Raw genomic sequence first — 45,599 nt, 5'->3', positions numbered from 1 at the left:
CAAAACCCCGCTGCACGCCCTGCACCTCGAACTCGGCGCCCGCATGGTGCCCTTCGCCGGCTATGACATGCCGGTGCAGTACCCGCTCGGCGTGCTCAAGGAACACCTGCACACCCGCGAGCAGGCCGGCCTGTTCGACGTCTCGCACATGGGCCAGGTCCTCCTGCGTGGCGACAACGCCGCCCGCGCCCTGGAAAGCCTGGTGCCGGTGGACATCCTCGACCTGCCGCTGGGCACCCAGCGCTACGCGCTGTTCACCGATGAAAACGGCGGCATCCTCGACGACCTGATGGTCGCCCGCCTGGCGGACGACACCCTGTTCCTGGTGGTCAACGCCGCCTGCAAGGACCAGGACCTGGCGCACCTGCGCAAGCACCTCGGCGAGCAGTGCGAAATCGAGTCGCTGTTCGAGTCCCGTGCCCTGCTCGCGCTGCAAGGCCCGGCCGCCGCCGCAGTGCTCGGCCGCCTCGCCCCGGAAGTGCAGGCAATGACCTTCATGCAGTTCGCCAGCGTGAACCTGCAAGGTGTGGCCTGCTACGTCAGCCGCTCCGGCTACACCGGCGAAGACGGCTACGAGATCTCCGTCCCGGTGGCCCAGGCCGAAGCCCTGGCGCGCGCCCTGCTGGCCCAGCCGGAAGTCCAGCCGATCGGCCTCGGCGCGCGCGACTCGCTGCGCCTGGAAGCCGGCCTGTGCCTCTATGGCCACGACATGAGCACCGCCACCACGCCCATCGAGGCCAGCCTGGCCTGGGCCATTTCCAAGGCCCGCCGCGCCGATGGCCTGCGTGCCGGCAACTTCCCCGGCGCCGGCCAGGTCTTCGCCCAGCAGCGCGACGGCGTGCCGAGCAAGCGTGTCGGCCTGCTGCCACTGGAGCGTGTGCCGGTCCGCGAAGGTGCCGAGATCGTCGATGCCGAGGGCACGGTGATTGGCCGCGTCTCCAGCGGCGGCTTCGGCCCCAGCCTGGGTGCCCCGGTGGCCATGGGCTACGTGAACGCCAGCCACGCCGCCCTGGACAGCGAGGTCTGGGCCCTGGTGCGCGGCAAGCGCGTGGCGATGAAAGTCGCCAAGACCCCCTTCGTGCCGCAGCGTTACTACCGCGGCTGATACAGAGTCCCCTCGACTGCCCCGCCCCGGCGGGGCCTTGCAGGGTGAAGACGCAAGTCTTCACCCTTTTCTTTTTCTGGGAGGACAGCGTAACCGTGCAGCTGCTTCGGTGCGCGCGGCGCACCCTACCGGGCGATCGCGGAACTCAGCCAACTTAAAGAAGTAACTCTAACTCACTGAAATACAAAGCCTTCCCCTATTCATCTCAACGACACAATCCCGTCATCAGCCGGTCATCAGTCGCAGGCAGATTCTCTGCTCAACTTTCCTGGGGAGGACCTCCGATGAACCACAAGAAGAACCTGATCAAGCCCCTGGCCGCCGCGCTGCTGGCCGCCATGCTCGGTGGCTGCGCCATGCAGGCCCCGGCTCCCGCCAAGCCGGTAGCCCTGGATAACGAAGACTGGTACCAGATCCGCACCGAGAAAGAACTCTTCGTCTTCGACGACTACGCCACCTACCGCGAGTACGTGAAGAGCGGCACCACGCCGGTCAAGCACAGCGTCGGCAAGAAAGACGGCTTCGGCCGCGATATCGTCCTGGTGCTCAAGTCCGCTGACCAGGGCAAGGACGTGAAGGCCCTGTCCGCCCAGCGCTTCCTCGACATCAGCATGCCGCCGGCACAGCCCTTCTACGGCGAGCTGCGCGACGAAGAAGGCATCATCTACGTGTTCAGCCGTTACGGCGACATGATGGACATGTATCGCATCGGCGAACCCACCTTCAGCTACGTCGACATCGGCGGGGGCCCGGACGGCCAGCGCGTGGTCTACGTCCTGACCAAGGAAGAGCCGAAGCCGGTGAAGCAGATCGCCCTGTTCCACGACAAGTACAAGTGATTCCCCGGAGGCGGCCGGATTCCCCATCTTTCCGGCCGCCTTCACCCCCTCCAACCGCTCTACCGCCTGCCCTCCTTTCCCTGCCGCCCGTCTTCGTGACACATCCCGAAACACTCAGCGCCGCGCCTAGAGCCAGAAGCGACTGACCAGGGCTTTCGGCATTTTTTTGGCTTTTCGCCAATTGCACTCACTAAATGAGAAGTCTTTAGTCGGCTTATTGGCGCTTTGGCCGCGCGAGCCAATAACTGGCGGCCTGCACCTTCGCGTGAACGTATGGGGACAACGAGCCCTGGAGCACTGCATCCAGGACAGGACGTTGGCGCGAGTTCGCTGTGGGGAGGTGGAGTACATCCATGAAAGGCAAGAACCCTCGAACCGCCAAGAACAAGAAAGACAGGCAGGTAGATACCGCGCGCCGGAGCTTCCTCAAGCTTTCGGCCGCCGCCGTGGCCACGCCTGCGCTGCTACGCGCTCCGGCCAGCCATGCCACGGTGCCCATACTGCCCCCAAGCCCGGCAACCACACCCTGGGTAATGGAGCTGCCCACGCAGATAACACCCGCTACCAGCGTCGCCTATCTGTCCCCCGCGCCCACCGAACTGGCCAATGTGGCCGGCGGCGAGGCCGGACGTGGCCGCCACCAGCGCTGGGCACAGTTCCGTCCCAATGCCGAGTACTACGAGCTACGGGCAAAGGAACACAACTGGGTATTCAACCCGGCTTACCCGCAGCAGAAAATCTGGAGCTACCGCGCCGCCAACACACCGGCCAATGAATTCAGCGCCACGGTCATGACCCACTATGGCCACCCGATGATCTGCCGCATCCACAATGAGCTACCGGCCAATCACACCGGTTTCGGCACACCGGAAATCTCCACCCACCTGCACAACTTGCACGATGGTTCGGAGAGCGACGGCTTCCCCGGCGACTACTACAGCAGGACCAAGGCCGGCCCTAACCTGACCGCCCCGGGCCGCTTCAAGGACCATCTGTATCCCAACGTCTATGCCGGGTTCGAGGACCTGCAGAACAACGTCGGCGACTATCGCGAGGCGCTGGGGACGCTCTTCTACCACGACCACACACTGGACTTCACATCACCCAACCTCTATCGCGGACTGGTGGGGTTCTACCTGCTCTACGACCACCTGGACTCCGGCAACGAAGCCGACTCGAACCCGAGTGCGCTGCGCTTGCCAAGCCATCCCTACGACTACCCGCTGGTGTTCAACGATCGCCGTTTCGACGCCGCCGGCAAGCTCTTCTACGACGAGATCAACCCCGAGGGCGTGCTGGGTGACAAGGTGCTGGTCAACGGGATGATCGAGCCAGTGCTCAAGGTGGCCGCGCGCCGCTATCGCTTCCGGATGCTCAACGGGGGACCGGGCCGGTTCTACAACCTCGCGCTGGTGAATCCCAACAACGTGCGGCAGAACTTCACCTATATCGGCAACGACGGAAACCTGCTGCCCAAGCCCCTGCTCAACCAGCAGAGCGTGACCATCGGGATGGCCGAACGCGCCGACATAGTGGTGGATTTCTCCAAGTACCTGGTGGGCACCACGCTCTATCTGGTCAACCGCATGCGCCAGGAAGAAACCCGTCGTCCCAAGGACATCAAGGAACCCGGCGTGCGCGTGCTGAAGATAGTGGTGGACCGCTGGCCCAGCGCCCAGGACCTCAGCCAGGTGCCGGCCAACCTGCGCCCGCTGCCCCCGATAGATCCGGCGGTGGTCGCGAGCGCGCCGGTGCGCCGCTTCGTCTTCGAGCGCTCCAACAACATGTGGGCCATCAATGGCCAGTTCGTGAACGTCAACGCCCCGCGCTTCAAGGTGCCCAAGGGGCGCTACGAAATCTGGGAGCTGATGAACATCGACAACGGCTGGTCGCACCCCATCCATATCCACCTGGAGGAAGGCCGCATCCTCGCGCGCATCAAGAATGGCGTTTCGATCCCCATCCCCGCCCATGAACAGGGGCGCAAGGACGTGTACGTGATCAACGAGGCCGAAACCGTGCGCGTGCTCATCCGCTTCCGCGACTACGTCGGCAAGTACGTGATGCACTGCCACAACCTGATCCACGAAGACCACGCGATGATGCTGCGCTTCGACGTCGAATGACGCCGGCCGGAGGTATGCCATGAATACACGCAGAAACCTGATCGGCGGCCTCGGTGCCGGCGTACTGGGGCTGGCCGCCCTGGGTTCGCTGGGCGCCGCCGCGGAACGCCGGCCGAACGTTCACCAGGGCGATGACAGGTTCCCCAACCCCACGCTCCTCACCCATCTGGGCAGAAAGGTCCGCTTCTACGACGACCTGCTGCGCGGCAAGGTGGTAGTCCTGAACATGATGTACGCAAGCTGCGGCCGCAATTGCCCGACCGCCACCGCCAACCTGCGCAAGGTGCAGCGGATGCTCGGCGAGCGCGTGGGAAGGGACATCTTCATGTACTCCATCACCCTGCAGCCGGAACTGGACCAGCCCCGCCACCTGCTGGAGTACGTCGACAAGTTCGATATCGGCCCCGGCTGGGAATACCTCACCGGCGATCCGCAGGACATTCTCGATCTGCGCTATGCCCTCGGCTTCTATGACGTGGACCCGCTGGTGGACGGCAACCAGCTCACCCATACCGGCATGGTGCGGATCGGCAACGAGCCCATCGGCCGCTGGACCATGTCGCCGGCACTGACCGACCCCGAGCACATCCTGGCGGCGATCAACCACGTGGACCATCGCGTCCGGCTCACCGGATGGCAGATGGAGCAGCCCAGTTGAACCGATGCCCGTGGGCCCGCCCAGGGGCCGGCCTGCGGGCAGTTGGTGTATGATGCGCGCCTCCGGCCCGCTAGCGGGCCAAGCCCGCACAGAGCAGAAGCACCATGAACAGCGAAGACCTCGACCAGGCCGAAGCCCAGCCCCAGGAAACCGCGGCCACTCCGGACGCGCCCGCCAAGCCGAAGAAGCCGAACATCCCTTACCACCAGACCCTGAAGGGGCATGATCGCGGTTCGCGCCTGCATCCGCCGCCCCGCGGCTCCCGCCGCTCCATGGGCAAGCGCTGATTTCCAGCGACATCGCCATTGGCAAGCCGGAGCGAGTGCATTCGCTCCGGCTTGCAGCTGAGTTCCCCTCCCTCCTCCCCTGAATCACGCCAGCAGCCGCTCTGGAATGGGCCATCCAGGCCAGTTTCCAGCCTCTGCCTGGGAGCGATTCGATCTTTACATCGATAGATTCGATTATTCCAGCTCCAGGGAAAAGCCTTTCCAGGTGGCGTAACAGCGTTAAAAACACCCACTTAACTCTTTGTTTTTATTAGCACACATATAACTATCACTGACGTCGATGGTAACCATCACGCAGCATCACTTCTTCATCGAAATCACATCAGTAACATGGGCCCCGTAGACCAATTCCAACCCTCACCGAGGTGCCCGAAAATGAAAAAGCAAATCCTTGCCAGCCTGTTCATCGCCAGCCTGTCCGCTTCCGCTTTCGCCCTGTCCGTCGCTGAGGGTGGCGCCGATCGCACCAGCATCTACCGCGTAGCCGAAGGCGGCGCCGACCGCACCAGCATCCACCGCGTAGCCGAAGGCGGCGCTGACCGTACCGGTGCCAACCGTATCGCTGAAGGCGGTGCCGACCGTACTGGTGCCAACCGTGTCGCTGAAGGTGGTGCTAACCGTACTGGCGCCAACCGTATCGCCGAAGGTGGTGCCGACCGCATCGCTGAAGGTGGTGCCGACCGCACTGGCGCCAACCGTATCGCTGAAGGCGGTGCTGACCGTACCGGTGCCAACCGCATCAGCTGATCCCGGAGCACCGTTCAGAGGCAGGCAATCACGATGTATGCAACCCCTCGAAAGGCAGAAGGCGCCACTTGTGGCGCCTTCTTCATTTTTGCGGAACGAAAAACCGATCTACCTGTGGGGGCGATTTCAATCGCTAAGGGCGGCGCGGCTGCCCCATCCTACGTCGCCGCGGTGGCCTCCGGTCCGCCTAGCGAATGAATTCGCCCCCACAACCAAGCCTCAGGCCACGCACTTCTCGAAGGTCGCTTGCATCTTGGCCGCATCGATGGTCCCGCGCCGGCCGATGAAGATCAGTTGGGTTTGCGGCGTTCGGCCATCCCAGCCCTCTTCCGGCCTGATTTCACTGCGACTGCCCACCAGATGCAGGATGCAACGCTTACCCACTGCTTCAGCTATCTGGCAAACGCCCTTGGCGCGGTAGATATCGGCTGGCAGGGTCGCCAGCGCCTGGCGCAGGGCTTTCAGGGATAGCGGACGCTCACTGGAAAAACTCCAGGTCTCGAAGATCGCCGAATGATCTTCCTCCTTCACCGACGCTAACACCGGCGCCGCCGCCATGGTCGCCGGCCGCAAGCTCCAGCCGGACTTGAAGCGACCGACGCCCAGCACCAGTTCCAGCGGAACCTCGCCGTATTCGCACTCCAGCAACCGCGCGTTGGGATAGAGCCAGCGTGCCTTGAGGGCATCGAGCTGGTCGCGGCTAACCCGATCCACCTTGTTCAGCACGATGATGTCAGCCACATCCAGTTGTTCCATCGCCAGCTGCGCCATCTCCCCATCCAGCCGCTCGAACTGCTCGGCATCCACCACCGTGAGGATGCTGTCGATGGCCAGCGCGTCGCGGAATTGCGGATAGCGCAGGGTGTTGGCGATCTTCGCCGGATTCGACACCCCGCTCGCCTCGATCACGATGTACTCGGGTCGATTGGCGCGATCATCCAGCAGGCGGCCGAGCTGTTCGATCAGGTCGCTCTCGACGGTGCAGCAGATGCAACCGTTGGCCAAGCTCACCGTGGTCTGGGTCTGGCTGACGATCAATTGGCTGTCGATATTGATGGCGCCGAAGTCGTTGACCATCACCGCCATGCGCAGGCCGTGGTCGCTGTTGAGGATCCGGTTCAGCAAGGTGGTCTTGCCGGCGCCGAGAAAGCCCGACACCAGGGTCACGGGAATGGGGGCGAGTCTGCTCATGGGCATGTTTCCTGGTGGCTGGATCAGAAGTTCGGCAGTTCGCCCTGCCAGACGGCGGCATGCTCGGTGCCGTCGAACTCGCCATGGCGGTCCCAGGTCACCTCGCCTTCCAGCAGGGTCAGCTGCACCTGGGTGTCGTGGATGTTGCCCTTGGGCGCCACGTCGAAGAGGTTGCGGTCGAGCACGATGAGGTCAGCGGACTTGCCGACTTCGATGGAACCGGCCTTGTCCTCGATACCCATGCACCAGGCGCCATTGAGGGTCATCACGCGGATGGCCTGCTCCAGGCTGATGGGGTTGCCGTAGAAGCAGCCTTCCTCGTCGCCGAAGGGGTTCTCGCGGGTGACCATCGCCTCGAAGCCGATCCAGGGGTTGATGCTGGACACCGGCCAGTCGGTGCCCATCACCGCTACACCGCCGTGCTCCAGCACGCCCTTGAAGTTGTAGGCGCGCTGCATGCGGTCCTCGCCAAAGACGGCGCGGGCATAGGCGAAGGACGACGGGAACCAGCCCACCGGGGAGAATTCGGCGGTGACGTTCAGTTCGGCGAAGCGCGGCAGGTTGCCGTCCAGCAGCGTGGTGCTGTGGGCGCACTGGTGGCGCACGCCGCTGTAGCCGTTGCGACGGCGGGCCTCGGCCACGGCATCGAGGAACAGGTCGGAGGCGCCATCGCCGGTGCAGTGGGCGATCACGCGGATGCCCCTGCGGTCCATGTCCACCACCATGTCGGTGATGTGCTCGGGAGTCAGGTTGAGGTGACCACGCCAGCTGGCCTCACCCGGCCAGGCGCTGGACAGGTAGGACGAACGGGATTCGTGGGTGCCGTCGAAGTGGAACTTCACCGCGTTGGCGTTGAGGCGGGCGCTGCGGTAGTAGTGCCGCTCGCCGGCCAGCAGTTCCCAGCGGCGCTTCACCGGGAAGATGTCGTCCTGCCAACTGATGGCGGCTTCCACCCGTACCGAGAGTTCGCCGGCCTGGTCGATGGACTTCAGCGCGTTCAGACGGTGTTCGCAGACGTGCACGTACTTGGTGCCCACCACGCCGTGGCCGCTCTGGAACCACACGCCCTCGCGGTAAGCGCGCTTCAGTGCGTGCTGCGGGGTCGGCGGCATGGCCGCGTGCATCAGCGCATAGGCGCCGTCCACCAGGATGCCGGTGGGCTCGCCGGTGACGCTGTCGCGCTCGATGTAGCCGTGGCGCGGGTCCATGGTGTCCGCATCGATGCCAGCCAGCTCCAGCGCACGGGAGTTGACCATCATGCAGCCCCAGGAGCGGTCGAGGATGGCCACCGGACGGTCCGGCAGGACGCTGTCCAGCCAGTAGCGGTCCGGTACCAGGCCAGCCTGCTTGAAGGTGTAGCGCACGAAGTACTGGCCGTAGACCCAGCCATCGCCGGGATGGGCGGCTGCATAGTCGAGGATGGCCTGCCTGACCTGCTCCGGCGTCGGGTCTTCCACTCCCACTTCCAGATAGCCCGCGTAGCCGGGGGCCAGCTTCAGGTCCGGGTGCGTGTGCATGTCGTAGAGGCCCGGCATGGCGAAGCGCCCTTTCAGGTCCAGCACGCGGGTACGGGGACCGATCAGGCTCTCCATGTCTCCGTTGCCACCGACTGCAACGAAGCGCCCTCCGCGAATGGCCACGGCTTCGGCCCAGGGGTTGGCGGCATCCACGGTGTAGATGCGGCCATTGGTCAACACCAGGTCGGCGGCGCCGGACGGACCGGGGACATTGCTGGAGCGGTAGTCGGTGGAGTTACCCATGGCGGTGACACCTTCTTCGAATTGATCGCGGGCTTGACGCCCGTCTTGGCAGAGTCAGTCGTGAATCGCTGGAAAGGTTGGAAAAGCGGGTCGAGTGGCCCGCCTCGGGCTCATTCGTCGTCGCGAGCCGGAATCCACCATTCCTCACCGCGCACGGTGCGGATGTACTCCGGCCAGCGGTAGCGATGAGGTGCCTGGAAGTCCTTCGGCAGCAGCGGCGCCTGCCAGCGGCTGCCACCGATGCCGCCGCCGGTGCGCTCGACGAACTCGGCGCGGGCGGCAGCCAGCAGCTCGGGACGGGTGAGTAGGTCCACCAGGGTCGCGGCGATAGTCTTGGCCGCCACCTGGATCATCGGATCGATGGCCTGGCGAATGCCGCCCAGGGCGTTGGCGACCCAGTCCGGATAGGTGTAGCCAGCCGGCGCCGAGAGCATCGGTCGCGCCACCAGCAGGCGCACGGTCGGGCAGTGCCAGGTGTATTCCGGGTAGTCGTCGGAGGTCAGGTGCTTCTGCCAGGCCGGCATCTGCAGGCGCATCTGGCGTTCGCACTCCTGCGGCTCGATCAGTTCTTCGGTGGCCGGCAGGAAGGGTTTCTCCATCGGCTCCAGGCCCAGGTTGGCCTGGATTTCCTGGGCGATTTCGATGGCCTCAAAGCCCCAGCGCGGCGCGCCGACCAGGGCCAGGTTGTCGTAGGTAGCCTGCGCCATCACGTGGTTGGGCAAGCCACCACGGGACTTGCACACCCAGGTCTTCTTCCATTGGCAGCCGGTGGCCAGGGCGGCGGCCGCGGCGTTGTTGTCCATCACCTGGGCGATGGTCTCGGCCTGCTCGATGGAGTCGCAGCGCAGCAGGTACTGGATCTGCGAAATGTGCGGCGGCAGGTTGTCGGCGGTCGCCTGGCCGGCAGTGAGAATGGCCTCGTTATAGCTCCACAGGCCGGTGAACGGCAGCGTGGAACGGCGCAAGCTTTCGTTCAGGGTGTAGAAGTGCACCAGCGCATCGTTGGCGCCCGGTGCGCGGGCGGCCAGGTGGTTCTGCGGGATCGGGCTGTATTTGTCCGAGGCGATCCAGTTCTGCGGTTCATCGCAGGTGAAGGTGTAGATGTACGCGTAGGCGATGCCGCAGTGGGTATCCCAGGTGGTGGTGTTGTTCAGCGGCAGCATGTAGGTGGGGTGGAAGCTGATGGCCGCGTCGAGGTCATCGTAGTACCCCTTGGCCGCGTGCACCGGCTTGGAGGCGCGCAGTTTTTCCGCCGGTTCGCCGAAGAACTTCAGGGTGCCCTGGATGCCGTGTTCGAGCATCGCTGCCTTGGCCGCCAGCAGACCACCGAGGGCGCTGATGCCCAGTGCCGAATGCGGGTCGGTATGACCGGGAGCGAAGCGCGACAGGCCTTCACGCGGCATCTTTCGGGTCGCCGCCGCCTGGCAGTTGCCGGGTACCGCGTCGTATTCGCCGTAGGTCGCCACGACCGGGCCTTCGCCATTCTTGAAAGTGGCGCAGAAGGCCGTGGGCATGCCACCGCTGCCCTCCTCCACTTCGAACCCTTCCTTGCGCAGCAGCTCCACGTACCAGGCACAGGACTTGTACTCACGGAACGCGGGTTCGGCGTAATGCCAGATCACCTGGTGCCAGTCCGACAGGGTCTTGTGCTGCTGCTCCACCCAGTCCAGGGCGAATTGCTTGGGCTCGTGCATGAAAGGGATTCCTTGATGGGGTGACAAGGCCCGTCCGCGCAGGTCGGCCAGCGGCGGGCTGGCCTTAGTATTGTTGAGTGGAGCAATACAACAATCGATTTATTTCGCCACTAATGTTTAGATATTTTCACCTCATACCCGCCGGAGCCCTCCATGCGCTTCCCCTCGATGACCGCGCTGCGTGCCCTGGACGCCGTCGCCCGCCTGGGCAGCGTGTCCGCCGCCGCCCATGAGCTCAACCTGACCCGCAGCGCCATCAGCCACCAGATCAGCAGCCTGGAGGAAAGCCTCGGATTCCCACTGACTGAGCGCATCGGGCGGGGCATCGGCCTCACCTATCGGGGCGAACGCTACGCCCGCGAAGTGCACCGCATCCTTTCCAACCTGGAAGAAGCCAGCCGCCGCCTGGATGACCAGGAAATCTCCGGACGCCTGAGCGTGAGCTGCAACCCCGGCTTCGCCACCTATTGGTTGTGCCACCACATCGGCGGTTTCCTGCGCGAGTACCCGCAGGTCCAACTGCAGCTGATCTCGCCGCGCACGCCGGATGATGTCAGCAACGCCAACGTCGACCTCTTCGTCGCCTATGGCATCGGCGACTGGCCCGACATGGCGGTGGAGCAGATCGTCGCCCTGCGCTTCTTCCCGGTGTGCAGCCCGCGTCTGATCAACGCTATGGGCGGCCTCAAGACCCCGCAGGAACTGGCCGGATTCCCGCTGCTGCACATGAGCGACTACAGCGACTGGCGGGTATGGCTCGCCGCCGCCGGGGCATCGAGCGTGGACGCCGGCACCGGTATCGTCTTCTCCGATGCCCACTGCGCGCAGTCCGCCTGTATCGCCGCCCAGGGAGTCGGCATGGGCGACAACCTGATCAGCGGCGACGCCCTGGCCCGCGGCCTGCTGGTGCGCCCCTTCGAAATCGCCATCGATTCCCATCGCGGCTACTACCTTGTGGCCGACCCGCAGAAGGCCGAACGCCCGGCCGTGCAGGCCTTCAGCAACTGGGTGAAGACGCAGCTGCAAGCCTCTACACAGATCTGGCACGAACACCGCTGAGCCTGCTTTTGTAGGAGCGAGCTTGCTCGCGAAGCCTCGGTGCTGGCCCGTTCGCGAGCAAGCTCGCTCCTACGGGAGGCGCCCTGTGAGCGGGAAATTTCGGGATCTTGAATGTCCAAAAAAACTAAACATTAAGGGAGAAATAATTCCATTGATGTAGCGCTCCCTTTGACAATAATGGCCAAAACGCCCAATCCGGGACCCATCCGCGAGTCCCAGCACAACAAGGGGAGTAACCAGCGTGCCAAGCAGTCAGGCCATCCAGCTCAGCGCCCAGGGGATCAGGAAGCAGTACGGACATTTCACCGCCCTGGACGGCATCGACCTGGACATCCGCCAGGGTGAGTTCCTCACCCTTCTCGGCCCGTCGGGTTCAGGCAAGACCACCCTCCTGATGATCCTCGCCGGTTTCCTCGAAGCCACCTCAGGCACGCTGATGGAGAACGGCGTCGACATCAGCCGCCGACCGGCGGAAAAGCGCAACTTCGGCATGGTATTCCAGGGCTACGCCCTGTTCCCCCACATGTCGGTGGAAGACAACGTCGCCTATCCGCTGCGCATCCGTGGCGTAAAGGCCGAGGAACGCCAGCGCCGGGTCAAGCACATCCTCGAAGTGGTGGGCCTGGGCGCCCACATGAAGAAGAAACCGGCCGAGCTTTCCGGTGGCCAGCAACAACGCGTCGCCATCGCCCGCGCCCTGGTCTTCGAGCCGGACCTGCTGCTGCTCGACGAACCCCTCTCGGCGCTGGACAAGAACCTGCGCGAACAACTCCAGGCCGAGCTGCAACGCATCCACCGCCAGGTCGGCACCAGCTTCGTCTTCGTCACCCATGACCAGGGCGAAGCGCTGGCCCTCTCCACCCGCATCGCCATCTTCAATCAGGGTCGCCTGGCCCAGGTCGACAGCCCGGAAGACATCTACGACCGGCCCAACAGCCGCTTCGTCGCCGAGTTCCTCGGCAAGATGAACCTCTTCCCCCTGGCCAACGTGACCCGCAACGGCAGCAACGCCAGCGGCCACTGCGGTGACAACCATCTGCATGCCGCCGCACCGCAGGCGCTGGGCGACCAGCCGAAGCTGCTGGCGGTTCGCCCCGAGCACATGGACCTGCACATCGAACGCCCCGATCTCTCCGGCCACAACATCGTCGCCGCACACCTCACCGAAAAGGTCTACCAGGGCGCCAGCACGCACCTCGCCCTGAAGCTGGGCCAGGACGCCCCGGCCATCAACCTGGCAGTACCCGGTAACCACCCCGGTGCCCAGTTGGCCAGCGGTACACCGGTATGGCTGAGCTGGCCGGTACAGCGCAGCTTCCTGCTGGATGCCTGAACCCGCGAAACCCATTAATTCGACTGCCTCCCTACAACAACAATCGGCCGCGCCCCATTGGGCGGGCCACGCGAGGAATTGCCCATGAGCCAGGAACATCAGCGCGACTGCATCGAAGTCCTCATCGAGAAGGCCCGTAACGGCCAGATCAACCGCCGTACCTTCATGCAGGCCATGGGCCTGCTGGCGGCCGCACCGCTGGCGATGCGCAGCGGCATCAGCTGGGCGGCCGACAGCAAGCCGCTGGTGGTGGTGAACTGGGGCGGCGACGCCCTGGACGCCTTCCGCCGCGCCTGGACCGACAGTTTCAGCAAGGCCACCGGCATCCAGGTGCGCATCGACGGCGCCGGCCCCACAGAAGGCGCCATCCGCTCGCAGCTGGCCAGCGGCAAGCCGAGCTGGGACGTGGTGGACGTGGACAGCTACAGCGCCATGACCCTCGGCCGCGACAAGATTCTCCAGCCGCTGGACTACAGCGTCATCCAGCGTGGCCAGGTCGCCCCCGGCTTGTCCCACGACCACGGCATCGCCGGCTACCTGTTCAGCTACGTGATGGCCTGGGACAGCGAGCAGTTCGGTGACCAGGGGCCGACCAGCTGGGCCGATTTCTGGAACGTGGAGAAATTCCCCGGCAAGCGCACCCTCTACAAGTGGATGAACGGCATGTTGGAAGCCGCCCTGCTGGCCGACGGCGTACCGGCCGAGCAGCTCTACCCGCTGGATGTCCCGCGCGCCCTGCGCAAGATCGACGAGCTCAAGCCCCACGTCCTGTCGTTCTGGAGTTCCGGTGCGGAAAGCCAGCAGCTGATGATCGAAGGCGAAGTCTCGATGGGCGCCATCTGGAGCACTCGCGCCAAGCTGCTCGCCGAAGACAGCGAAGGCCGCATCCGCTGGGGCTACGACAATGCCTTCCTCAATGCCAGCAGCTGGGCGGTGCTTTCGGACAACCCGGCCGGCAGCCAGGAAGCCATGCGTTTCATCCAACACGCCCTGCAGCCGGAAGGCCAGCTCAAGCTCTTCGAACTGCTGGGCAACGGCCCGTCCAACGGCGCCACCCAGAAGCTCATGAGTGCCGAGCAACGCGAGGCGGATTGCGCGTCCGAGGAGAACTTCAAAAAGCAGATCTTCCTCAACGTGGAGTGGTATGCCGACAACTACGCCACCACCCTGGAACAGTACCTGACCCACCTTTCCAAGTGAGCCGCCGCGCATGAGCACAACCCACTCCGCCAACCTGGAGCGCAGCCTGCTGCTGATCCCTCTGCCCCTGCTGCTGGTGGTCTTCTACCTGCTGCCGTTCCTCGGCGTGGTGGGTTGGAGCTTCACCCTGCCGGAGCCCGGCATCGAGCAGTACCAGCGCATCGCCACCGATCCCGCGATCCACGACATGCTCTGGCGCACCCTGCGCCTGTGCCTGACGGTCAGCACCCTGGCGCTGGTCATCGGCTACCTGCTGGCCTATTGCTGGGTGTTCAGCCCGCCGTTCTGGCAACGCATGGTGGAGATCTGCATCTTCATCCCGTTCTGGATTTCGGTACTGGTTCGGGCCTTCGGCTGGCTGATCGCCCTGCGCAGCAACGGTGTGCTGAACGGTGGCTTGATGGGCCTCGGCCTCATCGACTCGCCGCTGCAGCTGACCCGCAACGAGACAGGCGTGGTCATCGGCATGCTCCACTTCATGGTGCCGTACGCCCTGTTCCCGCTGCTTTCCAGCATGCGCCAGCTCGACCAGCGCGTGCTGCTGGCATCCCGCGGCCTCGGCGCAGGTGCCCTGCGCACCTTCTGGCAGGTGTTGCTGCCGCAGACCGTACCGGGCCTGCTGGGCGCCTTCATCATGGTCTTCGTGTTCTGCCTGGGCTTCTTCATCACGCCGGTACTGCTGGGCGGTGGCCAGACCGTAATGATCGCCGAGTACGTCTTCCTGCAGATGTTCCAGACCAGCAACTGGGGTCTGGGAGCCGCACTCAGCGTGGTGCTGCTGGCCCTGGTCAGCGCCCTGATCTGGCTGCTGCTGCGCATAACACGTGTCAACCGACTGGTGGGCTGATCGAACATGAATACTCATAAAACGGGCCTTTCCACCCGCCTGCTGGCTACCGTGGCCATGGCCTTCATGCTGTTTCCGCTGCTGACGGTCATTCCGGTTTCGTTCACCAGCAAGCGCTACCTGTCGATGCCCAACGGCAACTGGTCGCTGCGCCACTACGAAGCCCTGCTGGGCAACCCGGAGTGGATGGCGAGCATCCTCCAGAGCCTGGGAATCGCCTTCGCCACCAGCATCATCGCCACCGCCCTGGCGGTGAGCTTCAGCCTCGGCATCTGGTACCTGCGCTCGCGCCTGGCAACCGTGCTGATCGGCCTGGTGCTGCTGCCCATGGCGATTCCGCCGGTGATCTCGGCGCTGGTGCTCTACTTCATGGAAACCAACCTCGGCCGCATCGCTCCCGGCTTCGGCTACGACACCATTCCCGGCGTGATCATCGCCCACGTGGTGATGGTGGTGCCCTACGGCGTAGTGACCATGCTGGTAGCGCTCAGCCAGATCGACCGCCGCATCGAACTGGCCTCGCGCAACCTCGGCGCGAGCCTGATGCAGACCACCTTCCTGGTGGTGATGCCGAACCTCAAGCTGGGTATCGCCTCCACCGCCCTGCTCAGCTTTGCGCTGTCCTGGGAGGAAGTGGCGGTGACCCTGTTCATCACCAGCGTCGACGTCAACACCCTGCCCCGCCGCATCTGGGGCGGACTGCGGGACAACGTCGACCCGAGCGTGGCGGCCATCTCCGTGCTGCTGATCGGGGTGACGCTGCTGGTGCTCTGCGCGCGGCTACTGCTGCAGTACCTGGCAGAGCGCAAGGCCAGGGAGGCCACAACCAGGGCGGCGACCGCGCCGGCCTGATACGAAAAAGCCCGGGCCAATGCCCGGGCTTTTTTGTTGGGGATGAAAGGTTGTAAGTCTGTAGGGGCGATTTCAATCGCCAAGCGAACCGCAGGTTCGCCCTTCGGACTTTTCGGGGCAGCTGCGCCGCCCTTGGCGAATGAATTCGCCCCTACAAGGAGTGGATCTGGAAGGCGGAGCCGGCCTGACGGCCCCCTCACCCCCCCGGCCCCTCTCCCTGAAGAGGAGAGGGGTGACTCGCGCCGGCGACGCCATGCCACCCTGTGAGGCCGAACCCTGTAGGGGCGATTTCAATCGCCAAGCGAACCGCAGGTTCGCCCTTCAACCCCCGATGGGGCAGCTTCGCCGCCCTTGGCGAATGAATTCGCCCCTACAAGGAATCCAACCGTAGGAGCGAGCTTGCTCGCGAAACTGGCCTGCATCCGAGGGTCGGAGCCGGCCGGCTAGCTTCCTCACCCCCAGCCCCTCTCCCAAAGGGAGAGGGGTGACTCGCGCCGGATGCACGATGCAACCCGGCGATCTCCAAACCCTGTAGGGGCGATTTCAATCGCTAAGGGGAGCGCAGCTGCCCCACTGGCCCTCCAGGGGCGAACCTTCGGTCCGCTCAGCGAATATATTCGCCCCCACAAAGAGCAAAACCAGCCCTCAGCTGCGGAACGACGAATCAAGCCGATCCAGCCTGCGCAACTCCGCCTGCCAGACCAGGTCGACGCTCTCCAGGTGATAGCGCTCGTTGTTCAGCTGGCGCGCGGTGTATTCGCAGGCATCGTGGTCTGGCACGATCAGCGGCCGGCCCGCTTTCATCGCCTCCAGTTGAATCTCGCAAGCCTGGTTCAGGTAGTACATCAGGAAGTAGGCCTCGGCCACGCTGCGGCCGACGGTGAGCAGGCCGTGGTTGCGCAGGATCATTGCCTTGCTGTCGCCCAGGGCGGCGACGATGCGGGCACGGACTTCCAGGTCCAGCGGCACGCCTTCGTAGTCGTAGTAGGCCAGCCGGTTATAGAAGGTCATGTTGGTCTGGTTCAGCGGCAGCAGCCCTTCCTCCAGCGCCGCCACGGCCATGCCAGCCATGGTGTGGGTATGCATCACGCACACCGCGTCGTGGCGATTCATGTGGACGGCACTATGGATGGTGAAACCGGCCGGGTTCACGTCTGGCGAACCGGCTTCGAGCTTGTTGCCGTCGACGTCGATGGCCACCAGGTTGGAGGCGCTGACCTCCTCCGGACGCAGGCCGTACTGATTGATCAGGAAGGCCGGCTCATCCCCCGGCAGACGCACGGAAATGTGGGTGAAGACCTGATCGCTCCAGCCGTTGAGGTCCAGCAGGCGATAGGCAGCGGCAAGGTCGGTGCGCAGTTGTTGTTCTGTCGTGTTCATCGGTTCTCCCGCAGGCAAATGGCGTGGTCGAAAGCGGCCAGCCTAGGGCCGCTTGCTGGTCACGGGATATCGATTTATCTTCCGCAGATTCATTCCAAATCGTAATGAACTCCCATGCGCCGACAGCTGCCCAGCATGATCTCCCTCACCTGCTTCGCCGCCTTCGCCCGGCACATGAGCGTCACCCGCGCGGCAGAAGAACTCAGCCTCACCCAAAGTGCCGTGAGCCGACAGATCAAGAACCTTGAAGACCTGCTGGGACGCCCCCTGGTGGAGAAGGTGCGCCAACGCCTGCTGCTGACCGAATACGGCCGCCGCTACGTCGAGGAAATCAGCCCGCTGCTGGACCAATTGGAAGCCGCCACCCAGCGCATCAGCGCCACCAACTCGGGGCGCCTGCGGGTTGGCGCCGAACCCTCGCTCACCACTCGCTGGCTCTTGCCGAAACTGAAGGCCTACGGACAGTTGCACCCCGAAATCGAACTACAGGTGATGAACGACCTGCATAGGCTCTACGGGCTACTGGAGGGCTTCGACCTCGCTGTGCTGTTCGGCGACGGCCACTGGCCGGGGTTCGAGGCCACACGGCTGATGGGCGGGGAGATGGTGGCGGTCTGCACGGCGGAACTGCTCCAGCGTCACGGCCCGGTTATCGAGCGCCGGGACATCCTGCGCTACCCCCTGCTCCACCACAGCGCCCTGGCCGACCAGGGCAAGTCCTCCACCCAGATCTGGCTGCAGAGCGCTGGCCTGTCGCCCAGGGAAATCGACGCCCTCCCCGGCCAGCGCCTGGAGCATTTCCAGTTCGTGCTGGACGCCGCCTTGCACGGCCTCGGCATCACGGTACTGCCGCGCTACTTCGTGGCGCCTGAGGTGAAGGCCGGTCGGCTGGTGATCGCAAGCCAGGAGCCGCTCGAGTGTGGCGACTACTACCTGGTGGTGCCGGAGGGATGTCGGGATGCCAAGGTTCAGGCGTTCGCCGACTGGCTGTTGCGCTGACGCCCTGTGGGGGCGATTTCAATCGCTAAGCGGACCGCAGGTTCGCCCTTGAGACATACGGGGGCGGCTTCGCCACCCTAAGCGAATAAATTCGCCCCCACAGAAAGGCACTGCGCGCTTCAGCGACTCAGCGCTGTCGACTCCCTCGCAACCAGTTCGCTGCCCACGTCCACCAGGGCATCCCATTCGCCTTCGCCGCGAATACGCTGGCAGAGCAACTCCACGGTGGCATTGGCTACGCGCTCGGCGGGAATCCGCACGCTGGTAAGTGACGGCGTGGCCACTCGGGCGATGGGCAGGTCGCCGAAGCCGCAGATACCGAGTTCGTCCGGAACCCGGATGCCGAGGCGCTGGCAGGTGAAGATCGCGCCGATCGCCGGCATGTCGTTGGTGAAGAAGGCTCCGTCGCAGTCGACTTCGCCACGCGCGAAGCGCTGGATCACGTCCACGCCGTCATCGATATGCGGCACGGGCGAGGTGTTGAGACGCAGGGGTTCGATGCCCAGGCCATCGACCACGGCCTGGCGGAACCCGGCGAAGCGCAGGTTCTCCCGCTCGTCATCGAAGCCGAAGAACGCCGGCTTGCGATAACCACATTCCACCAGGTGGCGACCGGCCGCGGCACCCGCTGCCCAGTTGGAGAAGCCCACGACCTGCCCCACGGGCGTGCGCGGAGCGTCGCCTTCCGGCAGGTCCCAGAGCTCGATAAGCGGGATATCCGTGGATTGCAACAGCTCCAGTGTTTCGGGGGCGTGGTAGCCGTAGGCGAGGATCAGCCCGTCCAGCTGGCGCCCGAGAAAAGCACGCAGCAGCTTGCCTTCCTCTTCCTGGGAGAAGCGGGTTTCACCGATCAGCAGGTGGTAACCGGCTCGTGCCAGTCCTTGCTGGAGGATCTCGATGGTGGCCGCGAGGATGGGGTTGGTGATGGTGGTGATCAGCGCACCGATGATGCCGCTGCGGCGCGTGACCAGTTGGCTGGCCGCCAGGTTGGGGACGTAACCCAGTTCGCGAACCGCCTGCTCGACCTTCTCGCGAGTTCGCTGGGAAACCATGTCCGGCTTGCTCAGCGCCCGCGACACCGTCATGCCGGAAACCCCGGCCAATTGGGCGACGTCGTGCAGGGTGGCGGGTTTGTTCCTGGTCGACATCCTGGCCTCTGGCGCCGTTTTGGGGAGGCGCATTATCCCTGAACAGTCACGGGTGTGCGCAAATCGCTGTGGGGGCGAATTCATTCGCGAAGGGCAACGCAGTTGCCCTCCGGAATTCGAAGGGCGAACCTGCGGTCCGCTTAGCGATTGAAATCGCCCCCACAGAACCCCCGCTCCCTTATTGCAGGAACTCCGCGTGCTCCCACACCTCGATCACCGTCGGGCGGTCGGCCTTGGCGGCGGTCTTCAGCAGCTCGGCCAGGTGCTCCAGGTTCTCGGCCTTCTCGGCGTTGCAACCGAAGGCACGGGCCAGGCCCTGGAAGTCCGGGGTGTAGATGTCGACACCGATGGTGGGGATGTCGCGGTTTTTCATGTAACGCTTGATCTCGCCGTAACCGCTGTTGTTCCACAGCAGCACGATGATCGGCGCGCCGGCTTCCACGGCCGAGGCCAGTTCCGGCAGGGTGAACTGGATGCCACCGTCGCCGATCAGCGCGATCACTGGACGATCCGGCGCAGCCAGCTTGGCGCCGACAGCGGCCGGCAGGCCGTAGCCGAGAGTGCCGTAGCCGGTGGCGGAGTTGAACCAGCTGCGGGTGCGGGTGGCTTCGAACAGGTGGTTGCCGGAGTACACCGGCTGCGTCGAGTCACCCGCCACGATCAGGTCCGGCAGGGTCTGCTGCAGGGTCTCCAGGACCTTGCGCTGGCCGTTCCAGGTCTCCGGCCACTGGGCATCCAGCTCGGCACGCACGGCGGCGGCGCGCTGCGAGCCCACGCTGTCGGCATTGAAGGCCGCGGTCGCGCCCAGCGCATCAGCCAGGGCAGCCATGGCCTTGCGGGAGTCGCTGAGGATGGCGATATCGGCCGGGTAGTTGCGGTTCAGCTGCTCAGCGTCGATGTCGATGCGGATCAGTTGGCTCTCGATACGGAAATTGCCGTCGAACACCACGTCATAGTCGGTCTCGCCCAGCTCAGTGCCGATGGCCAGCACCACGTCCGACTCCAGCACCATCTTGCGCACCGGAACCCAGGCCTGGTTGCAGCCCAGGGCCAGCGGGTGGCCCTTGGGCAGCACGCCCTTGGCGTTGATGGTGTAGGCGGTGGGCGCGTCCAGGGCTTCCACCAGACGCTGGGCCTCGGCGCCGGCATCGGCACAGCCGCCACCCAGCAGTACCAGCGGACGCTTGGCGCCCTTGAGCATTTCGGCGGCACGCGCGATGGCGTCCGAGCAAGGGCCGGGACGGCTCGGCAGCGCGCCCAGCTTGCGGCGTACGTGATCGGCCGGCGCGGTGATCACGTCGATCGGAATCTCGATGTGTACCGGGCGCGGACGGGCGCCGTTGAATACGGCGAAGGCGCGGGTCAGTACGTCCGGCAGTTCGTCCGGGCGCATCAGGGTGTGGCTGAAGGCCGCAACGCCGGACACCAGGTTGCGTTGGGACGGCAGCTCGTGCAGGCGGCCGCCGCCCATGCCCAGTTGTTCGGTGTTGTTGACGCTGGAGATCACCAGCATGGGGATGGAGTCGGCGTAGGCCTGGCCCATGGCGGTGGTGATGTTGGTCATGCCCGGGCCGGTGATGATGAAGCACACGCCCGGCTTGCCGGAGACGCGGGCATAGCCGTCGGCCATAAAGCCCGCGCCCTGCTCGTGGCGCGGCGTTACGTGACGGATAGCGGTATTGGGCAGGCCGCGATACAGCTCTACCGTGTGCACGCCAGGGATACCGAACACGGTATCCACGCCAAAGCCTTCCAGCAGCTCAACCAGCAGTTCTCCGCAGGTCAACATGGGCAGTCCTCCAAAGGATTGATCAACGAATGGAGCGCACTCTAACACCAGATTGTTAGCGTTAACATCGCTTTTGTCGGAATTGTCTGACGAGGTCTTTCTGCTGAGAGGGGAACTGGGTTGTGGGGGCGAATTCATTCGCCAAGGGCAACGACGTTGCCCCCTTGAACATCTCAGGGCAGACCTGCGGCCTGCTTGGCGATTGAAATCGCCCCCACAGGGTGTGGAGGGCGACTGTGCGTCAGCCCAGGAACAGCTTGCAGGCCGGGTTGTCGCTTTCTTCCCAGTACGGATAACCGATCTCGTCCAGTGCCTCAAAGATCAGGTGGTTCTCATCCTCAGGCACTTGCAGCCCGGCCAGCACGCGACCGTCAGCGGCGCCGTGGTTGCGGTAGTGGAACAGGGTGATGTTCCAGCGCCCGCCCAGTTTGTTGAGGAAGTTGAACAGCGCCCCCGGACGCTCGGGGAACTCGAAGCGGAACAGCCGCTCTTCGCCAATGTACGCAGCGCGACCACCCACCATGTGGCGGATATGCACCTTGGCCAGCTCGTTCTCGGTCAGGTCGAGCACTGGGAAGCCCTGTTCTTGCAGGTTCTGCACCAGTGCCGCGCGCGGGTCGGTGAGCGGATGGGTCTGCACGCCGACGAAGATGTGTGCCTCGTCCCCCGAGTTGTAGCGGTAGTTGAACTCGGTGATCTGCCGCCGTCCGAGAGCCTCGCAGAACGCCTTGAAGGCGCCCGGACGCTCGGGCAGGGTCACGGCGATGATCGCCTCGCGCTTCTCCCCCAGTTCGGCGCGCTCGGCCACGTGGCGCAGGCGATCGAAGTTGATGTTGGCGCCGGAGTCGATGGCCACCAGGGTCTGGCCGCTGGCGCCGTCGCGCTCCACATACTTCTTGATCCCGGCCACGGCGAGCGCGCCGGCGGGTTCGGTGATGGAACGGGTGTCGTCGTAGATGTCCTTGATCGCCGCGCAGATTTCGTCCGCGCTCACCGTCAGCACTTCATCGACGAAATGCCGGCAGACCTCGAAGTTGTGCGCGCCGATCTGCGCCACCGCCACGCCATCGGCGAACAGCCCGACCTGCCCCAGCACCACGCGCTCACCAGCGGCCATCGCGGCCTGCAGACAGTTGGAGTCTTCTGGCTCGACGCCGATCACCTTCACGTCCGGGCGCAGGTACTTCACATAGGCGGCAATACCCGCGATCAGGCTGCCACCGCCCACCGGCACGAAGATGGCATCCAGGCGGCCGGCGTGCTGGCGGAGGATTTCCATCGCCACGGTACCCTGACCGGCGATCACGTCCGGGTCGTCGTAGGGCGGCACGAAGGTCAGGCCCTGCTCCGCTGCCAGCTTCAGGGCATGGGCCAGGGCGTCGGGGAAGGCATCGCCATGCAGCACCACCTTGCCACCGCGGGAACGCACGCCGTGGACCTTGAGCTCCGGGGTGGTGCGCGGCATCACGATGGTCGCTTCAATGCCCAGCTCCCGCGCCGCCAGTGCCAGCCCCTGGGCATGGTTGCCAGCCGACGCGGCGATCACGCCCCGCGCACGCTCTTCCGCGCTCAACTGCACCACGCGGTTGTAGGCGCCACGGATCTTGAAGGAGTAGACCGGCTGCAGGTCCTCGCGCTTGAGCAGCACCTGGTTGCCCAGGCGTTCGCTGAGCTGGCGCGCCGGCTGCAGGGGCGTCTCGATGGCCACGTCGTACACCGGCGCCGCGAGGATCTTGCGCACGTAGTGCTTGAGCAGCGCCTCGCGCTCATCCAGCGGGCGCTCGGTGAGGTGTCCGGTTTGGGAAGTGAAGGTGGTCATGCAGGGCTCCTGGTCTTGATTTCGGCGCCCAGGAGACAGAAGGAAAAAACCCGCCTCGAGGGCGGGTTTCTGTTTGGTCGTCGGCTAACCCGCCACTGCTGGAATGGCGGTAATAATCGCGGGGCCGGACAACCAAGGGGATTTAGTCATGGCGGGCAATCTAGAGGGCCATTGGCCTTCAGGTCAAGCAGCAATTTCATTCAACACAAATGGAAGAATCGCGCTGGACTGCGTTCAGGCGACGTGATCGCGAACCACACGCAGCTCGGCGGCATCCTGGTTCATGCGCTGGATCACGTTGAACAGCTGTTCTTTCAGCGCGGCGTCGCCGATTCGGTCAGCCGCGCGCATCACCGCCAGGGCGGCCGCCTCGTTGTTCATGGCCACGGCGTCCAGGGTCTTGCGGAAGTTTCTAATGTTGCGAGTCACACCAAAGGCCTCTGTCAAAGCTGGGAGCACCTTATTGAATGAATATTTCCTTTTGATTTCAGTGGCTTGGATCAATGAAACCGTCGGGCAAATTTGACGTTGCGCACACCATTCACCAAGCTACCGACCTCGATTCGTCCCATCAGGAACCGCAAGACGTGATTGCCCCCCTCTTCCGCCGAGGCCGGCTGGCGCTGTGCGTCGCCGCCCTGCTCTCCCTGATCGCCGGTTGCGACAAGGAGCCCACCAAGCCCGAGCAGCCCAAGGTCGATACCTACACCCGGGCGAGCTGGGAAGAACTCCCCGCCAGCAGCGACGCCGATGTGATTGCCGGCTTCACGGCCTGGCGCTCCGCCTGCGCACGCCTGGCCAAGGACCCGATCTGGTCCGCCACCTGCACCAGCGCAGCCCAGGTGCAGGAAGACCCGGCCGCCGTTCGCGCCTGGCTCAAGGCGCAACTGGAGGTCTACAGCCTGCGCAACGCACGCAACAGCCCCCAGGGCCTGATCACCGGTTACTACGAGCCGGTGTACGCCGGCAGCCTGGAGCGCAGCGAGCAGACGCCGGTGCCGGTCTACGGCGTACCCGAGGACATGATCGTGGTCGCCCTGGACGGCCTCTACCCGGAACTCAAGGGCAAGCGCCTGCGCGGCCGCCTGGAAGGCCGCGTGCTCAAGCCCTATGACGATGCCGCCACCATTCGCAGCCAGGGGGTCAAGGCGCCGGTGCTGGCCTGGCTCACCAACCCGATGGACCTGCAGTTCCTGCAGATCCAGGGTTCCGGCCGCATCCAGCTGGACAGCGGCCGCCAGCTGCGTATCGGTTACGCCGACCAGAATGGCCACCCGTATCGGCCGGTAGGCCGCTGGCTGGTGGAACAGGGCCAGCTCAAGCAGGAAGAAGTCAGCATGGGCAAGATTCGCGACTGGGCCAGCGCCAACCCGCAGCGAGTACCGGAACTGCTGGCGAGCAACCCGAGCTTCGTCTTCTTCGGCCTGAACCCTGACAGCAACGAAGGGCCGCGAGGCTCCCTCAACGTGCCGCTCACCGCCGGCTACAGCGTGGCCATCGACCGCAAGGTGATCCCGCTGGGCAGCCTGCTCTGGCTCTCGACCACCCGCCCTGACGGCAGCCCGGTAATCCGCCCGGTCGCAGCCCAGGACACCGGCGGCGCCATCGCCGGCGAAGTGCGTGCCGACCTGTTCTGGGGCACTGGCGCGGAGGCCGGCGAGCTGGCCGGCAACATGAAGCAGCAGGGCCAGATCTGGCTGCTCTGGCCCAAGGGCATCCCCTTGCCCGCCGTGGCCGCACCGGCTCAGGTCCAGGCCAGCAAGTCCTGAGTCCGGACCTTCTCACCCCCCGAACGGCCGACGCGAGCCATCACCTGGCTCACGAAGCCACTGCCTGAAACCCGATCCGATTAGGTATAAGGAGGCTTCGCGCAAAGGACGGCGCCAACCGATTCGGCCAGTACGGGGGCACCATGAGAGACGACGCAGAACCTACCCAGGAGGTCTACAAGGCCCTGCTGGAATCCACCCGGGCGATCCCATGGAAGATCGACTGGAAGACCATGACCTTCGCCTACATCGGCCCACAGATCGAAGAATTGCTGGGCTGGAGCCAGTCCAGCTGGGTAAGCGTGAATGACTGGGCCGAGCGCATGCACCCGGATGACCGCGACGCGGTCGTCGCCTTCTGCGTCTCCCAGTCCCAGGCCGGCACCGACCACGAGGCGGACTACCGCGCCCTGACCACGACCGGCGACTACGTGTGGATCCGCGATGTGGTGCACGTGATGCGCAACCCCGATGGCGAGGTGGAAGCGCTGATCGGCTTCATGTTCGACATCAGCGAGCGGAAGAAGGCCGAGCAGCAGCTGATCGACCTGCAGAAGCAGCTGGAGGAGTACTCCTATAAGGACGGGCTGACCGGCGTGGCCAACCGGCGCATGTTCGACTCGATGCTGGACGTGGAATGGGCCAATGCCCAGCGCACCAGCGAGCCGCTGTCGTTGATCCTCCTCGATATCGACTACTTCAAGCAGTACAACGACCATTACGGCCACATCCAGGGCGACGACTGCCTGAAGAACGTGGGCCGCGCGCTGATCAACGCCGCCATCCGCCCCCGCGATTTCGTCGCCCGCTTCGGCGGCGAAGAGTTCGTGCTGATCCTCCCCGCCACCGATGAGGCCGCCGCCTGCCAGGTGGCCGAACGCTGCCGCAAGCTGATCCGCGAACAATGCATCCCCCACGAAAAATCCGGCGTTGCCTCGCTGCTCACCATCAGCCTGGGCGTCGGCACTGTGGTGCCCCGGCACGGGGACCAGTCCCTGCCCTTCATCCAGGCCGTCGACCGGCTGCTCTACCGCGCCAAGCAGAAAGGCCGCAACCGCCTGGAGTCGGCGCGCTTCGACAGCACCTGCATAGTGGAGGAACAGGGCGAAGGTCGCTGATCGGCCCGCCCTTTTCACAACCCGGGCTGGACCGGCGCCCTCGGAATCCAGGTGCCGCGTTCAGCCCGTACGGTCGAATGTTCGGCCCTAGTGGCACACCGCCAGATGCGAAAAGGATGCATTTTAATAGCGCTCGAACTTATCGAGCTTGACCGTCACGGGATGAAGTGCCGAATTGCGCCTTGGCACCGTGGCGGTCCTTTTTGCGCTCGATTCGCAAGAGGCGGTGCGGCAACTCAGTGGAAATGTGGCCAGTGCCAATGGTGATGTTCGAACCAGTCCTTGATGAACGGGCGGTTGGTCCAGAACACCATGCCGATGCAGCCGAGGAACAGGCAGGCCATCACGGTCAGCCCGATTGCGTTGACGCTCATCGCAAACCTCCGCACTTGTGGACCGGGTACATCATTCAGCTTACAAGGCGTCTGGCCAACTGGTAGCGGCGGGCGCCAGCCGGTCGAATCCGTCACTTTTTACGCATTCTTTACGCCGAGCCCCACGGCCAGAACGGATACTTGGCGCCCTTCCGTGGCAACACCTCGAATTCCCCGCCGAATGCCGTGTCTCCCACACCATCCGCACCGCGCCCCATCCCCCGGAGTGACTCGATGAGTTCCAGCACCCTGGAGCCACAGGCCCATTCTCGCGCCCATTCGTCCTCATTCGGCCTGCTCGTGGCAGCAGCCGGCGTGGTCTACGGCGATATCGGCACCAGCCCGCTGTACACCCTCAAGGAAGTATTTGCCGGCCACTACGGCGTGCAGGTCAACGCCGAAGGCGTGCTCGGCATCCTCTCGCTGGTGCTCTGGTCCCTGCTCTGGGTGGTGTCGCTCAAGTACGTACTGTTCATGCTGCGCGCCGACAACGACGGCGAAGGCGGCGTCATGGCCCTGACCGCACTGGCGCGCCGTGCCACTGCGGCCTACCCGAGGCTGAGCGGACTGCTGGTGTTGCTGGGCCTGTTCGGCACGGCGCTGTTCTACGGCGACAGCATGATCACCCCGGCCATTTCCGTGCTCTCGGCGGTGGAAGGCCTGGACGTCGCCCTGCCTGGCCTCGGCCACTGGGTCGTGCCGGTCACCGTGGTGCTGCTGATCGGCCTGTTCCTGATCCAGAAGCACGGCACGGCGCGCATCGGCATTCTCTTCGGCCCGGTGATGGTGATCTGGTTCGTGGTGCTGGGCATCCTCGGCATCCACGGCATCGTCCAGCGCCCCGAAGTGCTCCAGGCGGTGAATCCCTGGTGGGCGTTCAACTTCTTCCTGGCCCATCCCGGCATCGGCGTCACCATCCTCGGCGCCGTGGTACTGGCGCTGACCGGTGCAGAAGCGCTCTACGCCGACATGGGCCACTTCGGCCGAAAACCCATCGCCCGCGCCTGGTTCAGCCTGGTCCTCCCGGGCCTGGTACTGAACTACTTCGGCCAGGGCGCGCTGCTGCTGTCCAACCCGGCGGCCGCGCGCAACCCCTTCTACCTGCTGGCGCCGGAATGGGCGTTGATCCCCATGATCGGCCTGGCCACCCTGGCCACCATCATTGCCTCCCAGGCGGTGATCTCCGGGGCTTTCTCCCTGAGCCAGCAGGCCATCCAGCTCGGCTACATCCCGCGCATGCAGATCCAGCACACCTCCAGCGCCGCCCAGGGCCAGATCTACGTCGGCGTGGTGAACTGGGCCCTGATGACCTGCGTGGTCCTGCTGGTGATCGGCTTCGGCTCCTCCGGCGCCCTGGCTGCCGCCTACGGCGTGGCGGTGACCACCACCATGCTGATCGACACCTTGCTGGTCTCGTCGGTGATGCTCCTGCTGTGGCGCGTACCGCGCTGGCTGGCGGTGCCGCTGCTGCTCGGGTTCCTCTTCGTGGACTCGCTGTTCTTCACCGCCAACGTGCCGAAAATCTTCCAGGGCGGTGCCTTCCCGGTGATTGCCGGGGTGATCCTGTTCGTGCTGATGACCACCTGGAAGAGCGGTAAGCGCATCCTCATCGATCGCCTGGACGAAACCGCCCTGCCCCTGCGCGGCTTCGTCGACAGCATCTGCCTGCAACCGCCGCACCGCGTCGAGGGCACCGCCATCTTCCTCAGCGCAAGTCCCGATGCCGTCCCCCACGCGCTGCTGCACAACCTGCTGCACAACCAGGTGCTGCACCAGCAGGTGGTGCTGCTGACCGTGGTGACCCGCGACACGCCGCGCATCGACGATCACCAGCGCTTCGAAGTCAGCCGCTACGACGGCGGCTTCTATCGCGTCCTGCTGCACTTCGGCTTCATGGAAGAGCCCAACGTGCCGGAAGCCCTGCAAAGCTGCCGCGTCGAGGGGCTGGATTTCACCCCCATGCGCACCACCTACTTCCTCAGCCGCGAAACGGTGATTCCAACCCGTGGCCTGGGCATGTCGCTCTGGCGCGAAGGGCTGTTCGCCTTCCTGCACAAGAACGCCAACAGCAGCATGCGCTACTTCCAGCTGCCGGTTAACCGGGTGATCGAGCTGGGTACGCAGGTCGAGATCTGAGACCAGCCTGGCGCAGCGCTACTGCTGACGCCCTGGTTTCATCCAGTCCCGATGGCTCGGCCCGCAACAGGCCGAGCCTTACCCCACTGAAGTCACCGGCCTGCCCGTTCCCGACGGCAACACGTCAGCCGGCATCTTTCGGATCAGACAGTCACCGCGCCACAGCGCGTCCCAGTGCGCCGCAAGGGCGAAATGAGCCCTTGGGTTTAAATAACCAAATAGAATTACAAAATATTAATTAAGTATTTATTGGCCTAAGAACACAAAGGCTAGTCTAGCTCCGTCACCCCTCAGGACTCCCGCAGGAGCTGCATCATGGACCGTACCGACAACGTCATTGACCTCGCCCGCTATCGCACGCGCCGTCAGGCACGCCGCATGGCCGAGCTGATGTGGACGATGTACGCCTGCCGGGCGGGATTCGGGGCTTTCCAGCTCACCCAGCAGCAGCGGAACACTGGCATTCGTGAGGCGTGAATCATGGGCCAGTCACTACCTCTGGACGCCCATGAGCAGGTGTTGCTGCCGGCAACCGGCGTAGACGACCCGATCAGCCAGCGCGTTGCCAGCAATCTGTTGCGCCTGCGCAGCAAGCGCAACCTGTCGCTGGACGGCCTTGCCCGCGCTTCCGGCGTGAGCCGCGCCATGCTGGCGCAGATCGAGTCCGGGCGCAGTGTTCCGTCCATCAAGGTGCTGTGCAAGATTGCTCAGGGCCTCAAGGTCTCGGTGGCGGCCTTTCTTGATGACCGTGCCTTCGACGGTGTCGCGGTATTGCCGGCGCGCCAGAGCAAGCGCCTGGTGAACAGCGACGGCAGTTTCGTCAGCCGCGCGCTGTTCCCCTTCGATTGCTCGCGCCAGGTGGAATTCTATGAACTGCGCCTGGCAGGCCTGGCCACCGAGGACTCTACCGGCCATGCCCCCGGCACCCAGGAAAACCTCGTGGTCGCTCAGGGCGTGCTGGAAATTAGCGTGAACGAGGAACGCTTCCTGCTCGCCACCGGCGATTCGATCCTGTTCTACGCCGACCAACCCCACGCCTACCGCAACCCCTCCAACAGCGAAGCGGTGGCGTATCTGGTCACCACCTACGCCGAGCGGCTCGACTGAGCCGCAGGGCTCGCGGAGTACCGGCTCCACCATCGGTGCCAACCCGGACCTCGACGGTGGATGTGAAGAGCGACATCCACCCTACCCCCCTACACGACCGCGGAGGGTGAATCACGCTTCACCGATCCACCATCGGAGCCCAGCCGAGCCACGAGTGTGACCCGGGCGCCGTGCCAGAACGTTCGAGCGAGCACAAAAAAGCCCGGCGGGTTTCCCGGCCGGGCTTTTTCACGTCCTGCCGATCAGCAGGTGCAGCACATCATCGGCATGCCGTTGCAGCTCATCATCATCGGCATGCCGCACTCCATCATTTTCATCATCAGGGCGCAGCAGTTCTTGAACATCTCCATGTTCATGCCCTGCATCGGCATCATCTTGCACATCATGGCGTCGCCCTGCATGGAGCACTCCATCATGCACTTCATGGACGGCATGGGCATGCCCATACCCATCATCGGCATCATGTTCATCATCGGCATCATCGCCATGCCGGACTGGGACATGCACATCATCGACATGTTGCCGCAGTGCATCATCATCGGCATGCCGCAGCTCATCATCATCGCCATCATGTCCGCACTGTTGCGGAACATCGCCATGTCCATGCCCATGGCCGGCATCATCTTGCACATCATGCCGTCGTCCTGCATGTCGCACTGCATGGTGGCCATCATCATGGGCATGCCCATCATCGGCATCATGGTATTGGCGGACATCGGCATCTGCATGGCATTCATCATGGTGGAGCTCCCTCAAAGGATGGAATGAGTAACCGGATGGGGGCCGATTCTAGGAGCGCGAATCCGGCGAACAAGATGGCGAGACAGCGTCGGCCAGTTACGTCCGGCCTGCGATTTCCTCATCCATGACAGCGCCTCCGTTCGTGATGACTGCGAGCTTCGCGCTATCGCGAACATAAAGGCCTCGACAACAGCTTTACCGGCGCAATGGATATTCGAATCAGGAATTAGCAAATAACCCTAGTGAATATTCAATCTAACGGCCGGGCAGTTTTTTTCGTTTCAGCCGCTCGCCCATACGAAGCCGGAAGAGCCCGAGCTTGAGCGCCCCGCCGCTGCTCCGCATCAGTTGCCGCCAGCCTCCGCAGACGCGGTCGAGGCAACAGGTGGTTTGCGCGAGACTACGCCGTGAGGGTATCCGGCAACTGATCTCCGTCCCGACGACAGCCCGTCGCCGCCCGCGCACCAACAGTCGCGCCCACTCAATAATGGCTAATCCATGGCTATGCTTTGAGTGTCGCCATACCGAACGGAAAACGATCTCCGGCACCCGACCCGAGGGAGTTCCGGCACAGACGTTGAGAGAACGGGACGTCTGGCGTTTGTAGCGTCGCTTATCAAGCCCGAACATAAGGACGATGGCTGGAGATCGTGAAATGGACTCTTTCGAAGGCGAAAGCGCCGCAAATCAAGCAATCTCCGCCCAATCGAACACCCCGCGTACGACCCGCTGGCATCGCATGTACTTCTTCCTCGCCGGCTTCGATGTACTGGTCGTCGTGCTGAGCGTGCTGCTGAACCACCTGATCGTCGACACCTACCACCGCTCCATCAAGGCCAACCAGTCCTGGGTCCAGCAACTGTCGTCCTACTCGACCCTGGGCAGCCTGGCATCGGACGTCAACGCCCCCGGCAACAACGTGTTCGATACCCATGACGTCGAGTCCGAATCGCGGAACATGACCGCCGCGCTGGACACCTTCAACCATCACCTGGCGATGGCCAAGCAGCAGCTGGAGGCCCGGATCGCCAACCAGGCCGATCACAGCGTCGACATCCAGGCCTACACCATCGCGCTGAAGGACGAAGTCGCCGAAGTGGACGCCGCGATGGTGGAAATGGTGAAGGAAGCCTCGCTGATCTTCTCGTTCTTCCGGCAAGGCAAATCGGACGACGCCGGCAAGCGCATGGCGACCATGGACAGGAAGTACGCCATGCTGCTCGCATCCCTCGCCACGGTGCGCGAGCGTGTCGGACAGATCCAGAGCCGGCTGCTTGAAGAAGAACTGGAGTCGGTGGAAGAGCTCCGCCGGATCGAGTACGCGATCATGGTGTTCGTGCTGATGATGGTCAGCGCAGCGGTGTTCTATGGCCGGCGAATCAAGCGGGAAATGGAGGGCCACGCCGCCGAACGTGATGGCTACCTCGCCGTCCTTCGTGCCAGCGAGCGGCAGTTCCGCCAGCAGGCATCGCTGCTGGACAAGGCCCAGGACGCCATCGTCGTCCACGACATGGAGCACCGCATCCTCTACTGGAACAAGAGCGCCGAGCGCCTCTACGGGATGACCCGAGAGGAAGCCCTCGGCCAGTCGGCCGCAGAACTGATCTACCAGGATCACGCCGCCATCGATGCGGCCACCCAGAGTCTGATCGAGACGGGAGACTGGTCGGGCGAAGTGACCTTGCGGCGCCGGGATGGCACCACCATCACCTTTGAAAGCCACCGCACCCTGGTGCGCGACGAAAACGCCGAGCCGCAGTCGGTGCTGTCGATCAATACCGACATCAGCCATCGCAAGGCGGCCGAACGGGAGGTCAATCGCCTGGCCTTCTACGACCAGCTGACGGGCCTGGCCAACCGCCGCCTCATGCTGGACCGCCTGCAGCACGTGCTCGCCGGCGGCATGCGCAACCCGCACACCAGTGCGGTGATCCTGATCGACCTGGACAACTTCAAGGCGCTAAACGACACGCTTGGCCATGACCGTGGCGACCTGCTGCTGCAACAAGTAGCCCAGCGCCTCTCCACCTGCATTCGCGAAAGCGACACCGTGGCGCGCCTGGGCGGTGACGAATTCGTGGTGCTGCTGGAGGGGCTCAGCGAGAACCCGCCGGACGCCGCCATCCAGGCCAAGGCCATCTGCGAGAAGATCCTGAGCTCGCTGAACATCTCCTACCACCTGGACGGCTACGAGCACCACAGCACGCCCAGTCTCGGCATCGCCCTGTTCCAGGGACAGCTGAACACGGTGGACGACATCATGAAGCGCGCTGACCTGGCGATGTATCGCGCCAAGGCGGCGGGCCGCAACACCATGCGCTTCTTCGATCCGGAAATGCAGGCGGTCGCCACCGCAAGGGCGCGGCTGGAAGCCGACCTGCGCCAGGGCCTGCAGGACAAGGACCTGCTGCTGCATTTCCAGCCGCAGGTGAACAGCGCCGGGCGCATCATCGGTGCGGAAGCGCTCATGCGCTGGCAGCACCCTGAGCGCGGCATCGTGTTCCCCGCCGAGTTCATTCCCCTGGCCGAGGAAACCGGCCTGATCCTGCCGCTGGGCCGCTGGGCCCTCCAGGCCGCCTGTGCCCAACTGGTGGCCTGGGCCAGGCACCCGGATACCGCCCGGCTGGTCATGGCGGTGAATGTCAGCGCGCGCCAGTTCCACCACCCCGACTTCGTGGAAGAGGTGCTGACCGTGCTGAGGTACACCGGCGCCGACCCGAAGAAGCTCAAGCTGGAGCTGACCGAAGGCATGCTGGTGGAGGACATGGAAGGCACGGTCGCCAAGATGGTCGAGCTGAAGGAAATCGGCATCGGCCTGTCGCTGGACGACTTCGGCACCGGCTACTCGTCGCTCTCCTACCTGAAGAGCCTGCCGCTGGACCAGCTCAAGATCGACCAGTCCTTCATCCGCGACGTCCTGATCGACCCCAACGACGCCGCCATCGCCTGCGCGATCGTCAGCCTGAGCCATATCCTCGGCCTATCGGTCATGGCCGAAGGCGTGGAAACCGAAGCCCAGCGCAGCTTCCTCGTCAGCCACGGCTGCCAGGCATTCCAGGGCTACCTGTTCTCCCGCCCGCTGGCGCCCGAGCAGTTCAGGCAGTACGTGCATGAACGGGTGATGGCCGAGAACTAGCGCGCGCCTGCCGCCGGCTGTCACGGGACTGCCATGCAACAGTCATAACATCGGCGGCAAAACGGTTTCCGAGGCCCGCCATGATCCTGACCAACGACACCCTGATCCAGCGTATCCATCGCGAACTGATCGACCACAGTGACGAAGAGCTCGAACTGGAACTGGCCGAAGACGCGGAGAACCTCGACGAGCTGTTCGACGAAAACACCCCGGAAAGCCCGGAAAAGGCTGCACGCCGGCATTACTTCCGCGAGCTGTTCCGCCTCCAGGGCGAGCTGGTGAAACTGCAGAGCTGGGTGGTCAAGAGCGGACACAAGGTGGTGATCCTCTTCGAGGGCCGCGACGCCGCCGGCAAGGGTGGCGTCATCAAGCGCATCACCCAGCGCCTGAACCCCCGCGTCTGCCGGGTGGCCGCGCTACCCGCCCCCAACGACCGCGAGCGTACCCAGTGGTACTTCCAGCGCTACGTTTCACACCTGCCCGCCGCCGGTGAGATCGTCCTCTTCGACCGCAGTTGGTACAACCGCGCCGGCGTCGAGCGCGTCATGGGCTTCTGCAACGACGAACAGTACGAAGAGTTCTTCCGCACCGTGCCGGAGTTCGAACGCATGCTGGTGCGCTCCGGTATCCAACTGATCAAGTACTGGTTCTCCATCTCCGACCAGGAGCAGCACCTGCGCTTCCTCAGCCGCATCCACGACCCGCTCAAGCAGTGGAAGCTCAGCCCCATGGACCTGGAGTCCCGGCGGCGCTGGGAGGCCTACACCAAGGCCAAGGAAATCATGCTGGAGCGCACCCACATCGACGAAGCGCGCTGGTGGGTCGTGCAGGCCAATGACAAGAAGAAGGCACGGCTGAACTGCATCCAGCACCTGCTCAGCCAGATGCCCTACGAGGAAGTGGAACAGCCCGTGGTGGAACTGCCGCAGCGCATGCGCCACAAGGACTACGTGCGGGTTCCCACGCCCACGGACCTGATCGTTCCCGAGGCCTACTGAGCCCCACCCTCCTTCCGCTCGCGGCGGACCTACTCCGTGGCGTCGAAGGCCTCGTGGTAGCTCACGCTGCCAGTCGGGAATTCGCCGCCGAAAGAGAGCGCCTGGAAGTATTCGGGGGGAACACCCGGCAGCTCCAGGCCGGGACGCACCTCGAAACCGAAGCGCCCGTAGTAGCCGGGGTCCCCCAGCAACACGCAGCCGGTTCCGCCCAGGCGATGTAGTTCCGCAAGCGCCGCCCGCATCAAGGTCGAACCGATGCCCTGGCCATGGCGGTCGGGCCATACGGAGATCGGCCCGAGGCCGTACCAGCCCGTCGCACCGGACGACAGGGTCACCGGCGAAATCGCGACGTGGCCGACGATGGCATCACCCTCTTCCGCCACCAGGGAAATCGTCAGGCGCCCGGCACGCCGCAGCGCGTTGACGATGAACTGCTCGGTGTGGCTCGAGTGCGCCTCGTTCCGGAAGGCAGCTTCGGTGAGTCGGGAAATGGTCTCGATATCGTCGACGCGTTCATTGCGAACACTGATGTTCATGCAGATTTTCTCTCTGGTGTCCGGGGCGACTGTGCCCCACGGCGCCCGAACAGGGGTGGAAGGTTGGGGGCTGAGGGCGCCTACCTTCCAGCAATGGGCCGCGGCTTACAAGGCCTGGCGCAGGGTGTCGACCCGGCGCGCGCAGCGTCGCAGCTCCTGCGGTGTGCATCCGACGACCCGCAGGAAGCTCTGGCACATGCGACCGGCGTCGATGAAGCCGTTCAGACGGGCGATTTCCTCGAAGGTCTGCCGGCCATCCTCCACCTGCGGTCGGGCCGCTTCCACCCGCAGGCGCTCCACCGCCCGGGCCGGTGTGGTGCCGGTGGACGATGCGAAGGCCCGCCCGAACTGCCTGACGCTGAGGTTCGCCACCCCGGCGAGGCGCTCGACCGACAGGTTGTCCCCCAGGTGTTCGCGCGCGAAGCTCAGCGCCGCGCGAATGCGATCGGAGCCTGGATCGAAATCCAGCAGCGAGGAGAACTGGTACTGGCGACCCGGTCGCCGGAAGTAAACCACCAGCATCCGCGCGACCGCCAAAGCGGTTTCCTTGCCCAGATCCTGCTCGATCATCGCCAGGGTCATGTCGATGCCGGCGGACATGCCGGCTGACGTCCATATGTCGCCATCTTCGCTCCACATCCGGTCGCCATCGACCCGCAGTGCGGGATAGCGCGCCTGCAGCTGCGCCGCGTAGTACCAGTGGGTGGTGGCGACCCGGCCGTCGAGCAGGCCGCTGGCGGCCAGCAGGAAGGCACCCGTGCAGACGCTGGCGGTCCGGCGCGAACGCCTGGCGACCTGGCCAATGGCCGCCGCCACGTCGGCCACCCAGTCGCCCTCCGGCGGTTCAGGGGCACCCACCACCATGAAGGTGTCGAAGGCAATCGGCCACAAGGGTTCGGTGAACACGGGAAGCCCACAGGCACTGCGCACCATCCCGCCGTTCATGGAGACGACCGTCAGCGCGTAATCGGCGGATGCGAGCTGGTTGGCGTTGGAAAAGGCTTCGAGCGGCCCGCTCAGATCCAGCAGTACGAAGCCCGGATAGACCAGAATGCCGACGCGACGGTTCATGGCTGAATTCCCACGATCAATGTCCTAGGCGGATACCAGCGGCGGTCCTAACGTGGTCATCAATGCGAATCACTGTCGATTGGTTGGCGCCCGAAGCGCCACCCTACGACCCTGAAGGTTCCCGCCAGCCAACCAACCGCGAGTGTAGCCCCACCGCGAAGCGCGCTCGCCCCGTGCCGACAAGTGCACCTACCGGTGCCCGAACACCTGGAGGCATCCGCATGAAAATCGTCGTTATCGGAGGAACAGGCCTTATCGGAACCCAACTCTGCAGCCTGCTTCGCCAGCGGGGGCATGATGTCCTGCCGGCCTCCCCCAGAACCGGCGTCAACGCCATGACCGGCGAAGGTTTGCAGGTAGCGCTGCAGGGTGCCGAGGTGGTGGTCGACGTCGCCAACTCGCCGTCGTTCGAAGACGCCGCCGTACTGGAATTCTTTGAAAAATCCGGACGCAATCTTTCCGCTGCGGAAAAGGCCGCCGGCGTGAAACACCATGTCGCCCTTTCCGTCGTGGGCACGGAGCGCATGCTCGCCAGCGGTTACTTCCGCGCCAAGATGGCCCAGGAGAAGCTGATCGAGAAAGCGGACGTGCCCTACTCCATCCTCCGCGCCACCCAGTTCTTCGAGTTCATCGGCGCCATCGCCCACTCCGGCGCCGAGGGCAATGTCATCCGCCTGCCAGCAGCCGAATTCCAGCCGATCGCATCGGCCGACGTCGTCGCGGCGCTGGCCAATGTCGCCGAGCAGGCACCCAGCAACCGGATGACAGAGGTCGCCGGGCCAGATCGCTTGCCGATGGTCGCCTTCATCAAGGCCTACCTCCAGCACAACGAGGACCCACGGGAGGCCATCGCCGACGACAAGGCCACCTACTTCGGCGCGCCGATCGACGACCGCTCGCTGACGCCTGGCGATAACCCTCTCGTCGGCAGCGTCCACTTCACTGACTGGCTCAAGAACGCCTCCGCACCTCGCTAGCGGGCGGGCCAACGCCATTGCCGGCGGCGGGTAGCCACCTCTCCGCCCACCGCCTTCCCATGGCGTACCCGGCGTGTCCAGGAACTCCGGATGAGGAATCCCCCATGCAGAACCAGCCTCTCTCCGCCCTGCTCTTGCTGTGCTGCAGCGCAGCCGTACTAGCCGAGGACAAGGTCGCCCCTGCTCCACCTCCAATCGTCGAACAGGTGATGCTCAAGGAGCTTCCCGACTACCCCGGCAAGGAAGTGCTGATGCTCACGGTGGAATATCCGCCCGGCAGCGCCGATCCGCTCCACCGCCACGACGCCCATGGTTTCATCTACGTGCTCGAAGGCTCCGTGGTCATGGGCGTGGCGGGCGGCAAGGAAGTCACGCTGACGCCCGGTCAGAGCTTCCATGAAGGGCCCAAGGACCTGCACACGGTGGGCCGTAACGCGAGCAAGGAGAAGCCCGCCAAGTTCCTGGTCTTCCTCCTGAAAGACATCGGCAAGCCACCGGTGATACCGGTCAACTGAGCGGTTTCTCCAGCGCCACGTCGGCCTGTACGGCTATCACCGGCCGCTGCCAGAGGAACACCAGGATGGCAGCGGCGCCGACCAGGCCCGGCAGTGCAAAGGCAAGGAAGCTCGCCTGGATCGGCACCTGCGCGGCATGCAGCGCGCCGCCCAGCAGCGGGCCGATGATGGCGCCAATGCGGCCCACGCCCATGGCCCAGCCAAGTCCCGTGGAGCGGATATGCGCGGGGTAGAACTGCACGGTGCAGGCGTTGGCCAGAATCTGCGTACCGATGGTGCAGGCGCCGGCGATGCCGATCAGGAGATACAGCACCGGGAGCGGGGATTTCAGCGCCAGCAGGCTGAGGGACAACGCGCCCAGGGTGAAGAAGGCGAACAGCACGCGGCCGAGGCCGATGCGGTCCCCGAGCCAGCCACCGCCAATGGCCCCGAAGATGGCGCCGAAGTTCAGCACCAGCAGGAACGCCAGGCTGGAATTGAGCCCATATCCCGCGGCATTCATTAGTTTCGGCAACCAGGAGCTCAGGGCGTAGACCATCAGCAGGCAACAGAAGAACGCCACCCAGAGCATCAGGGTGTTCAGTGCACGGCCGTCGTGGAAGAGCTGGGAAATGGCGACCTTGCCCGCTTGTCCGCCCGCCAGTTGCAACTGATCCCCCTCGACTGGTCGATAGTCGGGGACGGCATTGGCCAGCAGTTCCCGGGCGCGTTCGACCTCGCCCTGGCGCACCAGGAAGTTGATCGACTCGGGCAACTGGCGCACCAGCAGCGGCAGTACCAGCAGCGGCACCACGGCCACGAAGAACACCGACTGCCAGCCCCAGGCGGGCATCAGTGCCATGCCCAGTCCGGCGGACAACATGCCGCCCACGGAATAGCCGCTGAACATGACCGCCACCAGGGTGCTGCGGATTTTCTTCGGCGCGTATTCGTTCATCAACGCCACGACGTTGGGCATGACGCCACCGATGCCAAGCCCGGCGATGAAGCGGCAGACTGCGAACTCCTCGGGCGTGCGCGCAAACCCATTGATCACGGTGAAGCCGCTGAACAACATCACGCAGGTCATGATGGTCTTGCGCCGTCCGATGCGGTCCGACAGCGGGCCGAAGAACAGCGCGCCGAGCATCATCCCCACCAGCGCGCAGCTGCCGAGCAGGCCGGCCTGCAATGCGGTGAGGTTCCAGGTCTGCATCAGCGCGGGCAGCACCACGCCGTAGATGACCAGGTCATAGCCGTCGAAGATGATGATCAGCGCGCACCAGAACAGCACGCGCGCGTGGAAGGCATTGAAGCGGGCCCCGTCGAGCAGGGCGGAAACATCGATGGTACGCATGGCATGGCTCTTCTTGTCATTGTTATAGAGCCGGGGCGGCCGCCTGGGTCCGCCCCGGTGAAAGGGCGTGGAATCAGGCGCAGTGGCTGAGGGCCTGCCAGCCCAGGCGCGCGCGGGCCTCACCCACGTCGGCCTCCAGGTCATGGTTCCACAGCCAGTCGAAGCGGCTGGCCAGGGTCGCCCCCAGGGCCTGTTCGTCATCGCCCACGGCAGGGTCGCGCAGTTCGTAGAGTTCGCCAGCCTCCCAGGAGGTGCGCTGCACGCGGCAGGCCCTGGGGCGGCGCAGTGCGTCGTAGGCCGCCAGCAGTTCGCCGAGGTTGTCCTGACTCACTTGCGGGTCGCCCAGCAGGCGGGCCAGGAAGTACGCGTCCTCCAGCCCCTGCCCCGCCCCGGCGCCCTGGTGCGGCAGCATGGCGTGGGCGGCATCGCCGATCAGGGCCACGCGGCCATGTACGTAGCCGGGCAGTTCCGCCAGGTCGTGCAGCGCCCAGTAGGTCGGCTTCGGGATGCACTCCAGCAGGATGCGTGCGGCATCGCCCCAACCCGTGAAGGCGCGAAGCATCTCCTCCTGGCTCGCCTCGCGCACCCAGGGTGCGTCCTGGGACCATTGGGGATCGGGCCGACTGCGGTCTGACACGAAGGCCACCACGTTGATGATGCGCCCCTGCTTCACCGGGAAGGTGAGGATATGGGCGTCGAGGCCCAGATACATCTGCGGCACGTCCACCAGATGCTCGTCGACGCCGGCAGCGCGATAGGCCTCCCGCAGGTGCTGGCTGTCGATCAGGCCACGGTAGGCGCAGGTGCCACTGAAGCGGGGTGCGGCGGGCGCGGCGCCGATACCTTCCAGCACATGGCCGCGAATGGCGGACTTGATGCCATCAGCGGCGACCAGCAGGTCACCCACGTAGTCGCTGCCGTCGGTGAACCGCACGCGAACCTCACCATCCTGCTGCTCCACGTCCACGGCGCGCTTGTTGAAGCGGGCCACGCCTTCGGGCAGACGGCTGGCCAGCACGTCGAGGAAGTCCGCGCGGTGCACCGAAGACTGCCCCACGCCAGGGGCCACGCTGGCGCCGATGTAGCCGGCATCGTCGCTGCGGCGCCATTCGAACCAGACGTCCTGCCAAGGCTCCGGCGTGCGGTCGGCGGCGAGCCCGTAAGGCTCCGCCAGGCCGAGGCCGGCGATGGCGCGGACCGCATTGGCGCCGAAGGAAACGCCTGCCCCCACTTCACCGAAGGCCGCTGCAGATTCGAAGAGCTGGACATCGAGATGGGAGTGGCGGCACAGGTCCAGTGCCAGGGCGACGCCGGAAATTCCGCCGCCGATGATGCCGACGCGCAAGGCAGGCTTCGTGCTCATGTTCGTACCCATGATGGTGTTGTTGTTGGAGTGGAACCATCATGGCCAAGCCTGGAATATTGATAAATGCACCAACTCGCATACAGACTATTTCAGGTATGAATATTCCTCTCACCCCACTCCCATGAGAGACGCCCATGGACTTGCGCGACCTGGACCTGAATCTGCTGGTGGTGTTCAACCAATTGCTCGTCGACCGGCGCGTCTCCACGGCCGCCGACAACCTGGGACTGACCCAGCCCGCCGTCAGCAACGCCCTCAAGCGCCTGCGCACCACCCTGCAGGACGACCTTTTCGTGCGCACTTACCAGGGCATGGAACCCACGCCCTACGCCGAGCAACTGGCGGAACCCGTCTCACTGGCGATTCACACCCTGCGCGACGCCCTGAGCCGGCAGGACAGCTTCGACCCGCTCACCAGCGAGCGCACCTTCACCATCGCCATGACCGACATCGGCGAGATCTACTTCACCCCGCGCCTGATGGACGCCCTCACCCACCTGGCGCCCAGGTGCCGCATCAGCACCGTGCGCAACAACGCGGTGACGTTGACCGAGGCCCTGCAGAACGGCACCGTCGATCTCGCCGTGGGCTTGCTCCCGAACCTGCAGGCAGGCTTCTACAAACGCCACCTGTTCAACCATCGCTACGTCTGCATGTGCCGCAAGGGCCACCCGGCCACCGCCGAGCCGCTGACCCTGGAGCGCTTCTGCGCCTATGGCCACGTGAGGGTGGTAGCCGCGACTACCGGCCATGGCGAGGTCGACACGCACATGGCGCGCCTGGGCATCGAGCGCGATATCCGTCTGGACGTGCCGCACTTCGTCGCGGTGGGTCACATTCTCCAGCGCACCGAACTGCTGGCCACCGTGCCGGAGCGCTTCGCCGCGTCCTGCGTCGAACCCTTCGGCCTGGTTGCCCTGCCCCACCCAGTCCAGCTGCCGGAGATCGACATCAACCTGTTCTGGCACGCCAAGTACCATCGGGACCCCGCCACGCGCTGGCTCAGGCAGTTGATGTTCGAACTCTTCGCGGATTGACGCGCAATGGCGCGGCGGCCGATCGCTGCTAAAGTCCCGGGTTGGCGCCACCCGGCCCGAGCGAGCACAGACAGAAAAGGAATCGAACCATGAACTGGATGGAACACCGCATACCGCCACCCCTGGTTGCCGTACTGTTCGGCGTCCTGATGTGGCTGCTCGCCCGCTGGGTGCCCGGCATCGACGCGGCCGCCGGCTGGCGCATCGCCCTTGCGCTGCTGGTGCTCGCAGCCGGCGTTGCGGTCTGCCTGAGCGGCGTCCTGTCTTTCCGCCACGCCGGAACCACAGTCAACCCGCTGCAGCCGGAAACCGCGTCCTCGCTGGTCAGCTCCGGCATCTACCGCTACACCCGCAACCCTATGTACCTCGGCTTCGCCATCGCCCTGGTCGCCTGGTCGATCTACCTCGCGTCCCCCGTCGCGCTGCTGGGCGTGGCCGGGTTCGTGCTCTACATGAACCGCTTCCAGATCGGCCCCGAAGAGCAGGCGCTGGCGACCCTGTTCGGGGACGCCTTCAGCGCCTACCGGGGCCGCGTGCGTAGGTGGCTCTAGCTAGTCGGGGGCCTCAGAACCCCAGGGTGGCCGAGAGCAGCCAGGTGCGCGGCGTGGAGAGGGTCGGCGGCAGGCCCCATTTCACACCAAGAGCAGTCTTGAAGAATGCGAGTGCTTCCAATTACTTGCATACCACTCGCCGTCTACGACTCTTCGCGCACCTGAGTTGAACCGCAGGCGCCCTTTCCTTTGCGCAACGCACTGGCATCCGCCATGCGACCAACTACGCTTCTGCTGTCGCCGCCCTCCGGCCGGAAAAGGGCGAGACAGACAGCATTTGGTACTCCCCCGGAAGTTCCCCCATACAAGCCATTACTGGTAAGGCGAAATCATGCGACTCAACCCTCTCGTCGTATCGTTCAGCGCAATCCTGACCCTTGGCGGCTGCTCCAGCACCATGGTCGAACCCAGCCACTATTCGGGATTCCTTCCGAACTACAGCGTCCTCCAGGAACAGGAGACCGCCAGCGGCGCCAAGGTGGCACGCTGGGTTGATCCATCCCTGGACCTGTCGCGTTACAACAGCCTGTATATCGAGCCCAGCCAGTTCCACCCCAAGCCTCAGCCGAGCCAGCAGATCTCCCAGGCGACCCTTGATGAGATCACCCGTTACTACGACACCGCGCTTCGCCGCGAGATGGGCTCGGTAGTCAAGATCACCGACTCGCCGACGGCAGACAGCCTGGTCCTGCGTCCGGCGATTACCGCCGTGTCCGCTTCGACCGAGGGCCTCAAGCCCTACGAAGTAATTCCCATTGCCCTGGTGGTCGCCGCCACCACGACGGCAATTGGCACACGGGACCAGGAAGTGCAGATCGCCACCGAAGCCATGGTGCTTGACGGCGGTACGTCCAAGGTCGTTGCAGAGGTCGTGCGCAAGGGCACCGGCACCGCCCTGGAAAACAAGGAAACCGCGCTGACCGTCCAGAACATCAAGCCGGTGATCGACGGCTGGGCGAAGGACATGCGGCTGAGCTACGAGCAGATCAAGAACAAGCGCTGACCCCTCCACCGCTATCGTGACAACTGCCCTCCGCCGGAGGGCAGTATCCATCCCTCAGACACCGCCGGTTATCGCCCCGTCCAGCCCTGGCGGGTACGACTTCAGCCCTCGATGCCGACTGACGCGGCCGGAATCACATGCGCCCGCACGCCGAAGCTGGACATGCTGCCGAGCACCGCATTGTGGTGGGCGATGATCTGCGGCGCGGAGATAGCGGCGTTGTCCAGCGTCGAGTGCGCATCCTCCGGCAGCACCACCTGGTAGCCCAGCGCCAGGGCTCGGCGCACCGTGGTATCGACGCAGTAGTCGGTCTGCAGGCCGCAGACGATCAAGCGCTGGATATCGCGCGACTGCAGCACATCCTGCAGGTTGGTGCGGTGGAAGGAATCCGGCGTGGTCTTGCGAACCCGGATGTCGCTCTCGGCAACGGCCAAGTCATCCGCCAACTGCCAGCTCTCGGTGTCGTACTCAAACTCGCCGCTGGGCTCTTCATGCTGGACCAGCACAACGGCAATGCCAGCAGCTCGCGCCCTGCTGCTGAGGCCGTTGATGGTGGCGATCACCCGGTCGATTTCGAATGCGGCGTACTGGCCGACGCTGATGGCGCGCTGGACATCGATGATCAGAAGTGCAGTGCTCATGACGAATCATCCTTGAGGAGGGAAAGCAGGGAGATTAAGACGCCTCCTCCGCCGACGCCAGCGCACTCTGCATCGTTACGAACGCGGCATTTTCTGGCAGCCTTGGCAGCATTTCCCAACCTGGAGCACGCCGTGCCTAGCCCCAGCCACCACACACAGGACCTGCGGATCGACAGCCTCCATGGCCGGCTGTTCGTCCGCATCTGGAGCCCCGCCCACCTCAGCCCGTCGTTCGACGAAGCACCCATCATCCTGTTCCACGACTCCCTTGGATGCGTGGAGCTGTGGCGTGAGTTTCCCGCCAAGCTGGCCGCGATCACCGGCAAGACAGTGGTGGCCTATGACCGCCTCGGCTTCGGTCGCTCGGAAGCGCACCCGGGCCAGCTGTCGGTCGGCTTTGTCGGTGATGAGGCCGAATACGATTTCGCCACCGTGAAGGACCGTCTGGGCATTACTGAGTTCATCGCCTTCGGCCACAGCGTCGGCGGCGGCATGGCCACCCATTGCGCGGCGCGCCACCGCGAGCACTGCCTGGCGCTGATCACCGAATCGGCCCAGGCCTTCGTCGAAGACCGCACGCTGCAAGGCATCCGTGAAGCCAAGCTGGGCTTCCAGCAAGACGGCCAGATCGACCGGCTCGCCAAGTACCACGGCGACAAGGCCCGCTGGGTGCTCGACGCCTGGACCGAAACCTGGCTCTCCCCCGACTTCGCCGACTGGAGCCTGGAAACCGGAATCGAACGGCTGGACTGCCCCGTGCTGGCCATCCACGGCGATCAGGACGAGTTCGGCTCCGAACTGCACCCGCAGCAGATCGCGCGGCTCACTGACGGGCCTTCGCAAGTGCTGCTGATCGAAGCCTGCGGCCATGTTCCCCATCGCGAAAAGCCGGAAGTCGTGCTTCAGGCTGTGGCGGAACTGCTGCGATGAACCCCAGCCGGGCTGCCGTTGGCACCCCGGCGATCGGCTGACTATGATCGGAAGCCATGACGCCCACTCTCCCCAACCGCCAACCCTGCCCGCCCGGCGCCTGCAACTGCGGGCGTGATGAGCTGATGGAACAGCCCGGCGCTGACGTACGCATCCTCTTGCTGACCCGGCAGGAGGAGAAGCGCCTGCTGGACCGGCTGGAGAACATCCAGAGCCTTGAAGACCTGGAGCACATGCAGCGGCGCATGTTCGAGCAGATTGGGTTGCGCCTGCATATCGCGCCGGGTTTCAACGAAGTGCGCAGCATGCGAGGCATCGAGATCGAGATCGACGAATTGCCGGGCCTTTGCCGCAAGACCCGCCAGTCGATCCCTGCCGCCATCCGCCGGGGCCTGGAGAATCACCCGGAAATCGCCTGGCGGCTTCTGGACTCCTACGACCTCCTGCGCGACGCCTGACGCCGCCCGACGGCCTGGCCGCCCTCCCCGGTTGGCGCTATACCGAAAGCGTCCGCCCTGGCCCAGGAGTGCTCTGCCATGTCCATCCCGCTGGTGATCCGCAACATGCTCCGCCCCGAACTGGACGAGCTGGTCCACTGGGCCGCGCGCGAGGGCTGGAATCCGGGCCTGCACGACGCCGGGCTGTTCTGGGCCACCGATTCAGAGGCTTACATCGCAGCGGACCTGGACGGCCAGTTGATTGGCGGCGGCGCCATTACCTCCTACGGCGGCGAATTCGGCTTCATGGGCTTTTTCATCATCCGCCCGGAGTTCCGTGGCCGGGGCCTCGGCGACATCCTCTGGAACGCCCGTCGTGATCGCCTGCTGGCGCGCCTGCGGCCGGGCGCCAGCATCGGGATGGACGGCGTGTTCGCCATGCAGGACTACTACGCCAAGGGCGGATTCGTCTTTTCCCACCGCAACCTGCGCTTTCAGGTCGATATTGCCGAACCGCCGGAATGGACATCCGGCGAAGAAATCATTCCCCTCGCCGAATTCGCGTTTGACGAAGTTCAGGCTTACGACCGCACCTGCTTTCCCGCACCACGCCCCCGCTTTCTCCAGGGTTGGATCAACCAGCCCGACGCACTGGCCCTGGGCTGCCGGCGCAATGGCCGGCTAGCAGGCTTCGGCGTTGCCAGGCGCTGCCTGAAGGGCTGCAAGATCGGCCCGCTGTTCGCCGATGATGCCGAGGTGGCCGAAGCCCTCTTTGCGGACCTGGCCGGTTTCGCCACGGGCGGCCCGCTGTACCTCGATGCCCCGGAGAACAACCCCGACGCCATGGCGCTGGTGCAAAGCCACGGCATGACCGAAGTCTTCGGTTGCGCCCGGATGTACCTCGGCGCAGTCCCCGCCGTCGCCCAGAATCGGGTCTTCGGTGTCACCACTTTCGAGCTGGGCTGATGGCCGAGCGCGACCTCGCCG

At 64.7% G+C, this 45,599-nt stretch carries 43 protein-coding genes (1 of these 43 running past the window's edge); 28 read left to right on the top strand and 15 right to left on the bottom strand.

Annotated features, from left to right (window positions below; all coding sequences use genetic code 11):
- The 6 genes from gcvT to E8F06_RS22930 form a co-directional block, all read left to right on the top strand.
- The coding region (gcvT, locus tag E8F06_RS22955; RefSeq protein WP_280371358.1) for a glycine cleavage system aminomethyltransferase GcvT at positions 1-1,105 on the top strand (1,105 nt) is incomplete at its 5' end.
- A 284-nt stretch (positions 1,106-1,389) separates the two neighbouring features.
- Positions 1,390-1,944, top strand: coding sequence for a hypothetical protein (locus E8F06_RS22950; RefSeq protein ID WP_280371356.1), 555 nt, complete (start codon positions 1,390-1,392; stop codon positions 1,942-1,944).
- Between the two features lie 353 nt (positions 1,945-2,297).
- A complete protein-coding gene (locus E8F06_RS22945) occupies positions 2,298-4,070 on the top strand; it encodes a multicopper oxidase domain-containing protein (RefSeq protein WP_280371354.1) in 1,773 nt (590 codons plus the stop codon).
- A gap of 19 nt (positions 4,071-4,089) precedes the next feature.
- Entirely contained in the window at positions 4,090-4,728 is a 639-nt protein-coding gene (locus E8F06_RS22940) for an SCO family protein (RefSeq protein WP_280371352.1), read from the top strand.
- Between the two features lie 104 nt (positions 4,729-4,832).
- Positions 4,833-5,015 carry a hypothetical protein gene (locus E8F06_RS22935; RefSeq protein ID WP_280371350.1) on the top strand — a complete coding sequence of 61 codons (183 nt, stop codon included), beginning with the start codon at positions 4,833-4,835 and terminating at the stop codon, positions 5,013-5,015.
- 375 nt (positions 5,016-5,390) lie between these two features.
- Entirely contained in the window at positions 5,391-5,762 is a 372-nt protein-coding gene (locus tag E8F06_RS22930) for a phage infection protein (protein WP_280371348.1), read from the top strand.
- Positions 5,763-5,981: 219 nt separating this feature from the next.
- Here E8F06_RS22930 and E8F06_RS22925 read toward each other — a convergent pair whose 3' ends face one another.
- The 3 genes from E8F06_RS22925 to E8F06_RS22915 form a co-directional block, all read right to left on the bottom strand.
- A complete protein-coding gene (locus E8F06_RS22925; RefSeq protein ID WP_280371345.1) occupies positions 5,982-6,953 on the bottom strand; it encodes a GTP-binding protein in 972 nt (323 codons plus the stop codon).
- A 23-nt stretch (positions 6,954-6,976) separates the two neighbouring features.
- Positions 6,977-8,713: an amidohydrolase gene (locus tag E8F06_RS22920; RefSeq protein WP_280371334.1), complete on the bottom strand. Its 1,737-nt coding sequence runs from the start codon at positions 8,711-8,713 to the stop codon at positions 6,977-6,979.
- Positions 8,714-8,823: 110 nt separating this feature from the next.
- Positions 8,824-10,407, bottom strand: coding sequence for an amidohydrolase (locus tag E8F06_RS22915; protein WP_280371332.1), 1,584 nt, complete (start codon positions 10,405-10,407; stop codon positions 8,824-8,826).
- A 153-nt stretch (positions 10,408-10,560) separates the two neighbouring features.
- Here E8F06_RS22915 and E8F06_RS22910 point away from each other — a divergent pair, with 153 nt between their 5' ends.
- From E8F06_RS22910 to E8F06_RS22890, 5 genes are all read left to right on the top strand, one after another.
- Positions 10,561-11,466, top strand: coding sequence for a LysR substrate-binding domain-containing protein (locus E8F06_RS22910; RefSeq protein ID WP_280371330.1), 906 nt, complete (start codon positions 10,561-10,563; stop codon positions 11,464-11,466).
- Between the two features lie 241 nt (positions 11,467-11,707).
- On the top strand, positions 11,708-12,799 hold the full coding sequence (locus E8F06_RS22905; RefSeq protein WP_280371328.1) for an ABC transporter ATP-binding protein: 1,092 nt from the start codon (positions 11,708-11,710) through the stop codon (positions 12,797-12,799).
- A gap of 84 nt (positions 12,800-12,883) precedes the next feature.
- A complete protein-coding gene (locus tag E8F06_RS22900; RefSeq protein WP_280371326.1) occupies positions 12,884-13,999 on the top strand; it encodes an ABC transporter substrate-binding protein in 1,116 nt (371 codons plus the stop codon).
- 10 nt (positions 14,000-14,009) lie between these two features.
- Positions 14,010-14,846 (top strand): ABC transporter permease, encoded by an 837-nt coding sequence (locus E8F06_RS22895; protein ID WP_044874530.1) that lies wholly within the window; start codon positions 14,010-14,012, stop codon positions 14,844-14,846.
- Between the two features lie 6 nt (positions 14,847-14,852).
- A complete protein-coding gene (locus E8F06_RS22890) occupies positions 14,853-15,698 on the top strand; it encodes an ABC transporter permease (protein WP_190834021.1) in 846 nt (281 codons plus the stop codon).
- A 645-nt stretch (positions 15,699-16,343) separates the two neighbouring features.
- Here the strand turns inward: E8F06_RS22890 and E8F06_RS22885 are convergent.
- The gene (locus E8F06_RS22885) at positions 16,344-17,078 is read right to left on the bottom strand and encodes a class II aldolase/adducin family protein (protein ID WP_280371324.1); all 735 of its coding nucleotides are present in this window, start codon (positions 17,076-17,078) and stop codon (positions 16,344-16,346) included.
- Positions 17,079-17,192: 114 nt separating this feature from the next.
- Here E8F06_RS22885 and E8F06_RS22880 point away from each other — a divergent pair, with 114 nt between their 5' ends.
- On the top strand, positions 17,193-18,077 hold the full coding sequence (locus E8F06_RS22880; RefSeq protein ID WP_280371323.1) for a LysR substrate-binding domain-containing protein: 885 nt from the start codon (positions 17,193-17,195) through the stop codon (positions 18,075-18,077).
- Positions 18,078-18,196: 119 nt separating this feature from the next.
- On the opposite strand, the gene E8F06_RS22875 is transcribed toward E8F06_RS22880, so the two are convergent.
- From E8F06_RS22875 to E8F06_RS22860, 4 genes are all read right to left on the bottom strand, one after another.
- A complete protein-coding gene (locus tag E8F06_RS22875; RefSeq protein WP_280371321.1) occupies positions 18,197-19,225 on the bottom strand; it encodes a LacI family DNA-binding transcriptional regulator in 1,029 nt (342 codons plus the stop codon).
- 178 nt (positions 19,226-19,403) lie between these two features.
- Positions 19,404-21,014: a 5-guanidino-2-oxopentanoate decarboxylase gene (locus E8F06_RS22870; protein WP_280371320.1), complete on the bottom strand. Its 1,611-nt coding sequence runs from the start codon at positions 21,012-21,014 to the stop codon at positions 19,404-19,406.
- A gap of 241 nt (positions 21,015-21,255) precedes the next feature.
- The gene (gene ilvA / locus E8F06_RS22865; protein ID WP_280371318.1) at positions 21,256-22,833 is read right to left on the bottom strand and encodes a threonine ammonia-lyase, biosynthetic; all 1,578 of its coding nucleotides are present in this window, start codon (positions 22,831-22,833) and stop codon (positions 21,256-21,258) included.
- A 234-nt stretch (positions 22,834-23,067) separates the two neighbouring features.
- Positions 23,068-23,262, bottom strand: a complete 195-nt coding sequence (locus E8F06_RS22860) for a hypothetical protein (RefSeq protein ID WP_280371316.1) — start codon at positions 23,260-23,262, stop codon at positions 23,068-23,070.
- 158 nt (positions 23,263-23,420) lie between these two features.
- Between E8F06_RS22860 and E8F06_RS22855 the strand changes: the two genes are divergently transcribed.
- Together E8F06_RS22855 and E8F06_RS22850 are read left to right on the top strand one after the other, a co-directional pair.
- Positions 23,421-24,602 carry an MltA domain-containing protein gene (locus E8F06_RS22855; RefSeq protein ID WP_280371314.1) on the top strand — a complete coding sequence of 394 codons (1,182 nt, stop codon included), beginning with the start codon at positions 23,421-23,423 and terminating at the stop codon, positions 24,600-24,602.
- A gap of 143 nt (positions 24,603-24,745) precedes the next feature.
- On the top strand, positions 24,746-25,720 hold the full coding sequence (locus E8F06_RS22850) for a sensor domain-containing diguanylate cyclase (RefSeq protein WP_280371312.1): 975 nt from the start codon (positions 24,746-24,748) through the stop codon (positions 25,718-25,720).
- Positions 25,721-25,956: 236 nt separating this feature from the next.
- Here the strand turns inward: E8F06_RS22850 and E8F06_RS22845 are convergent, their stop codons facing one another.
- A complete protein-coding gene (locus E8F06_RS22845) occupies positions 25,957-26,094 on the bottom strand; it encodes a hypothetical protein (RefSeq protein ID WP_190834010.1) in 138 nt (45 codons plus the stop codon).
- A gap of 234 nt (positions 26,095-26,328) precedes the next feature.
- On the opposite strand from E8F06_RS22845, the gene E8F06_RS22840 reads away from it, so the two are divergent.
- The 3 genes from E8F06_RS22840 to E8F06_RS22830 all read left to right on the top strand — a co-directional run bounded on the left by E8F06_RS22840 (position 26,329) and on the right by E8F06_RS22830 (position 29,337).
- The gene (locus tag E8F06_RS22840) at positions 26,329-28,230 is read left to right on the top strand and encodes a potassium transporter Kup (protein WP_280371311.1); all 1,902 of its coding nucleotides are present in this window, start codon (positions 26,329-26,331) and stop codon (positions 28,228-28,230) included.
- 315 nt (positions 28,231-28,545) lie between these two features.
- Positions 28,546-28,707 (top strand): hypothetical protein, encoded by a 162-nt coding sequence (locus E8F06_RS22835; RefSeq protein WP_190834006.1) that lies wholly within the window; start codon positions 28,546-28,548, stop codon positions 28,705-28,707.
- Positions 28,708-28,710: 3 nt separating this feature from the next.
- Positions 28,711-29,337, top strand: a complete 627-nt coding sequence (locus E8F06_RS22830; protein ID WP_280371309.1) for an XRE family transcriptional regulator — start codon at positions 28,711-28,713, stop codon at positions 29,335-29,337.
- 242 nt (positions 29,338-29,579) lie between these two features.
- Here the strand turns inward: E8F06_RS22830 and E8F06_RS22825 are convergent, their stop codons facing one another.
- The gene (locus E8F06_RS22825) at positions 29,580-30,077 is read right to left on the bottom strand and encodes a hypothetical protein (protein ID WP_280371307.1); all 498 of its coding nucleotides are present in this window, start codon (positions 30,075-30,077) and stop codon (positions 29,580-29,582) included.
- A 656-nt stretch (positions 30,078-30,733) separates the two neighbouring features.
- On the opposite strand from E8F06_RS22825, the gene E8F06_RS22820 reads away from it, so the two are divergent.
- Together E8F06_RS22820 and ppk2 are read left to right on the top strand one after the other, a co-directional pair.
- Entirely contained in the window at positions 30,734-33,214 is a 2,481-nt protein-coding gene (locus E8F06_RS22820; protein WP_280371305.1) for an EAL domain-containing protein, read from the top strand.
- Positions 33,215-33,294: 80 nt separating this feature from the next.
- Positions 33,295-34,212, top strand: coding sequence for a polyphosphate kinase 2 (ppk2, locus tag E8F06_RS22815; protein ID WP_280371303.1), 918 nt, complete (start codon positions 33,295-33,297; stop codon positions 34,210-34,212).
- A 29-nt stretch (positions 34,213-34,241) separates the two neighbouring features.
- On the opposite strand, the gene E8F06_RS22810 is transcribed toward ppk2, so the two are convergent.
- Together E8F06_RS22810 and E8F06_RS22805 are read right to left on the bottom strand one after the other, a co-directional pair.
- Positions 34,242-34,748 carry an N-acetyltransferase gene (locus E8F06_RS22810; RefSeq protein ID WP_280371302.1) on the bottom strand — a complete coding sequence of 169 codons (507 nt, stop codon included), beginning with the start codon at positions 34,746-34,748 and terminating at the stop codon, positions 34,242-34,244.
- A 105-nt stretch (positions 34,749-34,853) separates the two neighbouring features.
- The gene (locus E8F06_RS22805; RefSeq protein ID WP_280371300.1) at positions 34,854-35,819 is read right to left on the bottom strand and encodes a helix-turn-helix domain-containing protein; all 966 of its coding nucleotides are present in this window, start codon (positions 35,817-35,819) and stop codon (positions 34,854-34,856) included.
- 221 nt (positions 35,820-36,040) lie between these two features.
- Here E8F06_RS22805 and E8F06_RS22800 point away from each other — a divergent pair, with 221 nt between their 5' ends.
- Positions 36,041-36,796 (top strand): SDR family oxidoreductase, encoded by a 756-nt coding sequence (locus tag E8F06_RS22800; protein WP_280371298.1) that lies wholly within the window; start codon positions 36,041-36,043, stop codon positions 36,794-36,796.
- A gap of 104 nt (positions 36,797-36,900) precedes the next feature.
- Positions 36,901-37,311: a cupin domain-containing protein gene (locus E8F06_RS22795; RefSeq protein ID WP_280371296.1), complete on the top strand. Its 411-nt coding sequence runs from the start codon at positions 36,901-36,903 to the stop codon at positions 37,309-37,311.
- Here E8F06_RS22795 and E8F06_RS22790 read toward each other — a convergent pair.
- Positions 37,304-38,647 carry an aromatic acid/H+ symport family MFS transporter gene (locus E8F06_RS22790; protein ID WP_280371295.1) on the bottom strand — a complete coding sequence of 448 codons (1,344 nt, stop codon included), beginning with the start codon at positions 38,645-38,647 and terminating at the stop codon, positions 37,304-37,306. The genes E8F06_RS22795 and E8F06_RS22790 overlap by 8 nt on opposite strands.
- Positions 38,648-38,720: 73 nt before the next feature.
- On the bottom strand, positions 38,721-40,010 hold the full coding sequence (gene salA / locus E8F06_RS22785; RefSeq protein WP_280371293.1) for a salicylate 1-monooxygenase: 1,290 nt from the start codon (positions 40,008-40,010) through the stop codon (positions 38,721-38,723).
- A 137-nt stretch (positions 40,011-40,147) separates the two neighbouring features.
- Between salA and E8F06_RS22780 the strand changes: the two genes are divergently transcribed.
- The 3 genes from E8F06_RS22780 to E8F06_RS22770 all read left to right on the top strand — a co-directional run bounded on the left by E8F06_RS22780 (position 40,148) and on the right by E8F06_RS22770 (position 42,604).
- Entirely contained in the window at positions 40,148-41,050 is a 903-nt protein-coding gene (locus E8F06_RS22780; RefSeq protein WP_280371291.1) for a LysR family transcriptional regulator, read from the top strand.
- A gap of 89 nt (positions 41,051-41,139) precedes the next feature.
- Positions 41,140-41,601 (top strand): isoprenylcysteine carboxylmethyltransferase family protein, encoded by a 462-nt coding sequence (locus E8F06_RS22775; RefSeq protein ID WP_280371289.1) that lies wholly within the window; start codon positions 41,140-41,142, stop codon positions 41,599-41,601.
- Positions 41,602-41,932: 331 nt separating this feature from the next.
- On the top strand, positions 41,933-42,604 hold the full coding sequence (locus E8F06_RS22770) for a DUF3313 domain-containing protein (RefSeq protein ID WP_280371287.1): 672 nt from the start codon (positions 41,933-41,935) through the stop codon (positions 42,602-42,604).
- 101 nt (positions 42,605-42,705) lie between these two features.
- Here E8F06_RS22770 and E8F06_RS22765 read toward each other — a convergent pair whose 3' ends face one another.
- The gene (locus E8F06_RS22765) at positions 42,706-43,245 is read right to left on the bottom strand and encodes a cysteine hydrolase family protein (protein WP_280371285.1); all 540 of its coding nucleotides are present in this window, start codon (positions 43,243-43,245) and stop codon (positions 42,706-42,708) included.
- A 132-nt stretch (positions 43,246-43,377) separates the two neighbouring features.
- Between E8F06_RS22765 and E8F06_RS22760 the strand changes: the two genes are divergently transcribed.
- The 4 genes from E8F06_RS22760 to E8F06_RS22745 form a co-directional block, all read left to right on the top strand.
- A complete protein-coding gene (locus E8F06_RS22760) occupies positions 43,378-44,175 on the top strand; it encodes an alpha/beta hydrolase (RefSeq protein WP_280371283.1) in 798 nt (265 codons plus the stop codon).
- A gap of 56 nt (positions 44,176-44,231) precedes the next feature.
- Positions 44,232-44,633: a hypothetical protein gene (locus E8F06_RS22755; RefSeq protein WP_280371280.1), complete on the top strand. Its 402-nt coding sequence runs from the start codon at positions 44,232-44,234 to the stop codon at positions 44,631-44,633.
- Positions 44,634-44,711: 78 nt separating this feature from the next.
- Positions 44,712-45,578, top strand: coding sequence for a GNAT family N-acetyltransferase (locus E8F06_RS22750; protein ID WP_280371278.1), 867 nt, complete (start codon positions 44,712-44,714; stop codon positions 45,576-45,578).
- A protein-coding gene (locus tag E8F06_RS22745) for a polysaccharide deacetylase family protein (RefSeq protein ID WP_280371276.1) crosses the window boundary here: on the top strand, positions 45,578-45,599 show its 5' portion. The gene runs 890 nt beyond the window's last position; 22 of the gene's 912 nt are visible here — the first part of the coding sequence; the start codon lies at positions 45,578-45,580; its stop codon lies off the right edge, out of view. The genes E8F06_RS22750 and E8F06_RS22745 overlap by 1 nt, the downstream gene beginning before the upstream one ends.

Origin of the sequence: Pseudomonas sp. BN411, assembly GCF_029871235.1 — a bacterium.
GTDB lineage: Bacteria > Pseudomonadota > Gammaproteobacteria > Pseudomonadales > Pseudomonadaceae > Metapseudomonas.
The sequence above is the reverse complement of the archived record's forward strand: the minus strand, read 5'-3'. Positions and strand labels throughout refer to the sequence as shown.

What these genes read in the sequence shown, in the direction of transcription:
- E8F06_RS22825 (WP_280371307.1), bottom strand. Translation starts at nt 30,077, where the DNA reads ATGATGAATGCCATGCAGATGCCGATGTCCGCCAATACCATGATGCCG.
- E8F06_RS22770 (WP_280371287.1), top strand. Translation starts at nt 41,933, where the DNA reads ATGCGACTCAACCCTCTCGTCGTATCGTTCAGCGCAATCCTGACCCTT.
- E8F06_RS22890 (WP_190834021.1), top strand. Translation starts at nt 14,853, where the DNA reads ATGAATACTCATAAAACGGGCCTTTCCACCCGCCTGCTGGCTACCGTG.
- E8F06_RS22800 (WP_280371298.1), top strand. Translation starts at nt 36,041, where the DNA reads ATGAAAATCGTCGTTATCGGAGGAACAGGCCTTATCGGAACCCAACTC.
- E8F06_RS22830 (WP_280371309.1), top strand. Translation starts at nt 28,711, where the DNA reads ATGGGCCAGTCACTACCTCTGGACGCCCATGAGCAGGTGTTGCTGCCG.
- E8F06_RS22805 (WP_280371300.1), bottom strand. Translation starts at nt 35,819, where the DNA reads ATGAACCGTCGCGTCGGCATTCTGGTCTATCCGGGCTTCGTACTGCTG.
- E8F06_RS22790 (WP_280371295.1), bottom strand. Translation starts at nt 38,647, where the DNA reads ATGCGTACCATCGATGTTTCCGCCCTGCTCGACGGGGCCCGCTTCAAT.
- E8F06_RS22780 (WP_280371291.1), top strand. Translation starts at nt 40,148, where the DNA reads ATGGACTTGCGCGACCTGGACCTGAATCTGCTGGTGGTGTTCAACCAA.
- E8F06_RS22875 (WP_280371321.1), bottom strand. Translation starts at nt 19,225, where the DNA reads ATGTCGACCAGGAACAAACCCGCCACCCTGCACGACGTCGCCCAATTG.
- E8F06_RS22750 (WP_280371278.1), top strand. Translation starts at nt 44,712, where the DNA reads ATGTCCATCCCGCTGGTGATCCGCAACATGCTCCGCCCCGAACTGGAC.
- E8F06_RS22880 (WP_280371323.1), top strand. Translation starts at nt 17,193, where the DNA reads ATGCGCCGACAGCTGCCCAGCATGATCTCCCTCACCTGCTTCGCCGCC.
- E8F06_RS22775 (WP_280371289.1), top strand. Translation starts at nt 41,140, where the DNA reads ATGAACTGGATGGAACACCGCATACCGCCACCCCTGGTTGCCGTACTG.
- E8F06_RS22755 (WP_280371280.1), top strand. Translation starts at nt 44,232, where the DNA reads ATGACGCCCACTCTCCCCAACCGCCAACCCTGCCCGCCCGGCGCCTGC.
- E8F06_RS22920 (WP_280371334.1), bottom strand. Translation starts at nt 8,713, where the DNA reads ATGGGTAACTCCACCGACTACCGCTCCAGCAATGTCCCCGGTCCGTCC.
- E8F06_RS22835 (WP_190834006.1), top strand. Translation starts at nt 28,546, where the DNA reads ATGGACCGTACCGACAACGTCATTGACCTCGCCCGCTATCGCACGCGC.
- E8F06_RS22885 (WP_280371324.1), bottom strand. Translation starts at nt 17,078, where the DNA reads ATGAACACGACAGAACAACAACTGCGCACCGACCTTGCCGCTGCCTAT.
- E8F06_RS22895 (WP_044874530.1), top strand. Translation starts at nt 14,010, where the DNA reads ATGAGCACAACCCACTCCGCCAACCTGGAGCGCAGCCTGCTGCTGATC.
- E8F06_RS22840 (WP_280371311.1), top strand. Translation starts at nt 26,329, where the DNA reads ATGAGTTCCAGCACCCTGGAGCCACAGGCCCATTCTCGCGCCCATTCG.
- E8F06_RS22925 (WP_280371345.1), bottom strand. Translation starts at nt 6,953, where the DNA reads ATGAGCAGACTCGCCCCCATTCCCGTGACCCTGGTGTCGGGCTTTCTC.
- E8F06_RS22765 (WP_280371285.1), bottom strand. Translation starts at nt 43,245, where the DNA reads ATGAGCACTGCACTTCTGATCATCGATGTCCAGCGCGCCATCAGCGTC.
- E8F06_RS22945 (WP_280371354.1), top strand. Translation starts at nt 2,298, where the DNA reads ATGAAAGGCAAGAACCCTCGAACCGCCAAGAACAAGAAAGACAGGCAG.
- E8F06_RS22900 (WP_280371326.1), top strand. Translation starts at nt 12,884, where the DNA reads ATGAGCCAGGAACATCAGCGCGACTGCATCGAAGTCCTCATCGAGAAG.
- E8F06_RS22930 (WP_280371348.1), top strand. Translation starts at nt 5,391, where the DNA reads ATGAAAAAGCAAATCCTTGCCAGCCTGTTCATCGCCAGCCTGTCCGCT.
- E8F06_RS22910 (WP_280371330.1), top strand. Translation starts at nt 10,561, where the DNA reads ATGCGCTTCCCCTCGATGACCGCGCTGCGTGCCCTGGACGCCGTCGCC.
- ppk2 (WP_280371303.1), top strand. Translation starts at nt 33,295, where the DNA reads ATGATCCTGACCAACGACACCCTGATCCAGCGTATCCATCGCGAACTG.
- E8F06_RS22810 (WP_280371302.1), bottom strand. Translation starts at nt 34,748, where the DNA reads ATGAACATCAGTGTTCGCAATGAACGCGTCGACGATATCGAGACCATT.
- salA (WP_280371293.1), bottom strand. Translation starts at nt 40,010, where the DNA reads ATGAGCACGAAGCCTGCCTTGCGCGTCGGCATCATCGGCGGCGGAATT.
- E8F06_RS22795 (WP_280371296.1), top strand. Translation starts at nt 36,901, where the DNA reads ATGCAGAACCAGCCTCTCTCCGCCCTGCTCTTGCTGTGCTGCAGCGCA.
- E8F06_RS22935 (WP_280371350.1), top strand. Translation starts at nt 4,833, where the DNA reads ATGAACAGCGAAGACCTCGACCAGGCCGAAGCCCAGCCCCAGGAAACC.
- ilvA (WP_280371318.1), bottom strand. Translation starts at nt 22,833, where the DNA reads ATGACCACCTTCACTTCCCAAACCGGACACCTCACCGAGCGCCCGCTG.
- E8F06_RS22820 (WP_280371305.1), top strand. Translation starts at nt 30,734, where the DNA reads ATGGACTCTTTCGAAGGCGAAAGCGCCGCAAATCAAGCAATCTCCGCC.
- E8F06_RS22940 (WP_280371352.1), top strand. Translation starts at nt 4,090, where the DNA reads ATGAATACACGCAGAAACCTGATCGGCGGCCTCGGTGCCGGCGTACTG.
- E8F06_RS22870 (WP_280371320.1), bottom strand. Translation starts at nt 21,014, where the DNA reads ATGTTGACCTGCGGAGAACTGCTGGTTGAGCTGCTGGAAGGCTTTGGC.
- E8F06_RS22845 (WP_190834010.1), bottom strand. Translation starts at nt 26,094, where the DNA reads ATGAGCGTCAACGCAATCGGGCTGACCGTGATGGCCTGCCTGTTCCTC.
- E8F06_RS22850 (WP_280371312.1), top strand. Translation starts at nt 24,746, where the DNA reads ATGAGAGACGACGCAGAACCTACCCAGGAGGTCTACAAGGCCCTGCTG.
- E8F06_RS22950 (WP_280371356.1), top strand. Translation starts at nt 1,390, where the DNA reads ATGAACCACAAGAAGAACCTGATCAAGCCCCTGGCCGCCGCGCTGCTG.
- E8F06_RS22915 (WP_280371332.1), bottom strand. Translation starts at nt 10,407, where the DNA reads ATGCACGAGCCCAAGCAATTCGCCCTGGACTGGGTGGAGCAGCAGCAC.